This is a genomic window from Thermosynechococcus sp. HY596 (assembly GCF_030518715.1).
In the GTDB taxonomy this organism is placed as follows: Bacteria; Cyanobacteriota; Cyanobacteriia; order Thermosynechococcales; family Thermosynechococcaceae; genus Thermosynechococcus.
In genome coordinates, this window is record NZ_CP130346.1 from 2,507,983 (window position 1) to 2,565,653 (window position 57,671).

General features: G+C 53.6%; 52 protein-coding genes and 1 tRNA gene (2 of these 53 only partly in view). 26 read left to right on the plus strand and 27 right to left on the minus strand.

The window, feature by feature from the left end:
- Window positions 1-437, plus strand: partial view of an EVE domain-containing protein gene (locus QYC28_RS12325; RefSeq protein ID WP_302677061.1) — the 3' portion only. Its footprint begins 31 nt before the window's first position; only the last 437 of its 468 coding nucleotides appear in the window; its start codon lies beyond the left edge, outside the window; the stop codon is at window positions 435-437.
- Here the strand turns inward: QYC28_RS12325 and QYC28_RS12330 are convergent.
- From QYC28_RS12330 to folB, 4 genes are all read right to left on the minus strand, one after another.
- Entirely contained in the window at window positions 434-931 is a 498-nt protein-coding gene (locus QYC28_RS12330; RefSeq protein ID WP_302679563.1) for a hypothetical protein, read from the minus strand. The two genes, QYC28_RS12325 and QYC28_RS12330, sit on opposite strands and share 4 nt — an antisense overlap.
- Before the next feature lie 94 nt (window positions 932-1,025).
- Window positions 1,026-2,111 (minus strand): glycine cleavage system aminomethyltransferase GcvT, encoded by a 1,086-nt coding sequence (gcvT, locus tag QYC28_RS12335; protein WP_302679564.1) that lies wholly within the window; start codon window positions 2,109-2,111, stop codon window positions 1,026-1,028.
- Entirely contained in the window at window positions 2,095-4,131 is a 2,037-nt protein-coding gene (locus QYC28_RS12340; RefSeq protein ID WP_302679565.1) for a thioredoxin domain-containing protein, read from the minus strand. Before QYC28_RS12340 ends, gcvT begins: the two co-directional genes overlap by 17 nt.
- Window positions 4,115-4,498, minus strand: coding sequence for a dihydroneopterin aldolase (gene folB, locus QYC28_RS12345; RefSeq protein ID WP_255451668.1), 384 nt, complete (start codon window positions 4,496-4,498; stop codon window positions 4,115-4,117). The genes QYC28_RS12340 and folB overlap by 17 nt, the downstream gene beginning before the upstream one ends.
- A gap of 12 nt (window positions 4,499-4,510) precedes the next feature.
- On the opposite strand from folB, the gene cax reads away from it, so the two are divergent.
- On the plus strand, window positions 4,511-5,581 hold the full coding sequence (cax, locus tag QYC28_RS12350) for a calcium/proton exchanger (RefSeq protein ID WP_302679566.1): 1,071 nt from the start codon (window positions 4,511-4,513) through the stop codon (window positions 5,579-5,581).
- 5 nt (window positions 5,582-5,586) lie between these two features.
- Here the strand turns inward: cax and QYC28_RS12355 are convergent.
- A tRNA-Leu gene (locus QYC28_RS12355) sits at window positions 5,587-5,667 on the minus strand.
- 123 nt (window positions 5,668-5,790) lie between these two features.
- Between QYC28_RS12355 and QYC28_RS12360 the strand changes: the two genes are divergently transcribed.
- Window positions 5,791-6,207, plus strand: a complete 417-nt coding sequence (locus QYC28_RS12360) for a heavy metal-responsive transcriptional regulator (protein ID WP_302679567.1) — start codon at window positions 5,791-5,793, stop codon at window positions 6,205-6,207.
- Here the strand turns inward: QYC28_RS12360 and pxcA are convergent, their stop codons facing one another.
- Window positions 6,208-7,593: a proton extrusion protein PcxA gene (gene pxcA / locus QYC28_RS12365; protein WP_302679568.1), complete on the minus strand. Its 1,386-nt coding sequence runs from the start codon at window positions 7,591-7,593 to the stop codon at window positions 6,208-6,210.
- A gap of 66 nt (window positions 7,594-7,659) precedes the next feature.
- On the opposite strand from pxcA, the gene QYC28_RS12370 reads away from it, so the two are divergent.
- From QYC28_RS12370 to QYC28_RS12405, 8 genes are all read left to right on the plus strand, one after another.
- Window positions 7,660-9,726, plus strand: coding sequence for a hypothetical protein (locus QYC28_RS12370; RefSeq protein WP_302679569.1), 2,067 nt, complete (start codon window positions 7,660-7,662; stop codon window positions 9,724-9,726).
- Window positions 9,727-9,739: 13 nt separating this feature from the next.
- Window positions 9,740-11,329, plus strand: a complete 1,590-nt coding sequence (metG, locus tag QYC28_RS12375) for a methionine--tRNA ligase (protein WP_302679570.1) — start codon at window positions 9,740-9,742, stop codon at window positions 11,327-11,329.
- 65 nt (window positions 11,330-11,394) lie between these two features.
- Window positions 11,395-12,090 carry an NYN domain-containing protein gene (locus tag QYC28_RS12380; RefSeq protein WP_302679571.1) on the plus strand — a complete coding sequence of 232 codons (696 nt, stop codon included), beginning with the start codon at window positions 11,395-11,397 and terminating at the stop codon, window positions 12,088-12,090.
- Window positions 12,077-13,306 carry an LPS export ABC transporter periplasmic protein LptC gene (lptC, locus tag QYC28_RS12385; RefSeq protein WP_149821274.1) on the plus strand — a complete coding sequence of 410 codons (1,230 nt, stop codon included), beginning with the start codon at window positions 12,077-12,079 and terminating at the stop codon, window positions 13,304-13,306. The genes QYC28_RS12380 and lptC overlap by 14 nt, the downstream gene beginning before the upstream one ends.
- A gap of 33 nt (window positions 13,307-13,339) precedes the next feature.
- Window positions 13,340-13,933 (plus strand): 2OG-Fe(II) oxygenase, encoded by a 594-nt coding sequence (locus QYC28_RS12390; RefSeq protein WP_149821276.1) that lies wholly within the window; start codon window positions 13,340-13,342, stop codon window positions 13,931-13,933.
- Between the two features lie 42 nt (window positions 13,934-13,975).
- A complete protein-coding gene (locus QYC28_RS12395) occupies window positions 13,976-14,506 on the plus strand; it encodes a hypothetical protein (RefSeq protein ID WP_149821278.1) in 531 nt (176 codons plus the stop codon).
- A gap of 25 nt (window positions 14,507-14,531) precedes the next feature.
- Entirely contained in the window at window positions 14,532-14,990 is a 459-nt protein-coding gene (locus tag QYC28_RS12400) for a hypothetical protein (protein ID WP_149821280.1), read from the plus strand.
- A gap of 224 nt (window positions 14,991-15,214) precedes the next feature.
- Window positions 15,215-17,227 carry an IMS domain-containing protein gene (locus QYC28_RS12405; RefSeq protein ID WP_302679572.1) on the plus strand — a complete coding sequence of 671 codons (2,013 nt, stop codon included), beginning with the start codon at window positions 15,215-15,217 and terminating at the stop codon, window positions 17,225-17,227.
- Here the strand turns inward: QYC28_RS12405 and QYC28_RS12410 are convergent.
- The 5 genes from QYC28_RS12410 to glgA all read right to left on the minus strand — a co-directional run bounded on the left by QYC28_RS12410 (window position 17,220) and on the right by glgA (window position 23,275).
- On the minus strand, window positions 17,220-18,098 hold the full coding sequence (locus QYC28_RS12410) for a carbohydrate ABC transporter permease (RefSeq protein ID WP_149821285.1): 879 nt from the start codon (window positions 18,096-18,098) through the stop codon (window positions 17,220-17,222). The genes QYC28_RS12405 and QYC28_RS12410 overlap by 8 nt on opposite strands.
- Complete coding sequence (gene carA / locus QYC28_RS12415; protein WP_302679573.1) at window positions 18,095-19,243, minus strand: glutamine-hydrolyzing carbamoyl-phosphate synthase small subunit; 1,149 nt, start codon at window positions 19,241-19,243, stop codon at window positions 18,095-18,097. The genes QYC28_RS12410 and carA overlap by 4 nt, the downstream gene beginning before the upstream one ends.
- 93 nt (window positions 19,244-19,336) lie before the next feature.
- A complete protein-coding gene (gene hrcA / locus QYC28_RS12420) occupies window positions 19,337-20,395 on the minus strand; it encodes a heat-inducible transcriptional repressor HrcA (protein ID WP_302679574.1) in 1,059 nt (352 codons plus the stop codon).
- Window positions 20,396-20,531: 136 nt separating this feature from the next.
- The gene (locus QYC28_RS12425) at window positions 20,532-21,830 is read right to left on the minus strand and encodes a recombinase family protein (RefSeq protein ID WP_149821291.1); all 1,299 of its coding nucleotides are present in this window, start codon (window positions 21,828-21,830) and stop codon (window positions 20,532-20,534) included.
- Between the two features lie 20 nt (window positions 21,831-21,850).
- Complete coding sequence (gene glgA / locus QYC28_RS12430) at window positions 21,851-23,275, minus strand: glycogen synthase GlgA (RefSeq protein WP_286668763.1); 1,425 nt, start codon at window positions 23,273-23,275, stop codon at window positions 21,851-21,853.
- Window positions 23,276-23,397: 122 nt separating this feature from the next.
- On the opposite strand from glgA, the gene QYC28_RS12435 reads away from it, so the two are divergent.
- The 4 genes from QYC28_RS12435 (at window position 23,398) to cbiD (ending at window position 29,389) form a co-directional block, all read left to right on the plus strand.
- A complete protein-coding gene (locus tag QYC28_RS12435) occupies window positions 23,398-24,693 on the plus strand; it encodes a glutamate-5-semialdehyde dehydrogenase (protein ID WP_302679575.1) in 1,296 nt (431 codons plus the stop codon).
- 360 nt (window positions 24,694-25,053) lie between these two features.
- Window positions 25,054-27,492 (plus strand): phosphoenolpyruvate synthase, encoded by a 2,439-nt coding sequence (ppsA, locus tag QYC28_RS12440; RefSeq protein WP_302679576.1) that lies wholly within the window; start codon window positions 25,054-25,056, stop codon window positions 27,490-27,492.
- Between the two features lie 122 nt (window positions 27,493-27,614).
- Window positions 27,615-28,280, plus strand: a complete 666-nt coding sequence (locus tag QYC28_RS12445; protein WP_302679577.1) for a HEAT repeat domain-containing protein — start codon at window positions 27,615-27,617, stop codon at window positions 28,278-28,280.
- A gap of 5 nt (window positions 28,281-28,285) precedes the next feature.
- Window positions 28,286-29,389, plus strand: a complete 1,104-nt coding sequence (gene cbiD, locus QYC28_RS12450) for a cobalt-precorrin-5B (C(1))-methyltransferase CbiD (RefSeq protein WP_302679578.1) — start codon at window positions 28,286-28,288, stop codon at window positions 29,387-29,389.
- A 189-nt stretch (window positions 29,390-29,578) separates the two neighbouring features.
- Here the strand turns inward: cbiD and QYC28_RS12455 are convergent, their stop codons facing one another.
- The 3 genes from QYC28_RS12455 to QYC28_RS12465 all read right to left on the minus strand — a co-directional run bounded on the left by QYC28_RS12455 (window position 29,579) and on the right by QYC28_RS12465 (window position 32,495).
- Window positions 29,579-30,355, minus strand: coding sequence for a hypothetical protein (locus QYC28_RS12455; RefSeq protein ID WP_302679580.1), 777 nt, complete (start codon window positions 30,353-30,355; stop codon window positions 29,579-29,581).
- Between the two features lie 3 nt (window positions 30,356-30,358).
- The gene (locus QYC28_RS12460) at window positions 30,359-31,663 is read right to left on the minus strand and encodes a ParA family protein (RefSeq protein WP_255451670.1); all 1,305 of its coding nucleotides are present in this window, start codon (window positions 31,661-31,663) and stop codon (window positions 30,359-30,361) included.
- A 175-nt stretch (window positions 31,664-31,838) separates the two neighbouring features.
- Window positions 31,839-32,495, minus strand: coding sequence for an SMI1/KNR4 family protein (locus tag QYC28_RS12465; RefSeq protein ID WP_302679581.1), 657 nt, complete (start codon window positions 32,493-32,495; stop codon window positions 31,839-31,841).
- A 172-nt stretch (window positions 32,496-32,667) separates the two neighbouring features.
- On the opposite strand from QYC28_RS12465, the gene QYC28_RS12470 reads away from it, so the two are divergent.
- From QYC28_RS12470 to QYC28_RS12485, 4 genes are all read left to right on the plus strand, one after another.
- Window positions 32,668-33,306, plus strand: a complete 639-nt coding sequence (locus tag QYC28_RS12470) for an HD domain-containing protein (RefSeq protein WP_149821309.1) — start codon at window positions 32,668-32,670, stop codon at window positions 33,304-33,306.
- A gap of 94 nt (window positions 33,307-33,400) precedes the next feature.
- The gene (locus tag QYC28_RS12475; RefSeq protein WP_149821311.1) at window positions 33,401-33,604 is read left to right on the plus strand and encodes a DUF751 family protein; all 204 of its coding nucleotides are present in this window, start codon (window positions 33,401-33,403) and stop codon (window positions 33,602-33,604) included.
- Between the two features lie 9 nt (window positions 33,605-33,613).
- Entirely contained in the window at window positions 33,614-34,216 is a 603-nt protein-coding gene (locus tag QYC28_RS12480; protein ID WP_149821313.1) for a DUF3038 domain-containing protein, read from the plus strand.
- On the plus strand, window positions 34,216-35,355 hold the full coding sequence (locus QYC28_RS12485; protein WP_302679582.1) for a DUF4335 domain-containing protein: 1,140 nt from the start codon (window positions 34,216-34,218) through the stop codon (window positions 35,353-35,355). Before QYC28_RS12480 ends, QYC28_RS12485 begins: the two co-directional genes overlap by 1 nt.
- A gap of 4 nt (window positions 35,356-35,359) precedes the next feature.
- Here the strand turns inward: QYC28_RS12485 and QYC28_RS12490 are convergent, their stop codons facing one another.
- The 7 genes from QYC28_RS12490 to QYC28_RS12520 form a co-directional block, all read right to left on the minus strand.
- A complete protein-coding gene (locus QYC28_RS12490) occupies window positions 35,360-36,778 on the minus strand; it encodes a protein kinase domain-containing protein (protein ID WP_149821317.1) in 1,419 nt (472 codons plus the stop codon).
- A gap of 42 nt (window positions 36,779-36,820) precedes the next feature.
- Entirely contained in the window at window positions 36,821-37,459 is a 639-nt protein-coding gene (locus QYC28_RS12495) for an FHA domain-containing protein (protein WP_149821319.1), read from the minus strand.
- Window positions 37,460-37,633: 174 nt separating this feature from the next.
- Window positions 37,634-38,431: a phosphate ABC transporter ATP-binding protein gene (locus QYC28_RS12500; RefSeq protein WP_149821321.1), complete on the minus strand. Its 798-nt coding sequence runs from the start codon at window positions 38,429-38,431 to the stop codon at window positions 37,634-37,636.
- A gap of 58 nt (window positions 38,432-38,489) precedes the next feature.
- Window positions 38,490-41,669: an efflux RND transporter permease subunit gene (locus QYC28_RS12505; RefSeq protein ID WP_149821323.1), complete on the minus strand. Its 3,180-nt coding sequence runs from the start codon at window positions 41,667-41,669 to the stop codon at window positions 38,490-38,492.
- Window positions 41,670-41,735: 66 nt separating this feature from the next.
- Window positions 41,736-43,064 (minus strand): GGDEF domain-containing protein, encoded by a 1,329-nt coding sequence (locus QYC28_RS12510; protein ID WP_286668767.1) that lies wholly within the window; start codon window positions 43,062-43,064, stop codon window positions 41,736-41,738.
- A 15-nt stretch (window positions 43,065-43,079) separates the two neighbouring features.
- A complete protein-coding gene (locus QYC28_RS12515) occupies window positions 43,080-43,778 on the minus strand; it encodes an alpha/beta fold hydrolase (protein ID WP_255451671.1) in 699 nt (232 codons plus the stop codon).
- A 302-nt stretch (window positions 43,779-44,080) separates the two neighbouring features.
- The gene (locus QYC28_RS12520; RefSeq protein ID WP_286649704.1) at window positions 44,081-44,716 is read right to left on the minus strand and encodes a Uma2 family endonuclease; all 636 of its coding nucleotides are present in this window, start codon (window positions 44,714-44,716) and stop codon (window positions 44,081-44,083) included.
- A 136-nt stretch (window positions 44,717-44,852) separates the two neighbouring features.
- Between QYC28_RS12520 and QYC28_RS12525 the strand changes: the two genes are divergently transcribed.
- The 3 genes from QYC28_RS12525 (at window position 44,853) to QYC28_RS12535 (ending at window position 47,522) form a co-directional block, all read left to right on the plus strand.
- The gene (locus QYC28_RS12525) at window positions 44,853-45,668 is read left to right on the plus strand and encodes an FAD-dependent thymidylate synthase (RefSeq protein WP_149821332.1); all 816 of its coding nucleotides are present in this window, start codon (window positions 44,853-44,855) and stop codon (window positions 45,666-45,668) included.
- Window positions 45,669-45,732: 64 nt separating this feature from the next.
- On the plus strand, window positions 45,733-45,867 hold the full coding sequence (locus QYC28_RS12530) for a hypothetical protein (protein ID WP_255451743.1): 135 nt from the start codon (window positions 45,733-45,735) through the stop codon (window positions 45,865-45,867).
- A gap of 32 nt (window positions 45,868-45,899) precedes the next feature.
- On the plus strand, window positions 45,900-47,522 hold the full coding sequence (locus tag QYC28_RS12535) for an MBL fold metallo-hydrolase (protein WP_302679583.1): 1,623 nt from the start codon (window positions 45,900-45,902) through the stop codon (window positions 47,520-47,522).
- Here QYC28_RS12535 and QYC28_RS12540 read toward each other — a convergent pair.
- From QYC28_RS12540 to QYC28_RS12550, 3 genes are all read right to left on the minus strand, one after another.
- Window positions 47,519-48,937 (minus strand): hypothetical protein, encoded by a 1,419-nt coding sequence (locus QYC28_RS12540; RefSeq protein WP_302679584.1) that lies wholly within the window; start codon window positions 48,935-48,937, stop codon window positions 47,519-47,521. The two genes, QYC28_RS12535 and QYC28_RS12540, sit on opposite strands and share 4 nt — an antisense overlap.
- Window positions 48,938-49,010: 73 nt before the next feature.
- A complete protein-coding gene (locus tag QYC28_RS12545) occupies window positions 49,011-50,186 on the minus strand; it encodes a PP2C family protein-serine/threonine phosphatase (protein WP_149821848.1) in 1,176 nt (391 codons plus the stop codon).
- 47 nt (window positions 50,187-50,233) lie between these two features.
- Window positions 50,234-51,370: an ABC transporter permease gene (locus QYC28_RS12550; RefSeq protein WP_149821336.1), complete on the minus strand. Its 1,137-nt coding sequence runs from the start codon at window positions 51,368-51,370 to the stop codon at window positions 50,234-50,236.
- Between the two features lie 422 nt (window positions 51,371-51,792).
- Here QYC28_RS12550 and QYC28_RS12555 point away from each other — a divergent pair, with 422 nt between their 5' ends.
- From QYC28_RS12555 to QYC28_RS12565, 3 genes are read left to right on the plus strand one after another with little or no spacing between them, the layout of a single operon-like run.
- Entirely contained in the window at window positions 51,793-52,194 is a 402-nt protein-coding gene (locus tag QYC28_RS12555; protein WP_149821338.1) for an AbrB family transcriptional regulator, read from the plus strand.
- 16 nt (window positions 52,195-52,210) lie between these two features.
- On the plus strand, window positions 52,211-52,939 hold the full coding sequence (locus QYC28_RS12560) for a pantothenate kinase (protein WP_255451673.1): 729 nt from the start codon (window positions 52,211-52,213) through the stop codon (window positions 52,937-52,939).
- Window positions 52,939-53,700, plus strand: coding sequence for a carbon dioxide-concentrating mechanism protein (locus QYC28_RS12565; RefSeq protein ID WP_149821342.1), 762 nt, complete (start codon window positions 52,939-52,941; stop codon window positions 53,698-53,700). Before QYC28_RS12560 ends, QYC28_RS12565 begins: the two co-directional genes overlap by 1 nt.
- Here the strand turns inward: QYC28_RS12565 and QYC28_RS12570 are convergent.
- The 3 genes from QYC28_RS12570 to QYC28_RS12580 form a co-directional block, all read right to left on the minus strand.
- Entirely contained in the window at window positions 53,634-54,911 is a 1,278-nt protein-coding gene (locus QYC28_RS12570) for an NAD(P)/FAD-dependent oxidoreductase (RefSeq protein ID WP_302679585.1), read from the minus strand. The two genes, QYC28_RS12565 and QYC28_RS12570, sit on opposite strands and share 67 nt — an antisense overlap.
- The gene (locus QYC28_RS12575) at window positions 54,911-56,659 is read right to left on the minus strand and encodes a mechanosensitive ion channel family protein (protein ID WP_302679586.1); all 1,749 of its coding nucleotides are present in this window, start codon (window positions 56,657-56,659) and stop codon (window positions 54,911-54,913) included. Before QYC28_RS12575 ends, QYC28_RS12570 begins: the two co-directional genes overlap by 1 nt.
- A gap of 83 nt (window positions 56,660-56,742) precedes the next feature.
- Window positions 56,743-56,979: a hypothetical protein gene (locus QYC28_RS12580; RefSeq protein WP_149821348.1), complete on the minus strand. Its 237-nt coding sequence runs from the start codon at window positions 56,977-56,979 to the stop codon at window positions 56,743-56,745.
- 261 nt (window positions 56,980-57,240) lie between these two features.
- Here QYC28_RS12580 and aspS point away from each other — a divergent pair, with 261 nt between their 5' ends.
- Window positions 57,241-57,671, plus strand: the start of a protein-coding gene (gene aspS, locus QYC28_RS12585; RefSeq protein WP_286625952.1) for an aspartate--tRNA ligase. It continues 1,375 nt past the right edge of the window; only the first 431 of its 1,806 coding nucleotides appear in the window; it begins with the start codon at window positions 57,241-57,243; its stop codon lies off the right edge, out of view.

The following is a 57,671-nucleotide window of genomic DNA, read 5'->3' on the forward strand; positions in this document are numbered from 1 at the left end:
CAAGCGTTTTTTCTTGGCAGGATTTGCAGGCAGCCCCACAACAAACCACCTGTTGGGAAGGAGTACGCAACTACCAAGCCCGCAATTTTATTCGCGATCACATGCAGGTGGGCGATCGCGTGCTCTTTTACCACAGTAATGCCAACCCACCAGCCATCATGGGCATTGCCGAAGTCGTCAAGGCCGCCTATCCCGACCACTTTGCTTGGGATCCGGACAGTCGCTACTTTGACCCCAAAAGCACGCCTGACAATCCCCGCTGGTTCATGGTGGATATTCAGTATCGCCGCGATTTTTCGCCACCAATTACACTTCCAGAACTGCGGCAAACGCCCGGCCTAGAGGGGATGCTGCTGTTGCAAAAGGGCTGCCGTCTCTCGGTACAACCGGTCACCGAACAGGAGTGGCAGATTATTCTCGGTTTGCGATCGCCCTAGGGTTGGCGAGGCAGACGGCGCAAATAGGGTAAATTTTTCAGGTGGCGATCGCTAGAGTATTGAAAGCCAAAATCCGCATATTCGGCGGTATTCACCAGTCGCCGAAAGGCCGATAAGCCAATCCGCCGCTTGCCATCGAGGGTACTCACCTTGGAGTCGGGGTTATCTGGGTTGCCGCCCAAGAGTTGAAAGGCCTCTTCAGGAGTCAGCCACTCCTTACTGGGATCACCAGTGGGAATTTTTTCCTCGAGGTGTTTGAGCTTGGTGACGAGGCTTTCCCATAGGTTGTGGCGCGGTTGTTGCTGCTGCGAACGAGCGGTCAGCGATCGCCACAGTAGTTGCAGCTGCACCCCCAAATACTGGAAAAATCGCTTGATCAACCGCCCGATCTGACTCAAAAGCAGGGGTAATCCCGTGGGCGGCGGTGGGGGCGATCGCTCGATGACCACCGTACTCCAACCGCAGACACTACACACTTGGCGGCCAGAGGACAAGGGCTTTCCTAAACGAGCACCACAGCGAGGGCAAGTTTCCAGCATTTGTTGCGTTTTACGACTGATGAATCAAATTTTAGCGGAATTGCAGCGGCTACCGAGGGCGGCGATAGAAGGGGCGAGGAACCACTACTGCTGGGACTTGGCGATCGCGCACCTGTACCGCCAGTTCACGACCGATGTGGGCAAACTCTGGAAAGACATAGCCAATGGCGATCGCCTTCCCCAAGGTGGGAGATAGGGTGCCACTGGTAACCTCCCCCACAGCCTGTGCCCCCGCATAGATGGGATAGCCGTGGCGAGCAATGCCTTTGCCCACGAGTTCTAAACCCACCAATTGCCGCTCAATCCCCTGTTGCTTTTGGGCTAAGAGGGCCGCACGACCTACAAAATCGGGCTTTTGCCAATCAATCAGCCAATCGAGACCCGCCTCTAGGGGAGTGGTTTGCTCATCCATGTCTTGGCCGTAGAGGAGCATGGCCGCCTCTAAGCGCAGGGTATCCCGCGCCCCCAAGCCACAGGGAGTCACACCCGCCGCCAGCAGGGTTTGCCACAACTGTTGCCCCAGTTCTGGTGCCACAAGAATTTCCCAACCGTCTTCGCCCGTGTAGCCCGTACGCGCCATCCAAGCGGCCTGTCCCAGCAGGTTCACTTGAGCATGGCGATAGGCCTTGAGGTCATCTAGGGGGCGATCGCACAGGGGAGCTAAGGTCGCTGTCGCGGCAGGGCCTTGAAGAGCAATCAGCACCTGTGTCGCTGACTCATCAATGAACTCAATACTGGCGGGTAAATACGTCTGAAACCATGCCCAGTCCTTGGCAGTGGTGGCTGCATTCACAATACAGCGGACTTGGCCATCCCCAATGTAGAGAATGACATCATCGACAATGCCCCCAGCCTCATTGAGGAGAACGGTGTATTTCGCTTGGCCGGGCTGGAGACGATTGAGATTGGTGGGTACCCGTTCTTGGAGTGCCGCGATCGCCTCAGGGCCGCGCAGCAGAAACTTGCCCATGTGGGAAATATCAAACATCCCCACCCGCTGCCGCACCGCTTGGTGTTCCTGCAAAATGCTGCTGTACTGAAGGGGCATCTCCCACTCGCCAAAGGGGGTAAACCGTGCGCCTTGATGCAACGGATAGAGGGGGGTACGACGCAACGCTTCAGCCATAGAGATCATCCAATTGTTGTTGTAGTTGGGTGGGGGTCAGTGCCGGTTCACGGCAGCGCAAGCCTTCACAGACAAGGGCAACTGGCTCGAGGTCATCGCGAACTTTGAGGACAGCCGTTGGCAAGTAGCGATCCCAGAGGGTTGTGACCTGATCAGGCCGCGCTTGGACACAGACAGGACGCAGATACCACTGCAACGCCGCCAAAAGGCTCGGACAACTTTGGGGAGACTCCTTCATCAACGGGCTAAAGAAACGCAATCCCTTCTCTGCCTGTTCGAGGTAGGCGGGATTCTCTGTGAGCAAAAAGAGTTGCACCAAGTTGGCGATCGCCACCCCATTCGCAGAAGGTGTAGCATTATCGAGACCTTCCCGCTGGCGCACAATCAAATCGGCGCGCTCCGGTGCATTGTAGTAGCCCCCCTCTGTTGCCGCCAATTCCTGATCAAAGAGGGTTTGATACTGCGTGGCCAATTCCAGCCACGGCTGCGCCGCCTCCCCCACCGCTAAACTGGCTTGATGCAGAGCAATCAGGGCTTGGATCCAGTAGGCATAATCCTCGGCCTGCGCCACTTCGGCCACGGTGCCGCCATAGTTGAGGCGGTAGAGTTTGCCTTCTTGATATTGATGCTCGTGGAGCCATTGTGCCGCTTTAGCCGCTCGCTGCCAGTAGGTGCGCTCTCTCCAGACTTGGGCTGCCGTTGCTAAGCCAGTGATCATCAGGCTATTCCAAGCCAAAATCATTTTTGTATCAGTGACCGGCGGAATCCGTCCCGGCCAAGCCTGTCCCTTTGCGGTTGCATTATCCGTGGCCACGGGAAAGGGTTGATCCATGGGCGTATCGGCACCATAGCGGCGAGCAAAGAGTTTACGCAGAATCGGTGCTAGCACCTCAGGATTCGCCGGCGGGCGCACTTGCTTGAGCACAATCTTGCCCTCGAAGTTGCCCCTGGGAGAGATGTCAAAGTGGGCTTGCAGTTGTGCCAATTCCGTTGGGGTTAGGGTCTGCTCTAGCTCTGCATATTGCCAGCAATAAAAGGCACCCTCCTCAGGTTCAGGATCATTGGCACTGACAAAGCTATCGGCATCCTGTGCTGCATAGAAGTACCCCTCAGGGGCCGTCATTTCGCGATCGAGCCATTGAATCGTTTGGGCAATTGCAGCGGGAATCTGGGGGGAGCGATCGCCCTGCTGCCACAGCCGCGCTAGATAGGTCACAATTTGGCCATTGTCGTAGAGCATTTTTTCAAAGTGGGGCACCGTCCATTGGGGATCGACGGTGTAGCGATGCCAACCACCGCCCACATGGTCATAGATGCCCCCCTGCAAGAGATTGCGTCCCCGTTGCCGACACAGGTGCAGCAGTTGCGGGGGATTGGGACTCAAAGCCAATCCCTGAAGCAGCATTTGGGCATAGGGCATCATGGGGAAGCAGGTGCCTTGGGGGCGATCGCCCAAAATCGGCGTCACTTGGCGAATCCCTGCCCTTAGGAGTTCTTCACTCAGGGGGACGGCTTCTCCCATCTCAGCGGGGGGAGCGAGATATTGCCAGAGGGTGGCTTGTTGGGCGGCTAACTTGTCCTTTTCTTGGTCATAGAAGCGGCGCACCGCCTGCAACACCTGTAAAAAGCCCGGACGGCCATAGCGCGGCTGCACAGGAAAGTAGGTACCACCATAAAAGGGACGGCGATCCTGCGGCGTCAGGAATACATTGAGCGGCCAGCCTCCTTGACCCGTCATCAGTTGCAGTGCCTGCATGTAAATACTGTCCAGATCGGGTCGCTCCTCGCGATCCACCTTAATCGGCAGGAAATGGGCATTGAGATAGGCGGCAATCTCCAGATCCGAAAAGGCTTCCCCCTCCATGACAGTGCACCAGTGGCAACTGGAGTAACCAATCGAGAGAAAAATCACCCGATCCTCTGCCGCTGCTTTGGCAAGGGCTTCATCACACCACGGCCACCAGTCAATGGGGTTTTCGGCATGCTTGCGCAGATAGAGACTTTGGCACTGGCTAAGGCGATTCGGCATGGCAGCGCACCATTTCAACACTAATTTGACCCGTAAAATTGGGCACGGGGGGGGCAAGTTTGGTTACACGCACAGCAGCCCGCTGCACTTGGGGGGGCGCTAGGCACAGTTTCATAATTGCTGCTGCTAGGGTCTCAATTAAGTGAAAGCGTTGCTGCTGCATTAACTGCTCGATGGCTTGCAAGAGGGGGCGATAGTCAAGGGTGTCCTCAAGGCGATCGCTAGCGGCAGCTTGTGTCATATCCAACCAGAGCTTAATATCAATCTCAAACCACTGGCCGAGAATTTGTTCCTCTGGCAGGGCGCCCGTATAGCCGTAGTAGCGAATTCCCGAGAGGTGGAGACAGTCAGTTGATGATTCGCTCAAGGGGATCGATCCATGACAACACAGGAAAAAATGCTGCTGGGCCTATTGATTTTTGTGCCCCTTGCCCTCCTTAACTTTATCGTCAAAATGCCGCCAATGGTGAGCTTTATCCTCAGTGGTCTCGCCATTGTACCGCTGGCGGCTTGGATTGCCAATTCCACAGAGGCGATCGCCGAAGTCATTGGCCCTGCCCTTGGCGGACTCTTGAATGCCACCTTCGGCAATGTCACTGAGATGATTATCGCCATTGTCGCCCTGCGTCAGGGTCTGGCAGAGGTGGTAAAAGCCAGTCTCAGCGGTGCCATTATTGCCAATTTGCTTTTGGGATTGGGTCTGGCCATTGTTGTTGGGGGCATCCGATTTCCAGAGCAACAGTTCTCAGCACCTGTGGCACGCATTAATGCCTCTGCCCTCACCCTATCGGTGATTGTGCTGATGACCCCGACCGCGATTCAGGCGGCGGCACCCAGTGTGCCGCTTCACTTGATTGATCACTTCTCCTATGCGTCGGCGATTTTGCTGCTGATTTTTTACGGTCTGATGTTGCTCTTTTCCATGAAAACCCATCGTCACCTCTACCTGATGGATGAGACGATCGCTGGTCAGGAACCCTCCCCCACTGTCAATCTCAAGGTGCCCCTTGCCATTCTGCTGGTGGGTACGATTTTGCTAGTCTTTGTTTCCGACATCCTCGTGGATAGTTTGCAGGACAGCATTAGTGAAATCGGGTTGACCCAATTGTTTACAGGCGTGTTTCTCATTCCCATTTTCAGCAGTGTGGTTGAGTTCATCACCTGTATCAAGTTTGCCCTCAATAATCGTATGGAAGGGGCAGTGGCGGTGGCGATTGGGTCTAGCCTGCAGATTATCCTTTTTGTGGCGCCGGTGCTTGTGCTGGTGGGCTGGCTCTTGGGTCAACCGGAGATGAACCTGAGCTTCAATCTCTTTGAACTGTTGGCCGTTGTGGCTGCGGTTGCCATCACCAACTCCATTAGCAACGATGGCCGCACGAACTGGCTAGAGGGTGTCTTGCTGATGATCACCTACCTCGTGCTGGCGATCGCCTTCTTTATTCACCCATAAAAAAATGCGGATGGCGAGACTCGAACTCGCAAGGCAAAGCCACACGCCCCTCAAACGTGCGCGTATACCAATTCCGCCACATCCGCGTAGCTTTATGATTATAGCGCAGATGGCTAAATTTCTGAAAGTGGTGATCTGGCCTCTCGATGGCAGAAAATTAAAGTGCCCTTCTCTAAAATTGCTGTCTCGCTGATCTTGGGAGAACTGCCATGAATGCAGCCGCCTACTTGATTGGTACCGTTGCCCACAGTAGTGGCCTGCCCGTCAAGACCATTCGCTATTACGAGGAATTGGGGCTGTTGCGAACTGTTGGCAGAACCAGTGGCGGCTATCGCCTCTTTGCTGAGGATGTCTTTGCTCGCCTAAGTTTTATCAAACGTGCCCAGTCCCTTGGCCTCACCCTGAGCGACATCAAAGCCTTGCTTGAGGTATACGATCGCGGTGAGATTCCCTGTGACCACATCAAGGAAAAGTTAGAGGAAAAATTGGCGGCCATTGAGGCACAAATTCAGCAGTTGCAGATTCTTAAACAGGAATTGCAAGGCCTCCTCTCCGGCTGGCGATCGCCCGCGCAACTCCCAGAGGGCACGATCTGTCCCATTCTCCAGCCAGTGGTGTGCTCGTAACTACTCGTTCATATTCTTGTAGGTGGCCACTGCCGAAGGGGAAATCTGGTTGAGATAACGGAAAATCCAATACTTAAACACCGTATCTAGCATCACGGGAAAGGTGGCGATAAACATATTGATAAAATCCTCGTTGCGCGGAAAGCCAAAGTGCTCGAGGGTATTGTTCACCAACACTTCCCAGCCGTGGGGGGAGTGGTATCCGACAAATACATCTGTAAACAAGATAATGATAAAGGCTTTGGCACTGTCACTGAGGCCATAGACTACTTCATCCAAAAAGGCTTTGACAATCGCCAGTTGCCGTTGGCCCGTAAACACGAGTCCCAAAAAGACCGTAAAGCCCAAGGCATCGGAAAGGATGTTTTTCAGGGGTTCAATCAGTTCCTTTTGGTATTTCGTGGATAGCTCGATCGCCTTTTCGCGGATGCGGTCTTGAATTTCCTCTGCAGAAACAGGAACATTGCTCACCAGGCTTTCAAAGCGAATTTTATTTTCAAAGCGAGCCAGTTCATCGAGAATGTTGTCTTCCAATTGTGAGTTAATGATGCGTTCAATCTGCCCTACCGCCTTAAAGTGGTTGACCAAGGGACTCACAATCAGGGCCTTGGAAATTTGCTGGGTCAACAGGGGCAAAATCACCAGCAAGAGCATAAAACGAACCGCTAGACGGGTGCGCAGCTTTGAGGTGCGAAAATCACGAACGACTTCAGCTTCGGTGGTTTCATCAGAATTGAGTTCACGGCGAAAGCGATCGGCGGTGCGCAAAATCGAGCGGGGAATAAAGCTGCTGCTGTCCAGCTTGGAATCATCGGTGAGATCATCACTGATATATTCCGAGAGATAAAGGGAATCATCCTCAATTTTGTCGAGGGCATCTGACTGTTGGCGTTGTTGGGGATCTTGGCGACTGAGGCTGGGACGGGCTAGGGCATTGAGTTCCTTTTCACGCTGCCGTTTATAGCGGTTGAGGGTGGCATCAATCAGCCGCAGCTTTTCATAAACGCTGGGTTCCTCCGTCGTGCTACTCACCGTAGCCGTCACCGTATAGGTTGCCGTTGCACCATTGACACTATCGTTGACAGGAGTGGGGGGGCTTTGGGGGGGAGCAAGGGGCAAAATTTGACGGCTGGCGCGGAACTCCATCATCCGCATACGAATGGTTTTTAGCAGTTGTTTTAGCTCTGTCTCGAAATAGGTAGAGACTTCTCCCACGGGCAGATTGAGGAGACTAATCGGTTGACCGTCAAAGTGTTCCAGTTCAATGGCGCGAATTTTCAGAGCGGCTTCATAGGCTTCCTGTAGGGCGCGGTTCGGAGTTGTACGATACCACTGCTCTGCACGCTTGATCCAGTCTCTGAGGCGAATAAAGGGATTGCTGGACATTGCTGTTGTTCTTAACGGCTACCGCAAAAGCAATAAATCGATAGGATAGATAAAGATCGTAGCAAATTGACTTTGCAGGCTTTGTTGGCGGTGTTGCAGTGGATCAGTGGCGGTAGTCGCAGTGGCAAGACCTGTGCACTGGTGAGGGAATTTGCTCATTGGGTTGGGCAGGACAAGTCCGTGATTCCCCGTGAGCGATCGCTCCTCTTTTTGACAGATACCGTAGAAGGCCGCCAAGTCATCCAACGGGAAATTGAGTCACAGTTGGGCAGTGGCTACAGACCTTATATCACCACGCCAGTGGGCTTCATGCAGGATGAGGTGGAACTTTTTTGGCCACTACTGGTGCAGGCGAAGGCCGTTGATCCGCATCCCCCTTTGCGTCTGAAACCAGAAACGGAGTTGGTGTGGGCAGAGCGGTTGTGGCAGCCTTGGCTTGCCAACCAGACGTTTGCTGTCCTCAGTGAAAATCGCGATCGCGCCACCCGTCACCTGCTCGATATTTTTCAATTGGCTGCCTTTGCCCGCCTCAGCCTTGATGATCTACCCCAACTCATTTGGGATCATCAGCTTGAGATGCCTTCAGAAACCGTGGGGGCGATCGTCACTGCCCTGAAACAGTGGCAAAGTTGGTGTACTGCCCACAGCCTTCTCACCTACGGCATCACCACGGATTTATTTGGCCGAGTTCTCCTTGACCATCCCCGATACCAAGCCTCCTTGGGGCAACGGTTTCAGTGTCTTTTGGCTGACAACATCCACAACTATCCAGCGGTGATGGCGGATTTGATCGCCCGCTTTAACCAACAGGGGATCAAGATTGTCCTGACTCACCAACCCATTGGCGCTGTCCGTCTCGGTCTGGGAGCTGATCCCGATGCGTTTCTCAGCCTGAAAAACCAAGCCACCGTCATTGAGCAACCCTGCCCTGCCGAAACGATTTTTGGCAACACCCCTCTCCAAACTGAGATTCAAGAACGCCTCACTACGCCCCAAGCCACGCTGCCTGAAAACATCGCGGCCATTCAAACCACTTCGCGGATGCAACTGTTGCAGGAAGTAGTTGCGACGATCGCCACCGCCATTCATCAAGGGATGGTGCAACCAAACGAGATCGCCATCCTTGCCCCCGGTTTAGATAGCGTTGCCCGCCATGTCTTTAGCACTGAGCTAAAAAAACGCGGCATTCCCCTCGTGATCTGGAATGAGCAGCGCCCCCTGATTCAATCCCCCTTTGTGCGTGCTCTTTTGACGCTGTTGCTGTTTGTTTATCCGCGAACGGGAATGATCCCAGAGGCAACGGCGGTTGCAGAGATGTTAACGGTTTTGCTGCCGCGAGCAATTGATCCTGTGCGGGCAGGCCTGCTCTCTTGCTATTGTTTTCAGCCGGGTCTGGAGAAAGCCGAACTGCTGAGCACAACCCAGTACAGCCATTGGGATCGCTTTGGCCATCGTGCCACCGCAGCCTATGAGAACTTGCGTCATTGGCTGAGCACGCTAGATCCTAGCCAAATGCCTGTGTATCTCCTAGAGGCGGCGATTCAACGCTATCTCTGGCCACAAAACCTGACAGCCAGTGAATTGGCACCCCTGCGATCGCTCCTTGAGGGCACAGCCGCCTACTGGCAAATTTATGATCACCTCCCAGAACACCGAGCTACGCCAACGGCTGAGCGACTACGGGAATGGATCGCCCTACTGCGGCGGGGAATTGTAACCGCTGATCCTGCCCCACCCCTGCGGCAGCCCCAAGGGGTCTTACTGGCAACCACGTTTCAATATCGCAGTGCCCAACTGGCCCATCGCTGGCATTTTTGGCTGGATGTGGGGAGTCCGCGTTGGCAGGATGGCGGCTTGCAATGCCTCTGGCAGGCGCCCATCTTTTTGCGGCAGGGGGCGGCGAGTCCCAGTGCACGGGTGTGGCAATTGGAGTCAGAACGTCTGGAGCATTTACTGGTGGATCTATGTTCACGGGTGAGCGATCGCCTATTCCTTTGCCACAGTGACTTGGCTGCCAATGGCAGTGAGCAAGAAGGCCCCCTGAGTCCTTGGGTGGATCTGGCGGTGGGCGATCGCCTCCAAGCTGTTACCGATGGCACTATGATAAATAACGCGATTTGCTCGTCCTCCTAGGGAGAAACACTGCTTGTCACCGCACTTTTCACTCACTACCCCCCTGTACTACGTCAATGCCCTTCCCCACATTGGCAGTGCCTACACAACCATTGCTGCCGATGTGCTTGCTCGCTTCTATCGTTTGCAGGGCTATCAGGTGCGGTTCATTACCGGTACCGATGAGCATGGCCAAAAAATTGAGCGCACCGCCCAACAGCGGGGTCTCAGTCCCCAAGCCCACTGCGATGAGATTGCCGCTGGTTTTCAAGCCCTGTGGCAACAACTGCATATCCACTACGATCGCTTTAGCCGCACCACCAGTCCTCGCCACCACGCCATTGTCAACGAGTTTTTTCAGCGGGTATGGGACAACGGCGACATTTACCTCGGTCAGCAGCAGGGTTGGTACTGTGTCGAGTGCGAAGAATTCAAGGAGGAACGCGAACTGCTTGAGGGTCGGCGCTGCCCGATCCATGTGAATCGCACGGTGGAATGGCGAGATGAGCGCAACTATTTTTTCCGCCTCTCGAAGTATCAGCCGGCGCTTTTGGACTACTACGCTGAACATCCTGACTTTGTCCAGCCCCCTAGCCGTCGCAATGAGGTGCTGAGTTTTATTGAGCGGGGGCTGCAGGATTTTTCGATTTCGCGGGTGAATTTGGCGTGGGGGTTTCCCGTGCCCACGGATCCAGATCAGACCCTCTATGTCTGGTTTGATGCCCTCTTGGGCTATGTCACTGCCCTCTTGGAACCAGAAGATGAGCCAACCTTGGCCAATGCCCTCAAAACCTGGTGGCCGATTAACCTACACATAATCGGTAAGGATATTCTTCGCTTCCATGCCATCTCTTGGCCAGCAATGTTAATGTCGGCGGGTTTGCCACTGCCAGAGCAAATTTTTGTCCATGGCTTTCTCACTAAGGATGGTCAAAAAATGGGCAAAAGTCTGGGGAATACCCTTGATCCCTTTGCCTTGGTGGCGCAATACGGTGCCGATGCCGTGCGCTACTACTTCATGAAGGAGGTGGAGTTTGGCCGCGATGGTGACTTTAGTGAGACCCGCTTTGTCAATATCCTCAATGCGGATCTGGCCAATGATTTGGGCAATTTGCTCAATCGCACGCTGAAAATGGCTTGGAAATATACCGATGGGAAAGTACCCAATGTCCAAGGGTCAGCGATTCCGCGCGAGCATTCCCTGCGGCAACTGGCGGAGCACCTCTGCCAAACCTATGGCCAAGGGTATCGGCAACTGGCCTTCCATGAGGTCTGTCAACAGGCACTGACGCTGGCACGGGCGGGGAATAAGTTCCTTGATGAAGAGGCACCGTGGAAACGCTATAAGGCTGGGGAAACTCAAGCGGTGGCGGAGATTCTCTACTGTGTATTGGAGTCAGTGCGCCTTGTGGCCTATGTCCTTGCCCCGATTATCCCCCAACTGAGTGAGGCTATCTATGGGCAGTTGGGCTATAGTATTAAATTTAACGGATCAGTTGCCCCAGACCTTTTGGGCGATCGCCAAGCCCAGTGGGGTGTTTTACCGGCCTTGCAACCTCTGGCCAATCCAGAGCCGATTTTCCAAAAACTGTCGCTGCCTGCAACTGTCGCCGATTCCCCTTGAGGCGCGATACGCTAGAGGTATGACTTCATATTTCGATAACACACTTTTTTTGAGATGATTTCTACATGGTTACATCTTCGTCTTCAGCTATTTACACGCCAGAACAGGTGTTACAAAATCGCGGGCGCGTTGCCATTTTTATTGATGGCTCCAACCTCTTCTATGCAGCACTCCAACTGGGCATTGAAATTGACTATTCAAAACTCCTCTGCTACTTGACCCAAGGTTCCCGTCTCTTTCGCTCCTTCTTCTATACGGGGGTTGACCCCACCAATGAAAAACAGCAGGGGTTTTTGCTGTGGATGCGCCGCAATGGCTACCGTGTCGTCTCCAAGGAACTGGTTCAACTGCCGGATGGCTCGAAAAAGGCCAACCTTGATGTGGAAATTGCCGTCGATATGATGGCACTGGTGGGCTGCTATGATACGGCCATCTTGGTTAGCGGCGATGGGGATTTGGCCTATGCGGTGGATGCTGTGAGTTATCGGGGGGCACGGGTCGAGGTGGTGAGCTTGCGATCGATGACGAGCGATAGCCTGATTAACGTTGCCGATCGCTACATTGATCTCGAAAGCATCCGCGAAGAAATCCAAAAAGCACCCCGCCCAACCTATACCTATCGCCCCGTCACGGGTAGCCTGACGCCGCCCCCCATTGTGACTCCCCATTGGGAGCAAGATACCGCCGAAGGGAAAGATGAAGCTGCGGCCAATAAGTCACCCGAGACCCTAGAGAACCTAGACAACAATGCCTCTGCCTAGACCCCTCCTCCCCCTTTGCCTTGTACTGGCCTTGACAGGCTGCGGCTGGGTGGATCAATGGGTGGGCGAGGAACCCTCACCAGAACCAGAAATCACGGGGGAGGTCAAGCTGCAAAATCTGACCCTACGGCAAACCAATGCCAAAGGTGAACTTCTCTGGTTATTACAAGCGGCGGGAGCGCGCTATCGCGATGACGATCGCCAGCAATTGGAGATTCAAAACCTCACGGGGGAATTAAAGGCAGAGGGCAAAACTGCTTACAAGGTGCAAGCTAAGGCAGTCAATGTGCGGCAGCGGGATGGACAACTCTGGATTGAAGGCCGCACCACCGTCACTGATCTCCAGCAAAAGGGGACGATTGTGGCCGATCAATTGGTCTGGCAGGGCGATCGCGGCGTTCTCATTGCCCAGAAAAACTTGCAAGCCCGCTATCCCCAAGTCACTGTTACTGCTAAGCGCCTCGAAGCCGATAGCCAACGCCAAGAACTGCGTGCCCTCAATGCCGTTCAGGTGACCTCGTCAGCCAAGGAGGCCAAGGATTTGCAACTCAGTACGGAGAGTCTAGTGTGGCAGCAGCAACCCAATCGACTGTTGGCAGGGGTGATTGGTCAAGGGGGGGTCACCGTCCGCGGTGTGGCGGGCGATCGCCAAGGGCAGCGGCTGCAAGCCCAAAGAGCCATCTGGTCGATTAGCGATCAGGTAGTTATCCTTGAGGGGGGTGTTCAAGTGCAGCTTCCCAACCCTGCCCTACGGGTTGAAGGAGAAACGGTACGCTGGTTGATTCCGCAGCAGCAATTGGTGAGCGATCGCCCGGTGCGGGTGCAGTACTCCACTCAAGGCATTCAAGGGCAGGCCAATCGTGGTGTCTTCCTGATGGCTGAAAACCGCGCCATCTTTGACAATGCCCAGATCAATAGTCAGCCCCAAAAGGCACAACTGCGTGCCCAACGCCTCAATTGGTGGATTCCCCAAGAGCGGGTGGAAGCCAGTGGTCAAGTGGAAATTCAGCGCCCCAATGCCCACCTGCGCACGGCTCAACTGATTTGGCGGATTCCCCAACAGGAAGTGGAAGCCCAAGGGGGCGTCTTTTACCGCCAGCGCAATCCCCGCATTCAAATTCAGGGACAGCGGGCAAAGGGGTGGCTCGATCGCCAAGAGGTGATTGTCAGTGGCAATGTCCAAAGCGAAGTACCGCTGCAACTACGCCTCCCCTAAACCGATGGTAGAGATAGTAACAATCTTTGCCCTATGAGTGCTGCACCATTGCAAATTCTTGACTTGGGGGGTGAGATTCTCCTCTTCCAGCGTTTGATTCCGGCTCACCAGTGTCAGCAGGTGATTGCTACGGCTGAGAAGGTGGGGTTTGAGGATGCACAAATTCTCATGGGGACGGTCGATCGCTCAGTGCGCGGTGGCAGTTTGCTCCGCTTTGATCCCCAAGATCCCCAACAGGACACGATGCGGCAGATTCTGCTTCAAGCCACACAAACGATTCAAATCGTCCTCTACCAGCACTATGGCATTCGCTTTCCTGAAATTGAGAACTTCTCGATCCTGCGCTATCGCGTGGGCGAGGGCTATCGCCGCCATGTGGACAACCTGCTGCTGGCCAGTCGGCAAATGGAACTGGCGCAAGGTATCCCAACACGGGATGTGAGTTTAGTGGGCTATCTCAACGAGGACTTTCAGGGGGGAGAAACCTATTTCGATCGCCAAGGGGTGAGGGTCACACCCCGCACCGGTGATGTCGTTGTCTTTCCCGCCTACTACACCCATCCCCATACGGCTTTGCCCGTGGTGCAGGGGACTAAATATGCCTTTGCCACTTGGCTATTCTATTGATGGATGATCATGAACCCTTTAGGCAATAACTCAGCAACAACCATGACTGAACCTCTGCGCTTCAAAACCTCGCCCCTGATTTCGGGAACGCTCATTGCCCTCTATGGCGCACTCACACTTCCTCTCCCCTTTTTGGCGGCACAGACGGCGGCGCCTGTTTCACCCCTGCTGCTTTGGGGGGCGATCGCCTGTGGGGGCATTTTGCTCTGGGGGGCACTGAGTCAGCGGGTAGAACTGGACGCGCAAGGGATTTGCCTCACCTATCCCGGTTGGGTGCCCCCCTTCCTGCGGCGGCAGTGGCAACTGGCTTGGTCAGAGATTCAAGGGCTTCAGCCCCGCAGTACCAGCCAAGGGGGCTTGGTCTATTATCTAGTCACTGCCACAGGTCAGGGGTATCTTCTGCCGATGCGAGTGGCGGGGTTTGCCCAAATGATGCGTGCCATTGAAACCCATACCGGATTGCCCACAGAGGTGGTTAAGCCCCTTGCTCAGCCTTGGATGTACGGTATTTTGGCCGTCTTTACGCTGCTCTTGGGAGCGGTTGATCTGTGGATTTTGACCACTGTGGGATAATAGGGGCGTGTTGAAGTGCTGAGCGATGACCATGAGTGCGAATCGGTTTGTGGCCTATCTGCGTCGAGCAGTGGTGTGTTTGCTCCTGAGTGTCCTGTGCTGGTCAAGTATCGCCACGCTGCCGGCGATCGCCGCTATTCAAGTGCGGCTCTTTGACCTCAGTTACCATGAATGCCCGCCAGAAATTGGTGAAGGTTCAGTTACACCCGGGGGCACGACCCTCAAGGCCAACTGCTACCTGATTACTGGCAAAGCAGAGAATAAATCCAGCAAAACAGTGGTGGATGCCGATGTCTTTGGCCGCATCTACGATGCCAATGGCAATCCAGTGTTGCAAAACCGCACACGGGTTGGGGCAATTGATGTGATTCCACCTGGCATTAGCGATTTTGAAATTCGCATTAGCGTGCCCTACGACCAACCAACACCTTTGCAGTTGGAGCAATTTAAGGCCTCTGGCTTTACAGCAAAAGTGCGCGGCTAAGCCAGCCAATCTCTGCGCAAACTCGCACTGAGGGGCAAAAATTGTGATACCCTAGAACGCTTGATGCTCCCTTTTTTCTGGGAATCCTCTGTAGTGTCATTCCCAAAGGCTTCTGGTGTAATTTCTAAACCCTTAGCCATTTTTGGAGGGGTTCCCTGTTCTTCCTAAATCAAGGCACGTGTTGCGGTTGATGGACTGGTTTATCTCTAGAGGTTTGGGTTCAGGTGCGCATTCCCCTCGACTATTACCAAGTGCTGGGTGTGCCAATTCAGGCAACGCCGGAGCAAATCGAGCAAGCGTTTCAGGATCGGCTGTTGCAACTGCCCACCCATCAACACTCCCCCACCACCGTTGCCACCCGTCGTGAACTCATTGAGCAAGCCTATGCGGTTTTGCGAGAACCTGAGCAGCGCCATGCCTACGATCGCCACCGCCGTGCCGTTGACCCCGATGATTTAATTGCCCAGTTGGATCCCGATACCACCGCTCCCCACCTTGAAATTAGTGATCAGCAATTTTCGGGGGCGCTCCTCCTGCTCTATGAACTGGGGAACTACTCCCAAGTGGTCAAACTGGGAGAACAATTCCTAAAGGGGGATGCTTTTGATCTCAACCGCCCCTATACTTCCTCTGCCGTCGTTGCTGACATTACGCTGACTGTGGCTTTGGCCTATTTGGAATTGGGACGCGAGGAATGGCAGCGGCAGTCCTACCAAGCAGCCGCCTCTCGCCTCGAAGCCGGTCTAGGGGTACTTCAGCGGGCGAACCTGTTTCCTGAACTCCAAGAGCAGTTTCAGACGGAACTGAATCGCCTACGTCCCTACCACATTCTGGAGTTACTGGCACTGCCGCTATCCGATAGTGTGAATCGGCAGCGGGGTATTTTATTGCTGCGGGAGATGCTCAGCGATCGCGGGGGGATTGAAGGTCGCCATGACGATCACTCTGGCCTTGGGGTTGAGGATTTTCTGAAATTTATTTTGCAACTGCGCAGCCATCTCACCGTAGCAGAGCAACAGGAACTCTTTGAACGAGAATCCCGCCGTCCCTCAGCAGTAGCGACCTATCTGGCAGTGCATGCGCTGGTGGCACGGGGTGTACAGGAACTTCAGCCAAGCTATATTCGCCGCGCCAAGGATTTACTAGAGCGACTCTCTCCCAATCAAGACATCTACCTTGAACTGGCCAGTTGTTTACTGCTGTTGGGTCAACCTGCTGAGGCACTGGCCGCTCTCGATAAATCTCAAGATCAGCAGAGTCTCGCCTTTATCCGCCGTCATTCCCATGACTCCAGCGATCTGCTGCCGGGGCTGTACTACTACACAGAGCAATGGCTACGGGAAGAAATTTATCCTGCCTTTCGGGATTTGGGGGAAACGCCGGTGGCCTTGGATGCCTACTTTGCGGATCCCGATATCCAAACCTACCTAGAAGCTCTCAGTGACGACTCCTTTGCCCCTGAACCGCCCAGCACCACTGCCTCTGCCCTCCCCGAAGTCATTAGACCAACGGTGGCCGTGCCGCCGCCCGTCTCCTTCACAGCGGAAACGTTGCCCTTGGAGTATCATACTGGGCTGGGTCAAGGCTTTTCGGCATCGGCTGCTACCCGCTCTTCAACCGCCACGGAGACCGACACGCCCCCAGCATCCACTCGCAAACGGCGCCGCCCACCAACCAGTCACCACAAAAAACGTCAGACTTGGTTTTGGATGGGTGCAGGGGTTGTTCTTGTTGGGTTAGGCGCCTTGGCAAAAGTCTATTGGCCAGCCAAAACGGCTGAAGCCCCCCCACCACCGCCAGTGACCCCGACGCCAACTCCTGTGGCAACGCCACAACCAACGACCTTAGCCACCACCTTAACGCCGGAGATGGCACGCGATCGCCTCCGCACGTGGCAGCAAATTAAAGCCCAAGCCCTTGGCACGGCATTTGAGATGGACAAACTAGCAACGATTTTGGCGGAGCCAGAACTCAGCCGCTGGCGATCGCGGGCACAGAGCTTAAAATCCGAGGGCAGCCATTGGGTCTATACCCTCAAGAACCTAGAAGTGAAGGAAGTCCGTCCCCGAGGGAGCGATCGCGTGGATGTATTGGCGGAAGTCAATGAGGATGCCCGTTTCTATGAACAGGGGACGCTACGCAATGATATTTCCTATAGCGATCCCTACCGCGTCATTTACACCTTTACCCGTCGCGGCAATCAATGGTTGATTCAACGCATGCAGGTGGTTAGCTAAGGGGCATTTCCACCTGTCGGCCAAACTTGAGATTCAAGAGAGACAACGACAGGATAAATAGGAATAAGACCAGTCCCATCGTACAGGCGTAGTTTATCTCTAAGCGCTGAAAGGCATTCTCGTAGATGTAATAAACAATGGTCTTGGAGCTATTGAGGGGCCCCCCTTGGGTCATGACATAGACCTCTTCAAAGACCTTCGTGGCAGAAATTGCTGAGATAATGCTCACCAAAAGAATATAGGGACGCATCAGCGGTAAGGTAATATCCCAATGCTGTCGCCAGCCGTCACTACCATCGAGTGCTGCCGCTTCGTAGAGTTCACCACTAATCCCCTGAAGTCCCGCCAGATAGATCACCATGTAGTAGCCCAAGCCTTTCCAAATCGTGACGGCCATGACACTAAAGAGGGCGAGTTGGGGACTTGTCAGCCAAGGAATCGGGGTGTCCCGCAGATGTAGACCCTGTACCAGTTGGTTGAAGAGGCCATTGGGGGCATAGAGCCAGCGCCAAGCAATCCCCGCCACCACCATTGAGATAATCACGGGGCTGTAGTAGGCAGCACGAAACCAGTGGATGCCCCGCAGGGGTTGATTGACCAAAATCGCCAACAGCAGGGGGGCGATCGCCAGAATCGGCACCACTACCACTAAATAGAGGAAAGTATTGGCCAAGGTTTTCCAGAAAACACCATCGCGCCACAATTGCGCAAAGTTGGCCCATCCCACCCACACAGGCGGACTCAGGAGATCCATCTCATAGCGAGTGAAACTAAGGAAAAAGGCCTGTAGGGCTGGCCAAAAGACCGTCAGTGTGAGTAACCCCAAGGCAGGGGCAAGAAAGAGATAGGAGGTGAGCGATCGCCCTTTCATTGGCTGCGGGGGTGCTGTTGACGATAGGCACGCATTTGCGCCACAAACTCGCCAAAGAGATAATCAGCATCGTGGGGGCCGGGGCTGGCCTCAGGGTGATACTGCACTGAGAAAATCGGCAATGTTTGGTGCTTCAGACCGGCAACGGTTTTGTCATTGAGGTTAAAGTGGGTAATCTCAACGGGGGTTTGGGCAAGGGATTCTTCAGTAATGGCAAAGCCGTGGTTTTGGCTGGTAATTTCCACTTGCCGCGTCAGGCCAGCGGGCTGGTTCAACCCGCGGTGACCAAATTTCAGCTTGAAGGTTTCCGCCCCCAAAGAAAGTCCCAACAACTGATGCCCCAGACAAATGCCAAACATGGGACGCTGAGCCACCAGTAATTTGCGGGCGGTTTCAATGCCTTCCTGAACCGCCGCAGGGTCGCCGGGGCCATTGGAGAGGAAAATGCCATCGGGGTCATAGCTGAGAATCGTTTCCGCTGGCGTATCCGCCGGCACGACAATCACACGGCAGCCATAGCTGGCCAAGCGACGGAGAATATTGCGCTTCACACCAAAGTCAATGGCCACAACTGTTAGCGGTGGCTCTTCGCTGGCCGTTTGGGGACGAAATTCCCAGGCCGGGGGCGTTGGCTCTGTCCATTCATAGGGGGTGCGGGTGGTCACCACCTTGGCTAGATTTTGTCCCTGCATACTGGGAGCGGCAAGGACTTTTTGCAGCAGTTCAACGGGATCAAGGATTTCCGTGGAGATGCCGCCATTCATGGCACCGACAGTACGAATTTTGCGGGTGAGGGCGCGGGTGTCAATCCCATAAATTGCGGGAATGCGATGGGCTTTGAGGTAATCAGGTAAGGATTGTTGCGATCGCCAGTTACTGGGAATGTCACAGATATTGCGAGCAACCGCACCGCGCACTTGGGGGCGATCGGATTCATCGTCTTCGGGCGTGGTTCCGGTATTGCCCAACTCAGGGTAGGTGAATGTCACGATTTGACCACAATAGCTTGGGTCAGTGAGTACCTCTTGATAACCCGTCATGCCGGTATTAAAGACCACTTCGCCAATGGCCGTTCCCGGTGCCCCAAAGGAAAAACCGCGAAAGACTGAACCATCGGCAAGAACCAGCAAGGCGGGTGTCGGCATTTCAATATCTCCAACTGGGAAAGCCCAATAGTTTATTGTGCATGATAAAGCCGGCCGTTGACTGCACAAGAATTCTCTGATGTTTTGATTTTCTTACTTGCGGCGACTCACCTGTTCGGTTAGATAATCTGCCGCTGTGGCCACTAGGGGAATAATCCGTGCATAGGGCATCCGCGTCGGCCCTAGAATGCCAATACTGCCCACGGGGGAGTCCCCATAGCAATAGCAGGAATAAACCAATGTACAGGACTGCATCGGCGCTAAGGTATTTTCACTGCCAATGCGGATTTGCACCTGCGAGGGGGCTTGGCTGTCGCTACTGATCAAGGGAGCCAGTTGATCCTGTTGGTCTTCGAGAAGATGCAGTAGCATTTGTACCTGCTCCACTTGGGAAAACTCTGGCTGCTGGAGAACATCGGCAAGACCACTGATGACAAAGGAGGTGCCTTGCTGGCTGTAGCGATCGCTCAACTGCCGCAGTAGGGTCTGAAGCTGCTGACTGTAGGTCTGAAACTCCAAATCCAGTTTTTGCCAGTCAATGGCACTGAGTTCCACCAGCGATCGCCCCTGCAACTGATGGTTAAGAAAGTTGGTAAGCACCTGTACAGTCCGCTCCCGCAGCTCAGGATCCTCTTCCCCTTGATCCAATTGGATCAGGGCGGATTGGGTTTCATAGGTATCGAGAACAAGAATGACCATCACTTGGTGCGGCTCTAAAGCCACCAGCTGAATGAGGCGAATCTGCCGCTCCAAACGATTGGGCAGCGTGATCAGCGTAATGTAACCGCTGAGATCTGAGAGCAACTGCGCCGCTTGCCGCAAGATCACCTCAAGACGTTGTTGTCCCCAGATAAACCGCTCACTCAAGAGGCTCTCAGCTTTGCGAGCCACATCGGGAATGGGCTGGATTAGTTCATCCACATAGACGCGATAGCCAGAATCAGAGGGCACCCGCCCTGCGGAGGTGTGGGGTTGGTAAAGCAGGCCACTTTTTTCGAGGAGCAGCATCGTATTGCGCACCGTGGCCGGGCTGACGTTGAGGTTGTATTCCGTGGCGATCGCCTTTGAGCCAACAGGTTCTGCGGTGGCAATGTAATGGTTAATGGTGGCGCCCAGAATTTGCTTTTGGCGATCGCTGAGTTCAATCGTCATAACCCCTTACACCTGTGACTTGTTATCTGTGTTTTTTATCTATCTATAAACTAGCCTTTGTATTTCAGCAATTCTGAGTTGCAACTTGCCGCTATGGCGATTGGTCTTTTGTGACTAAAAACTCAGCTAGAAATGGCTAAGCAGTACTGCCAATGGGGGATTCCCAAATAAATTGCAGATGGATCGACCAAGGCTGGCAGGGGCGGCTGGTCACCTCGATCGCCCGCAAAAATTCCCGTAGATAAAACCGTTGCTCCGCTGCCGAGAGTTGGTACCAAAATTGCGGCTGACCAAGGGTCACCGCTAGTTGCACAAGATTGCTAGGAGGCAATTGCGCCTGCTGTGCTTCAAGTTGTGCCCGTTCCCCAGCCAGTTTATAGCGGCGCAGTTGAGCGGTTTCGGGATCCAAGAGGCCTTGGGCTTCTAGTTCGGCAAGGCGGTGCAGTTGGGTTTCAATTGCTTGCAGTTGAGCCGTCAGCGGTGGCGGCAGCAGCGACAGTTGGGCGATCGCGGGCGGCAGGCGCTCAGCAATTTGATCAATCACAGCAGCCAAAGCCGCGTCGTAGGGAATGCTGCGACACTTGGGGGAGAGGGGACAGTGGAGGGGACGCAAATAGGCATATTGGCTCGGTTGGCGGTAGGGTTGCACCTGAGTCCGGCCAAAGCGTTGCTGACATTGGCGGCAAATCACCAATCCCGCCAGAGGATGGGGGGCACTGGCACTGCGACGAGGCAGAGAGCGTTGGCGTCGCAACAGCCGATCCACCTGAGCCGCTTCATCGGGGGCAATCAGGGGGGCATGGGTCTGGGGAATCACCGTTTTCCCTTGGTAGTAGAGATGGCCGCGATAGACGGGGTGGGTCAACCAGCGCCGACCGGTCGCTACGCTAATCTGCTTGTGGTGGGTGGTGGCAATAAAGCGCACCGCCGCACTGAGGGAGCCATAGAGGAGAAAATGCTCGACAAAATCCTTGACGACAACGGCTGCCGCTCGATCAATGACATAGTGCTCTTTGCCGCGGCGATAGCCATAGGGAGCACGACCCGGCGGCGGACGGTGCTTGAGACGATTGCGGGCATGGCTGTGGCAGAGGGTTTGCTGGTGGAGTTGCTGCTTTACCTGATCCCAAAGGGCTAAGAGTTGATCGCCACTGGGGGGGCGATCGCTCACGTAGCCTTCGGCTAGGGCAATCACGGTAATACCCGCTGCCTCCAGTTGCCGCAGGCGATCGCTCACTTCCATCACCGTTTGGCCAAGGGCACTTAATTGGTGCAACAGCCAATAGCCCGGTGCTAACCGCTGCAACCAGTACCGCAACTGCGGCCGAGCAGCCTCCGCATCCAGTACCCAGTGGTCAATCTCCTGCCCCCACACTTGGGGATCGGGTAGGGGCTGCCAGAGGGGATCAATGTACTCGTAGGCAATAATGACCACACATTACATCGTCCTGAGGATCAGGTCGTTGCCGGTACTAGGGTTGGCCTAGGATTGGGCATGGTCTCCGGCGGCAAGCCATAAATGGAGTTATAGAGGGCATTGTAGGCTAGTGCTGATTTTGTCCAGCTAAAGTCCTCGCGCATACCCCGCTGCTGGAGGGTGTGCCACTCCCGTTTGTAGCGATACCCTTCCCAAGCCCGCACTAGACAGGTGTAGAAGTCAAGGGGTTCATAGCGGTCAAAGCAGTAGCCCGTTCCCGTTTGCTTCTCGGGGTCATGGTGAAAGACGGTATCCACAAGGCCACCGGTACGGCGCACAATTGGTACACAGCCATAGCGCAGGGCAATCATTTGGGCAATGCCACAGGGTTCAAATCGGCTCGGCATAATGAAGGCATCGGCACCGCCATAGATCCGCCGCGACAGGACATCACTGTAGAGCAACTGGACACTACAGCGCCCCGGAAACCGTGAGGCAATTTGCCACATTTGGGTTTCGTAGTAGCGATCGCCCGTTCCCAAGAGGACAAACTGGCTATCGGTGTAGGCCAAAAAGCGATCCAGCACCTGAATCAACAGATCCAACCCCTTTTGCTCCACCAAGCGGGTGACCATCCCCACCAAGAAAGCACCGGAGTTCACCTCCAACCCCAGTTCCTCTTGGAGCGCAATTTTGTTGGCCTTACGCCGCTCAAGGGTATCTACGGTGTAGTTTTGCACAAGGGCGCGATCGGTACTGGGATCAAAGACCTCTGTATCAATACCATTGAGAATGCCGGAGAGCTTGCCACTAATAAACGACAGCAGCCCTTCCAATTTTTCACCATATTCGGGGGTTTTAATCTGTTCGGCGTAGGTGGGCGAAACCGTATTGACGCGATCGGCATACTGCACGGCTGCCGCCATCGTATTGTGCCCCTGCATGTACCACGGACACCAAGTAATTTGCTCGAGGCGCCACCGCCAAGGCCCTTGATAGGCCAAGTTATGGATTGTAAACACAGTGGTAATGTCGGGATCCTGATGCATCCACACTGGGATCATTCCCGTGTGCCAATCGTGGCAATGGATAATCTGGGGCTTCCAGTAGTTCCAAGCAAATTCTGCTGCCCCATTGGCAAAGAAGGTGAACCGCCAGTCCTCATCCTCACCGTAGTAGATGCGGCGGGGATTAAAGCAGGGATGGCCAAACAGGTAAAGGGGAACATCCGACCCCGGCAACACGGTTTCATAGACATGGAACGTCTGAAACATGGCATGGCCAATCCAGATGGGATCCTTGGGGATCTCCACCTTATCGGGCAAGAAGCCATAGTAGGGCATAAAGATACGCACATCATGTCCCATGCGGCGTAACACCTTGGGCAGGGAACCCACCACATCTCCCATGCCCCCCACTTTCGCCAGCGGTGCCGCCTCAGCAGCAACAAATAGAATTCGCATGATCCTCCTGAACCTGTTTTTTGGCCAATTCTAGGGCAACGCAATTGCCGTTAACCTACCACAAGTGCGGGACAATTTGGCGTACGATCGCCCTTGATACGTCTTTGGAATTGACAATCCCTATGACCGATTCTCCCCTCGTGCAACGGGTCAAAGAAGTTCATGAGCAGGCGCGTCTGTTGGCGACGCTGGATGCCACTGCCCGCAATGATGCCTTAGAACAGGTAGCCTGTGCCCTTGAGGCGGCGCGGGAGGAGATTCTGGCGGCCAATGCTGCCGACTGTGAGCAGGCCAAGGCCAATCAGCTCAATCCTTCTCTCTATGCGCGGTTGGAACTGAGTCCCAGTAAACTAGCGGCGGCGATCGCCGGGGTGCGTCAAGTGGCGGCCCTTGCGGATCCTCTAGGTCAGCGCCAACTCCATCGCGAATTGGATACAGGCTTAATTCTCAGTCGCGTCACCTGCCCTTTGGGGGTGCTGGGGGTAATTTTTGAAGCGCGTCCCGATGCCGTCGTGCAGATCGCTTCCTTGGCAATTAAATCGGGGAATGGCGCCATTCTCAAGGGAGGACAGGAGGCGAGTCGCTCTTGCCAAGCGATTATGCAGGCCATTCACAGAGGGCTAGAGAAGTCGGCAGTGCCCGCTGGGGCGATCGCCCTCCTGATGCGGCGGGCAGAAATTACGGAATTGCTGCAACTCGATCAATGGGTTGATCTGATCATTCCGCGGGGTTCCAATGAATTTGTACGTTATATCCAGAACAACACGCGGATTCCTGTGCTGGGGCACGCCGATGGTCTGTGTCATCTCTATGTGGATGTCGCTGCGGATCTGGAGAAGGCGATCGCCATTGCCCTCGACGCCAAAACCCAGTACCCTGCCGCCTGTAACGCCATTGAGACGCTTCTTGTCCATCGGGGCATTGCCGAAGCCTTTTTACCCAAAGTGGCTGCTGCCCTTGAGAAAGCAGGGGTGGAATTGCGGGGGGACGGGATCGCCTGCCACCTCGTGCCCATGACCCTTGCCAGTGAAGCCGACTGGGCGACAGAATACTGCGATTTGATCCTCTCCATCAAAGTCGTTCCCGATCTCGATGCCGCGCTGGATCACATTGCCACCTATGGATCGGGGCACACTGAAGCCATTGTTACCGAGGATGCTGCCGCCGCCGCCCGTTTTCTGCAAGAGGTGGATGCCGCTGGCGTTTTTCACAATTGCTCCACCCGCTTTGCCGATGGCTTCCGCTATGGCTTTGGCGCTGAAGTCGGTATCAGTACCCACAAATTACCGCCGCGAGGCCCGGTGGGGCTAGAGGGATTAGTTACCTACAAATACCAACTGGTGGGGAATGGCCACATTGTGGCAACCTATAGCGGCGCCAATGCCAAACCCTTTACCCATCGTGATTTGGAATCCTAACGAATTTAAGGGATTGTTAAGCAACAAACAAAGCCAATTTGTCTGTTTCAGAATGGAGATATAGGGCAATTGTGATTTAACCACCGTGCAGATGATGACCGCTGCAAACTTTGCCTATCCAGTCTCCGTTGGAAATGTATTGCGTGCTTTACCCAGTGTTTGAGCAAAGGAGCAGCCTGCGTTTGTCAACGGACAATTCTGACTTGGGAATTGCGTGCAGTTAGGTGATTCACAGATTCACGATAGCAAAGGGAGCCAAAGACACTCAAAACTTTAACGGCTCAAGCACTGCTGTTGCATCCCCAGAGGGACAGCAAACGGCAATTTAATCAATGAAACTTAATGTTTGGGAGCATAACAATGACTCAATCCATCCCTAGACCAACCAGTGAAGTGACCCATCGGGAAACAGCGTTTGTTTTAGAACTGAATTCCTTGAGCTGCAAAGACCTGCCACTGGTAGGGGGCAAAAACGCTTCTTTGGGGGAAATGCTCCAACAACTGACGCCCAAAGGCATTAATGTCCCCGATGGTTTTGCGACCACGGCCTATGCCTACCGTTACTTTATTCAAGCGGGAAATCTTGATACCCAACTGCGGCGGCTCCTTGAAGGTCTCGATGTCGAGGATGTCACAGAACTCCACCGCGTGGGGCAAGCGATTCGCTCGCTAATTTTGCACACGCCGTTTCCCCAAGAATTGACGGATGCGATTGCTGCCGCCTACCAAAAAATGTGCGATCGCTATGGCCCAAATACGGACGTGGCGGTTCGCTCCAGTGCCACCGCTGAAGATTTGCCCGATGCTAGCTTTGCCGGTCAGCAGGAAACCTACCTCAATGTCCATGGTCTCAAGGGCGTTCTCGATGCCTGTCATCGCTGCTTTGCCTCACTCTTTACGGATCGGGCGATCTCCTACCGCCAGATCAAAGGCTTTGACCACTTCAATGTGGCCCTGTCGGTGGGGGTGCAAAAAATGGTGCGCTCCGACTTGGCCTGCTCTGGGGTAATGTTCTCCATTGACACGGAAACAGGCTTTAAGGACACAGCGCTGATTACTGCCGCCTATGGCTTGGGTGAAAACGTTGTCCAAGGTGCCGTCAACCCCGATGAATACCTTGTCTTTAAGCCAACCTTGAAGGCGGGCTATAAACCCATCTTGAAAAAAGCCCTCGGTACCAAGGAAATCCGCATGGTCTATGCCCTTGGCGGGACGAAGCTCACCCGCAATGAACCCGTGCCTGAGCCACTGCGGAAACAATTTGCCCTCAGCGACGAAGAAATCCTCACCCTAGCCCGCTGGGCCTGCCTCATTGAGGAGCACTACTCTGCTCTGCGGGGTACCTATACACCGATGGATATTGAGTGGGCAAAGGATGGCCTCACGGGTGAACTCTTTATCGTCCAAGCCCGCCCCGAAACCGTCCAATCCCAAAAAGCCACGAATGTCCTGCGCAGCTACCATCTTGAAGCAAAAGGGACGTTGCTCGCCACAGGTCGGGCAGTTGGCGAAATGATTGGCCAAGGCCGTGCCCGCGTCATTCTCAATGTCCGCAATATCGATCAGTTCCAAGCGGGGGAAGTGCTGGTGACCCATCGCACGGATCCCGACTGGGAGCCCATCATGAAAAAAGCCAGTGCCATTGTCACCGATCAGGGGGGACGCACTTGCCATGCGGCGATTATTGCCCGTGAGTTGGGCATTCCTGCCATTGTCGGTTGTGGCGATGCCACCGAAACCATCCCCAATGGTGTTGAGGTCACAGTTTCCTGTGCTGAAGGGGAAGAGGGGCACGTCTATCAGGGATTACTGCCCTTCCATGTGGAGGAAGTGGCTCTGGAAAATCTGCCGCGGACCCGCACCCAAATCTTGATGAATGTGGGTAACCCAGAAGAGGCCTTTAGCTTGGCGGCAATCCCCAATGATGGGGTGGGGTTGGCACGCATGGAGTTTATTATCGCCAACCACATTCAGGCGCACCCCTTGGCATTGCTCCACTACGATGAGTTGACCGATGAGGTGGCAAAGCTGAAAATTGCCGAGCTGACTCAAAACTACACCGACAAGGCGGAATACTTTGTTGATAAATTGGCTCAGGGGATTGGGGCGATCGCTGCCGCCTTTTATCCCAAGCCTGTGGTCGTGCGCATGTCCGACTTCAAAAGCAATGAGTACGCCAACCTCTTGGGCGGTCGCCAGTTTGAACCCCATGAAGAAAACCCAATGATTGGCTGGCGGGGCGCTTCCCGTTACTACGACCCCAACTATGCCGAAGGCTTTGCCCTTGAATGCCGCGCCATGAAGAAAGTCCGCGATGAGATGGGGCTGACGAACGTGATTCTGATGATTCCCTTCTGTCGTACCCCAGAGGAAGGACGGCGAGTACTGGCAGAGATGGCCAAACATGGGCTGAAGCAAGGGGAAAATGGTCTGCAAGTCTATGTGATGTGCGAACTCCCCAGCAACGTGGTGTTGGCGGATGCCTTTGCCGAGGTCTTTGATGGCTTCTCCATTGGCTCCAATGACCTGACGCAACTCACGCTGGGGTTGGATCGCGATTCGGCCTTGGTGGCGCACCTGTTTGATGAACGCAATGAAGCGGTCAAACGCATGGTGGCGCAAGCGATTCAAACGGCGAAGGCCAAGGGGCGCAAAATTGGCATCTGTGGTCAAGCCCCCAGTGACTATCCTGAGTTTGCTCAATTCTTGGTAGCGCAAGGGATTGACTCCATTAGCCTCAACCCCGACTCCGTCCTGAAGACGATGCTGCAAATTGCTGAGGCTGAACAACAGGCCTAGAGTGCACAACCCAGTGACAACGCCTAAGCTGAGGGCAGAGAATTGAAGCCGCGATCGCTCTGCCCTTTTTTGTGGGTAACGCCAGCAAGTAGGATCAAAGGAATCAGGTGGAGAATATTAGCGTGGACATAGCAGCAATTCAGGAACTCATTACCTCAGCGGATGTGGGCGATCGCCTGCGGGGCATCAATCAACTGCGTAGCCTTGACCCCAACGATGCCTTTCGGCTCATTCAACCCCTCAGCCAAGATGAAAATTCCCGTGTCCGCTACGCTGCGGTGAGTCAAATTGCCAGCCTTGGGCACGTCAATCTCAATCAAGCCCATGACCTGTTGCGCGATCGCCTGCTCCATGACAGCGAAACGGATGTCCGTGCTGCCGCAGCCGATGCCATGGCTGCCCTGCAAGTTCCCTTTGCCCTTGAAGATTTAGAAACGGCCTACCACAGTACCGATGATTGGCTGTTGCAGTTTAGTATCATTGCCGCCTTGGGTGCCCTAGGCAATCCTGCTGCTGTTGGGCTGCTCACGGAAGCCCTCAATAATCCCCAAGAATTGGTGAAATTAGCCGCCATTGGTTCCCTGGGTGAACTGAAACAACCAGAAAGCATTGTCCATCTGCGGCAGTTTGTCGAGTATCCCGATTGGCAAGTCCGCCATCGGCTAGCGATCGCCCTTGGCCAAATTGGCACTCCAGAGACTCGCCCCCTGCTGGAACAGTTGACCACTGATGCTGCGGAAGCGGTTGCCGAAGCGGCTCGCACTAGTTTGGCTCAGTTAACTACTTAACACCCGTGGGTTATACGCTACCAGTTTTTGCGGCGGCGGCGGCGGTGGCGGCATTGCGTTGCCTCACGGAAGGAACCTGTCCCAAGGAAATCACCCTTGCGCTGCTACGCCCCAATCGCTGTGAAACCTTTAGGATTGCCCAAGGGGCATCCTTAGATGATCAGCAGGCCTTGGCCATTACCTACAGTGAACCGAGTGATGCCCTTGATCTCACCCGCCATACCCCGATCTGGGCTTGGGTGCGCTGGCAAGACCCTGCAACTGCTCCCAAAATTCACATTGAGGGGGGCTTTGGGGTGGGGCGCGATCGCGCCACGGGCGAGGCAGCTATCTATCGCTATGCCCGCTTGTTGTTAACCACTAACCTGTTGCTCTATTGTCCTAAGGAGCGGGCGATCGCCGTCACGATTCTCCTGCCCCAAGGGAAAGACTTAGCAGAGCGCACCTCCAATGCGGCCTTTGGCATTGTTGAGGGACTCTCCCTACTGGGAACCACTGCCTTAGCACAACCCCTCACAGCCTCGGAGCAACTGGAGCGCTATCGCGAGGACTTAGCCCAGAAAGCAGCAAAATCTCCCATCCTCGTCTTTTGTATTGGCGAGAACGGCCTTCAGGTAGCCCAACAACTCCAGATTCCCCCTTCCCTGTGTGTAAAAACTGCCAATTGGCTAGGGCCAATGCTGGTGGCCGCTGCTCAACACAAGGTTCAACAGTTGCTCCTCTTGGGTTACCACGGCAAATTAATTAAACTCGCTGGCGGCATTTTCCATACCCATCACCACCTTGCGGATGCTCGCCAAGAAATTCTCACCGCCTTTTGTGCCCTTGCAGGCTTAGACCCAGAGATTCTGCATCAGGTGTGGCAAGCACCAACGGTTGAGGCTGCCCTCAAATTTTTAGCAACAATGGCTCCCCAAGCCTTACCTGAGATTCTCAGCCACATTGCCAACCGCATTGATGAGCGCGCCATTACCTATATCCATGCCCATTGTGCTGCTCCCATCAGACGGTCATTACAGGTGGGATGTGCCTTGTTTGGGCGCGATCGCCAAATTGTCGCCATCAGCGAGGCAGGAAACCTAATTTTGACAAGGATTAGGCTATACTAAGTAAAAGACTCAATAAAATCTGTACCAGCACTTATGAATACAAACTGCCATGTTCTGATCACGAATAAGTCCAAGCTATAGCTCATATTCTTGAGTAACATTCATGACGCTTTGAGTATAGCCTATCCCTCTTGAAAATATCTCATCTCCTTTCGAAATGGCTATACAAGGGCTGTATTGCAGAAAGCTCTACCCAAATGAGATGCTAACTTCATCCCAGCGGCCTGATGGTGCGATTGTCTTCAACTCATCAATAGACTTAAATTTTCTACCCTGTTTAATTTCTTGAATAATTTTTTCAGCTTCTTTAAGCTCTAACCTCGGAACACTCTTGGCAAGATTCTTAGCGTTTTTATAGGAGTTGATGCGCACAGATTTTTGTGGATTGGGATTAGTCTTTGTCTCTTTAGAGATATGTTGCTGCAATTCACTAAATTTGCTTTTCAGATTATCCAATTCTTGGAAAATTTTTTCTAGAAAATTTACAATAGCCTTATTTTGGTCATTTAAGCTCTTCTGTAACTCAGAAAATAATTTCATAACTGATTGGGAATCTTGATCAACTAAGTTACTTCTCTCTGATTTTTGTGAATAAGAACCATCATCTTTAGAATTTATTTGCAAGATAGATTTGAATCTTTCTTGGAAGGTTAGAACTTCTTCATCTTCAAGCTCAATTCTTGATGCCCATAATTGATGGATACCCAATTCACGGGCAAATTCAACTATCTCCTTGCCGAAGACAACTTCATACGCTGTCTCACCTTCTGGTGTAGTGACTGGACGAATAATGAGGGGGATGAGGTTGGTTTTATATTTATCTAAGTCTTCACGGATCAGTTGTGGTGAAGCAGAGAATAAGTCTTTGGGGTAGGTCTCTGGTACTGTCAGATAATCAATATGAATCTGACCCTGATGTGTCTGATGTAAGCCGAGGTGCTTCGAGATGCGATTGGAGTGACTCATACTCTATGATGCCTGAGTAAAAAGATAGCGAGCTAAATTTTCAAATGAAGTCGTTAAATCATCAATCGATTCTTTATCTGATCGATCTAATTCTTCATAAAATTTTCTACTAAATATCGGTTGCTGAGACTCTGTGGCTCGCAACATCACAACTCGGTGTGCAATCCATGTTGATTCGGGTAGAATTTGCACGGTCTGTCTGCCATTGGCTGCTTTTTCAAGAATATTCGACAACTTCTCTTTCATCTCATAGTTAGCTGCCGATGTTGTACGATTATACATACTCACAGCGATTCCAAGGGGTCGAGGCGGAGTTTCCATGGCATCCCTCATGGCCTCAAGGCGGGCTAGAACGTACTCTATTGCCCGTATAGGGTAGGGGGCAAATTGCGTCGGTATGAGTACCCCATCAGACGCCATTAAAGCAATGGCATTGACTTTACCAAAGGCGGGTGGTGGATCAATCAGCACAATGTCATAGCCATGATTTTTGAGTTTTCGTTGTAATACTCGATCAATATCAATCGTGCTGATGAGTGCGGGTTCCTTGTCAGCTAGGCGAATGTGGGCGGGAACAATGTCAAGGTGTAGGTTGCCCCAAGCTCTTTGATAGACCACATCTTCTAGGCCAACCTTTGGCTCTAGCAATAGGTCAGCAATATCCTTCTTGCCTTGCTCTTCTACATCTTTGAGGGGGTTAATGCCGACGCCAATGGTTAAGTTAGACTGTGGGTCAATATCAATCAAGAGAACTCGCTTACCCATCGTGGCAAAGGCAGCACCAAGATTGAGGGTTAGCGTTGTTTTGCCAACGCCCCCCTTGTGATTAAAGACGGTAATGATCATGGGTGACTCCTTAGAAGTGGTTGAGGAGATAGAAAAACTCTTTGCAAGTGCCTTTTCAAAATAATGATAGACTTTGAGCCTTTGCTGGGTTAAGGCAGTCACTAGAGCAGCGGCTGCAGAGCGGTGTAAAATTTTAGTCAGTTTCTGAATGGTTTGTTGATCGAGGATCCCTGAAGCACATGTCACCTGCTGAAGTGGTTCTCTAAGGGGATTTTGATACAAAAGGTGGTATTCTCGGCCATTGGTGAGTAACCCAAAAACAGCCTGCGCTGCTTCCATGTAGTACCTCAATTGCTGGCCACCCGTCAGCCGGGACTGCGCTGGGGTTTTCACCTCAATGATCAGATAGTTCAGGGGGCGATCGCCCGCCATCGGTAAGGCCACCAAAAAATCAGGGTAGCCTTTTCCAATTCGAGGTTTGGCTTGATACTCAGAAGACTGATAGCCCCACTGCTTGAGCAACGGTAGGATAATTTTCTGTTCCGTATTTGCTTCATTACCCATGGGAAGCCGCTATGCAGGGAGCGCGCTCAGAGGCATATCCAACAAAATTATCCTTGACAACAATAAGCAATTCAATTTGCTAACAAATCTTTATAATGTGATCTAAATATGATAAGTACATTGTGATTCTCCCTTAAGCCAAGCGTGCCAGCCAGTCTGGCATTTCCCACTCCAGTATATTTTTGGGGGTTTGAAGCATGACTTCTTCATACTCTGGATTGAATTGATAGTCACCTGCGATCAACTGCTGAGCATCGTGACTGAGTAACTCTTCAAAGGAATTGGCAAGAACTTCATAGCTACAGTTTTCATCACAAACCTCGATCACCTGCCCGATCGTCCCTGTGGGCGCGGGGTCAAGGTCAATGTATCGCAGAATGTCACCATTCATACAAGTAATTGGAATCCAGTGGGGATAATAAATCAACGGTTTCACCGCCCCTTTGATAAAAATAACTTGGGAAGCCACCCGATTCTTCCAAAAGGAAATGCTAAAGAAATCAGGGTCTTGGCAACTGCGGCCAATGTCTTGATCTAGTTCGTATTGCTGGATGATGTCATCGCAGGAGAGGAGCTTATTCCCATCTCCAAGTAGTGCCCCGACTATACCAGATTCGCCATTGTGCAGACTGAGGAATTCTTTGAAGCAGGGGGGCAGTGGTAGGCCAATGGCAGACTCCACTCTGGCAATTTCAGCAGCACTAGCGGGTGGGTTCAGTCCTTCTAGGACGTTTGGCGCATGGTTTCTCATCCAGTCAAGGATGATCGCTAAGCTCTCATGAATGCTCATCAGTGATTCTCCAGTGATACTTTCTGGCAGCAGGCAGAGACATACCATTCTTGTCACAAAGACACTCAAAACTCTGAAAACCGGTACAGAAGAGAATCGCATCCCCTTCATGTACGCCACATTTCAGAAAAGAGCTGTCGCACAATAGCAATAGATGCTTGAGGTGAAGCAGATGCCCTCTCTACGTTATCTCGATGCTTTGGAGTATGCCGCTGTTCTGCATCGTGAACAAACGCGCAAGGGATCAAATGTGCCCTATATTTCCCACTTAGTCGCAGTATCAATGATCGCCCTTGAGTATGGTGCCGATGAGGATGTGGCGATCGCCAGCTTGCTCCATGATGCTGTTGAAGATCAAGGGGGACTACTGACCCTAGAGGCTATTCGTGAGCGTTATGGCGATCGCGTTGCTGCAATTGTCCGCGCCTGTTCTGATTCAGTGGCCAATACCCTAGAAGGAGATGCAAAATTGCCTTGGGCAACTCGCAAACTAGCCTATATCAAACACATTCAACAGGGCACCACTGCCGATCGCGACACTCAACTGGTCTCCGCCAGTGATAAATTGCACAACCTACTGTGCATTCTTAGAGACTATGGCAACATTGGTGGTGATGTTTGGGCACGTTTTCGGGCGGGTCGAGAGGGGGTTCTTTGGTACTACCGCGAGTTGATTGCTGCCTTTGAGGGTGCTCATCTTATTCCTCTAGGCCTGTTAGAGCAGTTGCAACACACCTACCAAGAACTGACCCGTGCCGTTGTGAGTCGGGAGGGCTTTGTGCTGCCGTCTAGTTATGTGCCTATGGTATAGGCCAAGGGTGGTGCTTCCCTAGAGTCTCCGCAGGAGTAGTATCATGAAAGCAATTTCAAGCCCACTGGCGTCACCAAGTTAGGAGCATCAATCAATGGATGGCTTTTGGGAAAATGTCCTGCGCTACCAACGGTATTTTGTTACGGTTCTATTGGGCGTAGTGTGGAATGTCGTTGAGCCATTGGTGCCTCTTTTGAAGCGTCCGCTGAGCGCGATCGCCCTTATTGGCCTCATGGTGGGACTCCTCACATTTGTGGCATTGACGTTACGCGCAATGTTGGGTTTAACCGCTGCATAAGGTGGCACGATGACCTCTTCCCTGCCCATCAAGGCACAAATTGACCTGATTTTGCTGAGTCTCGAAGCCTTGGCTCATGTGGGTTCGGCAGAGGTACTGGCATTGGCAGAAGCCATGGGGTTTGAGGCCTATTTGCCCGATCGCGTGGGGTTATGGCGACTGCGGCAATCAAGTCCCCTGCGGCGAGGTCGTAATGGGCGACGCAAATTGGATGTGGATGAAGCCCGTGCCTTGGCCTTGATCTGCACCCGCTTAGCGCAGCAACACCAGCAAACCATCCGCACCGCCATTGAACGCTGGCAACAGCAGACGAGTCAAGGTCGCCCGCCCCACTTAGAACCCATTCTCGGGGATTACATTGACCGCTTCACCAATTTGTATCAAGAGCGAATGGCCGACAACAGCAGCGATGGTCGTGAATTGGCACAACTGGCCTTAGATTTACTCGTGGATTTGCTCTTTTACAGTACGCCCCAAGGGGCACGTCGCCTTTGGATCACCCTGCTAGAACGCACTACTCCCGCGCCCCCCTCGCTATCGTTGGTGGAACCTGAACCAATCCCTGCACCAGCTCCTGAATTGCCCACCCTGTTTCCCCATTCCGATGTCTAATGAGTACCACCCTCAGCTACTCTCAACCCACCTGCCAATTGGATGTTGCTGCTGAATTTTTGCCCTTCACTCAGAAGCTGCGCCGTGCGCCGGTGCGATCGCTCCACTTTACACTGGCTGTCGGAGAAAAACTCTGCTTTGAGGGTAACGATCGCCAGCTCTATCAACTCAAAACGCTGGTCAACGAGTATATTGAGGCTTTCTTGAGTCATCACCAAACACCGACAGAAGTAACCGCAGAGGGCTTTGTCCTGCGATCGCGATCGCCCCTCGAACATGAACTCCATCTAGCCGATGGGCGGGTAATTCTTCTGCAACTGACAGAACTATACGATTTGGTGACGGTTCTTGATGACTGGTCTGCCGTGATGGAGCCGTTGCCGGAACTGGTGGGGCGCGCCCAATCAACTGTTGCTCAAATCCCAATCTGGGCCAAAAGTGCAGCGGTGGCCGTGGGTGTGGTTGCTGCCTTTACCCTTGTCACCCAACGCTGGCTCATCCCCCCCGCTTCAATCGTCGTCACTTCCTCTGAGGCCACCCGTGAGGAACCTAACTTGCCTCCCCTAGCAATGCCATCCCCTTTGCCAGAATTGCCAGAACCTGCGGAAACCCCACAACTGGCTCCCCTACCTAGCCCGCCGCCAGCTGCCCCTGAAACATCTACCCTTGTGCCGCTGCCCTCGCCGCCAGAAATGCCGCCCCCAGCGATCGTGCCACCCCCGCCCCCTGTTGCCCAAGAGGCACCTCCCCCGCAACCCCCTGATCAAAATAATGTGGTGGTGCAAGCTCCCGCTGACCGCGCGCCCGCCGGTATTGAACCTGCCCCAATGATCACCCCTCCAGCCGAAACCACCCCCGTCCCTGCAACCACCCTGCGGGAGGTGAAAACCTATTTTCAAGACCGTTGGCGCCCGCCGGCTAGTTTAGACACGAGTTTGGAATACCGCATTGTGCTCAACCCCGATGGCACCCTTGCTCAAGCGCTGCCCCTCAATGGTGCAGCCGTTCGCTTTATTGATCGCACCCCAATTCCTTTACAGCAAAGCCCCCTTGCCAGTCCCTTTGGGGGCGATCGCCCGATTTTACTGCGGTTAGTGTTGATGCCCTCTGGAAGCGTGCAAGTGTTTGGTGAAAATTGATGTTCTATGAGGCACTTGAAGAGACGGCGGGGGTAATCGTCGCAATTTCCTGCAAGCGTTTCTTGACTTCGGCGGCGTTGGGATAGCGTTCCCGAGGATCAGGATGGGTCAAGCAGTTAATTAAATCCACCATTAGCGGATCCAAATGGGGAATGTCCTCGGCATAGAGACGATATTCACGGGTGCCCCAGCGGAAATAGGTCTCCGGTTCATAGCCCGTGAGCAAGTACACCATCGTTGCCCCCAAGGCAAATAGATCTGAAGCGGGTTCGGGTTTTCCCTCCTGCTGTTCTGGCGCCGAATAGCCCACTGTCCCAATAAATGTCCCTGAGTCAGAGGTCAAGACAGAGGCTTTGCCCCAGCCCACAAGCACTAGATTGGTTGTTTCCCGCTTAACGTAGGGATGAATAAGATTGGACGGACGAATGTGCAAATGCAACACAGGGGGGTCTTGCTGGTGCAGCACCTCAAGCAATTCACACACAGGAATCAGCCAACGACTGACCTCAATCACGTTCATTGGCCCTTGTTCCTGAACCCGCTGTTTTAGGGATTGACCATAGATCATTTCTGAGACCAAGTAGGAATCGCTGCCGCACTGAAAGGCCTCCCAAAACTGGGGTAAGACCGGATGCTCGATTTTGCACAATTGCCGCGCTTGGCGCTGAAAGGCACGGATTTCGTTGCGTGACGCCGCAAGACTATGTCCCTTAATCACTGCCGTTAAGCCACTGCGCCAGCCCAAATAAATGTTGCTTTGACCAAGGGCACGAATAATCTGGTAGTTGCCGAGGGTTTTCCAGACGCGCAGAGGCACACCGCAGTCAATGCAAAAAACATCGTTCTCTTGGGCATGGTTGTGCTGGCAATCGGGGGGAGCACGCCACTCGCTGAGTAAATGAACCGGTAGTTGGCCTGTCACCGCAAACTCAGCCTCTTCCTCCTCTTCGGCGGTGGCACTGCTACTACTGGAGGTGGGGGTGCTTTCTTCAGCACGGGAGGTGGGTTCGGCGGCTGTGCCAATGGCTTCTTCTTCCCCTGAATAGGTGCCCTTCTCAACATCCACCAAGCGACCTTCGGGCAACGTTTCCATGCGGGCATTGGGAGTGGCAGGACGCTGATCAGAACCGAGGCGAATTTGAATATTGGGTCCAGAGCGTGCCAAGCGCAGGATGCCGCCATCCATCAAGGTTGCCTGCTGAATGCGTTTGCCATCCAAGTAGGTGCCGTTGGTGCCAAGATTGACCACTTCCCATTGCAAGCCATTACGACGGAGTTCCACATGGTGACGCGACACCACCGCGCTATAGAGCACGACATGATTATCGACTGCTCGGCCAATACGGATGACATTTTCATTCTCAAAGGTCCAGCTTTGGACTGGGGTGGCTTGAACAGGATGGAGTAATGTCAATGTAATCACGTTGTCTAACCGCCTCTTCGTACCTGAATACACTCTAAAGAACTAGGAGATGCGTTCATAGATAAAAGTGACTAAATCTCCCTTCCCTAAGGCAATGCGATCGCCCGACTGCAGGCGGTGACGATTGCCCGGATAAAGGGGAGTATTGTTAATGTAAGTTCCATTGGCACTGCCCACATCTTCAATATAGTGGGCATCCCCCTCAATCCGCAGATCTGCGTGGATACGGGAGACAATTTCTGAGTTGGGGAAACCAGCCACATCAATATCGGGGGGAATGCGATCATTGGGCTTGCCAATATGAATGACGGGACGCCCGGTGGGAATTTGCAGTTCTGTACGAGTTTGCACATGAATCAGCTTGGCTTCAATGGTGGCAATCTCAACGGAGAAGACATGGGCCGGTGGTGGGGGCGGCGGGGGTAGCGTTGTCAGGCGGCCTTGATGGGCAGCGGCTGTGGGGGCAGCACTGGCTGTGTGTTGCATCACCTCTGGCATTGGGGGTGCGCTGACGGCAATGCGACGCAGATTGAAACCACACTGGCCACAAAAACTAGCCTCTGGTTGAACTGGGGCACCACAATTTGGACAAGGAGTCATACTGGGCATGGGCGAAAAGCACGCTTCACATTGAACAGCACCAACGGGATTGGGATGAAAACACTCGGAACAGATAATCATACAAATGATGCTCTATTCCACTGCCGATCCAACCAACCTAAGATTAAGGTCCCCATCGCTTGTCTCTACTTCCCAGAGTAAAGCCAAAAAAGCTAGCTGCCTCTACATTTAGGTTAGCTTTTACACCCCAATTCTACACGGGTTCATTGCCAAACTGCTGCCCAGTGGGAATTATTAGAAACGACCACTGACATAATCGCGGGTTAAGGGATGCTGTGGCCTTTGAAAAAGTAAGCGCGTGGGGGCGTACTCAATCAGTTGTCCCACTGTCTGCCCCTGACGATTGGGTTGCAGGGCTAAAAAGGCTGTCCAGTCAGAAATCCGCGCTGCCTGTCGTAGGTGATGGGTTGCCATAATCAGGGTGTAGGTTTGTTTGAGGTGACACAGACACTCCTCCATGCGGCGGGTTGCAGCAGTATCAAGCCCCATACAGGGGTCATCCAGTAACAGAATCTCCGGTTGCAGGGCGATCGCCCGCGCCAGACAAAGGCGTTGTTGCTGCTCTAGGGATAGCTCTAGTGCCGGCTCGCCCAAATGATTCTTCAGAGTTTGCCACAGATTCACCTGTTCCAAGGAAGATTGCACAAGGGCATCGAGATCCCCTTGATAGCCATGCACCCGAGCACCAAAGGCGACATTTTCATAGATTGATTTTGGAAAGAGACTCGGTCTGCTGAAAATCATCGGCATACGAGAGCGCAGTTGCGATGCATGCCACTCCTTGAGGGCGTGCTGCCGATAGCGAATTTCGCCAGTCACATGGAGATTCGGAAAAAGTTCAATAAAGCGGTTCAAACAGCTTAACAGTAAGCTCTTACCAGATCCAGAGGCACCGATCAACGTCACCAGTTGTCGTGGCTGAATCGTGAGGCTGACATCGCTGAGCAGTGGTTGACTGCGATAAAACACGCTCAGTTGGCGTACCTCGAGGAGGGTATTTTGACCAACGGCAATCGGGTCAACAGCAGTCATCAGCAGAACCTCGGCAGAGGCGTCACTACCACTCTAAACAGTAATGTTGGCCTACAGCTTAGCGTTCCTGAAGCTCCTCAGGGGAGGGATGGGCCGGCGCTGGCAATGAATCAGGAAGACCGCGGTGGGCAGTACGCTCAAAGCCATGCAGGATCACATAAAAACAGGGAATGAGAAAGAGGGTGAGCAGTGTTGCCACAGCCAACCCAGAAAACACAACAATGCCAAGGGGCTGCAAAAATTCTGAGCCTTCGCCTAGCCCCAATGCCAAGGGGAACATTCCCACCACCGTTGTAATTGTGGTCATCATAATTGGGCGCAGACGGGCAGGGGCAGCTTTGCGAATGGCTTGGCTATGGCTACAGCCTTCCTGTCGGTAAATCTCATTCGCTAACTCCACCATGATGATGGCATTGTTGACGACAATCCCCACAAGCAAAATGGCACCGACAATGACCGTGGCGCCAATGGCCGTCCGTGTCAGGTACAAGCCCCAAATTCCACCGGCCAAGGCCAAGGGAATGGTAAACATAATCACTAGGGGGTCAAGCAACGAGTTGTACTGTACCGCCATGACCACAAACACGAGAAAGGCCGCCAAACCGCCTAAGACCACTAAGGCCTGTTGCAATTGCTGATTGGCTTGAGCCGCCGTACTTGGCATCAGGGACACGCCCGGCGGAAACTCCAGATCGTTGAGAATGTCATTCACTTGGGCAAGGGCAGCACTGAGACTGGCACCTTCAACAAGATTGCCCGCTAGCATAAAGACCTGCTGCTGGTTAATGCGGCGGATTTCACCGGGGGCTTGACTGGGTTCGATGCGAGCGACATCCCCAAGGCGGAGGGGACGGTTATTGGCGGTAAAAAGGGGAATCGTTGTCAGGTCCGTAGGCGTTTGAATGCTTTCACTGTCTAGTTGGACACGAATATCCACTAGGCGATCGCCCCGTTGCAGGCGAGTGGGCACAAACCCCTCCAAAGCTGTTTGAATTGTCTGGCCAAGGTTGAGGGTATTCAGCCCCAGTTCGCTTACCCGCTCCCAATCTGGCAAAATTTGAATCTCTGGCTGGCGAGGATCCGCATCGGGGCGAAAGCGCACCAATGTGGCTTTTTCATCAAGGACTTGCAGCACTTGGCGACCAAAGCGGTTGAGGGTCTGCTCATCACTGCCCCGTAACATCACATCCACATCGGCACCGCGCACCGGCGAGTTGGTAAGAATAATGCCGCGCACTTGGCCAGGACTCAAGCGCAGCCGCACCCCTACAAGGTTGAGTTGATCAAGGGCTTTCGTCGCTTCCGTAATATAGCGATCCACGCTAACACCACGCCGCAGAACAATGGTGCTATTAGCTCGCAGGGGATTGGCAATGGTATTCGTGCCAAAGAGGGCACCGCCAGTTGTGGTAAAGACCGCCTCCGTGCCCGGTTGAGCCATCAGCACCTGATCCACTGCCTCCATGACACGGCGACTGGTAGGCAGGGGGGTTCCCGGTGGAAAAATGGCCATGAGGTTAACTTGACCCGTATTAATGCGCGGCAGCAGTTCTTGGGGAATTTGCTGAGCCAAAAGCCAACTTCCTCCCCCTAGAAGGGCGATCGCCAGCCCCACCACCAGCCAGCGTGCCCGTAGCACTTGCCCCAAGGCCCATTCATAGCGTGCGGTCAACCAGAGAAATTTTTCATTAAAAAGGCGAATAAACGCGACCTGCCGTAGGCGATTTTGCACCGGCACCCCCAAAAGGCGGGAGGCCAAGGCCGGCACGACCGTGAGTGCCACCAGCAGCGATGCGGCAACCGCAAAACTAATGGTTAGAATCAACTCATTAAAGAGCAGTGCAATCAAGCCCCCCAGCAACAAAAAGGGCAAAATAGCGACCAAGTTAGTGAGGGTAGAGGCCAAAAGCGCTGATTCGATGCCTTGGCTACGCCGTTTTATCTCCTCAAGGTACTGTTCTTGGCTCATGTGGTGGGGGTCAATATCCGCCAAGGTTTCTAACATCACAATGGCGTTATCCACAACGATGCCAACCCCAAGGGCGAGTCCACCCAAGCTAAACACATTGAGGGAGAAGTTAAATAGCCCCATCAGCAACATCGCGGCCATCGTTGACAGAGGAATGGCCAGCAAAATAATCAGGGTTTGCCGCACCGAGCCAAGGAACAGCAGCACCGCGATCGCTGCCAACAGCGTTCCCGTCAGGCCTGCTGTGACCACATTGTTCAGGGAATTGCGGATATAAACCGACTCATCAAGGACAGGAATGATCTGCGCATCGCGGGGCACGAGATTGGCTGCCTGTAGCTCGGCTAAACGCCGCTTGATACCATCGGCCACTTCCACCGTATTGGCTTCCGGCTGCTTGAGAATACTGACTTTAACGGCGGGCTGACCATTGAGCGTTACAAATACCCGTTGTTCAGCACTACCATCCACCACTTGCGCCACATCCCGCAGATAGACCCGCTGACCATTGGCGCCTGTCAGCACCACATCCTCAATTTCACTGGTATTACGAAACCGTCCCACTGTGCGGGTTAGGGGTTCTGCCATCTGGCCGCGAATGCGCCCCCCAGAGACATCTTGGTTGCGATCGCTGAGCGCCGTTAAAATTTGGTTCAATCCTACGCCCGTGGCCTGCAATCGGTTCAAATCCACAAGAATTCGTATTTCTTCGGTGGTGCCCCCAGAGACGTCCACCCCTGCCACACCGGGGACAATACTCAGTTCGCGATCCAAGTCCTCATCGGCAAAGACCCTTAACTCGCGGCCACTAAGGGTTTCTGAGGTCAGTGCAAACTCATAGACCGGCAATTGCGACGGATCAAACTTAAAGAGGCGCGGCGACTCAATAATATCGGGCAAGGTACTGCGGGCACGATTAAAAGCAGCAGTGGTCTCATTTAAGGCCTGATCAACATCGCCACCGGGTTCAAAAAATAAATCAATACTGACTTGACCTTCACGGGTTTGGGAATAGACCTGTACCACTCCCTCTGTGCGACTCAGGGCTTCCTCAAGGGGCTTGGTCACCTCCTCAACAGCAACACTAGGCACCACCCCCGGAATATCCAGCCGTACCCCAATGCGCGGGTACGTAATCGCCGGCAACAAATCCACTTGCAGCCGCATGAGAATAAAGACCGCCAACACAATGACAGTCAGGGTCAGCATCAGGGTGCCGATGTGGCGGGTCACCGCCAAGCCGCTAAAACTAAACCGTGGGGAGGTCATATCAGTTCAACTGGTGTAAACGTGATCCCTTAGACACCGCTACTCTAACAAATCGTTTCTGAGCTTTCATATCCACACCCAGCGATCGCGCCCCCCATGTTTCGCCTTATACAAGGCCTGATCCGCACGAGGAATCGAGTCACTGATCACCTGTTCCCCCGGTCGAAAAAGCGTGCCACCCAAACTAATGGTTGCAGCCAAAAACTGCTGATCTCCTAGTTCAATTGGTTTGCTTCTCACCACAGCGCAAAGTTTCTCCGCCACCGATTTGGCGTGGTCCTCGTTTAAGGCAAAAAACAAAAGGACGAATTCTTCGCCGCCCCAGCGCACCAAAATACCGTCTTTGCAAGCCTCTAACACCTGCTTGGCTCTTGCTGCCAATGTGCGCAGGACAACATCCCCTTGATCGTGACCATAGGTATCATTGATGCGCTTAAAGTAATCAATGTCGAAAATCATGACCGCTAGGCTCGTCTGTCCGCTTGCCGCTTGGGTTTCGTAGGCTTCTACACGACTCAACAAAAACCGGCGGTTGTAGGCGCCAGTGAGGGGATCCAACCACGCCAAGGCCAAAAGTGCTTGCTCCCGCTGGCGCATATCGGTGATGTCCGAAAAAATCCACACGCGCCCTAGCCTGCCATCCCCTTGGACGGGGTGGGTATCAATGAGCACTGTTTTCTCACCAAGCTGACATTCCCCCTTGGCACTAAAGTTAGCATTGGTACCCAAATCCGCAAAAATGCGCTCTAGCTCCTCACGGTTATCGCAACGTTGCCGTGCCTGTTTCATGTGCTGCGCCACAAGGGAAATGGGATGGTTGCCCGGCGGTAGTTGCAGCCAGTCACTGGCATAGGCGTTCACCATTGCCGTAGTGCCATCCCCTTTGATGAGTACCAAGCCTAGGGGAACAGTGTTAAAAATATCTTGAAATTGTACTTCAAAAAGAAAATTTTGCTGATTCCGGTAGTGATCCGCCAATAGTTGCCGATAGAGGGCGGCGATGTATTCCTTTTGTTGGGTCACTCGCCCCAAAAGGTTGGCCTGCGGATTAATCAATAACAATCCTTGACGCCATTGTGCGGGCTCACCACAGGGCAGGTAGACCAGTTGTTCAATGCGGTCTAGATAGCACAAAAAAATTGAGGGCAGTTTTTTCTGTAATAAAGGCGTCAAATCCACAGCAGCAGCCGGCAGGACGTCTCGCCACGGACACCGCAGCTCGATTGGCGGAAAGGGGGTTGCGCTGCTTGTGGTGATGATTTGGGCGCGATCGCCCGCCTCATTCACTGTTAGGGCAAGCACCAGATCCACCTGAAACCAACTGGCAATTAAGTGGCAAAAAGCAGTAATGCCATCGGGTGTGGGCAGAAGCTGGTGGGAGGAGTGTTGCTGCAACTTTTTAAGCATGCCCTAGTTGGCGTATATGACATATTTTCTGAGGAGTGGACCAACAACCTCAGGATGGGTCATGTGGGGCAGATGACCTTGGGCGTCAATCCAGTCAAGGGTACTTTGGGGTAGGGCTGCCTGCAGCCACAGGGCCACCCCTTGGGGCACAACAAAGTCGTCGCGGTTAAAAATCAGATGAACCGGTTGCTTGACCTTGCTGATAAAGGAGCGGGTATCTGCTTCAAAGATCATTTGTAGGGTACGCAGGGCAATATCGGGCTGCAAGCGAAAGAGGGTTTGCGAAAAATTAGCCAAGCGGTGCTCGTCGGTCACACCAAACATCAGGGGAGCAAATCCCGCTGCCCAAGCTTGGTAGTTGGTGACCATTGCCTCATAAATCGACTGTAGGTCTTCCGGCAGGAGGGTGCCGGGATAATTCTCCTCTTTCAGGTAATAAGGGGAGGGGCCAATCCAGATGTGTCGCCGAAACAAGTCAGGTCTGGCGATCGCGGCAATTGCGCCAATCATGCAACTGACGGAATGACCAACATATATGCAGGATTGGACACCAAGGCTATCTAGTAATTCAATGAGATCGTCAGCATAACCATACAAATGACTGTGTCTTTGCAGGTCGTAGCGGCGCAACGTGTCTTCATCGGAGCCACAGCCTGCAAGATCATAGCGAATATAGGTGAAGTCCTCAGGCAAGAAAGGCATTAGGTAATCCCAAGCGCTTTTATCGGTACCAAAACCGTGTCCTAGAACAACAGGAACTGTCCCCCACTGGTCAATTTGGACGTATGGCTTGAGAGACTCGGAAACACAAGCAACTTGGTGTGTCATTGGTATAGAAGTTTCACACTAATAAGCCAATTAGTTAAAATTTTTTAATTTTTAGGGGATGAATTCAGTTAGAAACCTTAAGGGCAATGCTACAAAAAGCATAGCATCTACGAGGAATCGTCCTAGGTGATCTAGCAACCCCCTTTTTCCTTGAGAAAGCAATCTTTAACAATTCCCTATTGACTAGAAAACTGTTGCCGCAGCCGTCGCAGCGCAGCCCCTGTGCCTTGGGTTGCCGTCTCTTCGAGGACAGCACTCATCAACGCTACTAAGTTAATGTCTGGAAAATAGCGGCTTTTGGATCGAGGGACATAGGTCTGGCCATCGAGAGCATAAATGCTCAAGCCCGTTGACGTAAAGAGCCACACTTCAGGAACGCGATAAAGAAGGTAGTCCTCAGCCACTGTATAGGTGGTGACATCAATCTCAATCACCAAATCGGGTGGCGGATCGGTTTGCCAATCAATACGGTCTTTGCCGACGGCTGCCGTCCAATTGTCAATATAGAAGCAATAGTCAGGCTCAATGCCACCCATCTCAGGAATCTCCATGGTGATCGGCGTAAAGGCTTCGTAATTGCGCTCCTCACTATCCAGCAAAATTTTGACAACATCGGCAACGATATTCGCTTCGCGGCCATGACGGGGTAAGGGACTCATGAGCAAAATTTCCCCCCGACGAAACTTGATGCGGGGAATCGAACCATCGCCACGGCTGTTGCGGAGGCAACAGTAATCTTGCCACGTACCCGGCATGCGTAGGACACTGCCGGGGGGAAGAATAATTTTGGCTGGAGAAACAACCGCATACATGGCAAGGTATATCCACAACAGGTCTAGTTCCACTGTGCCACAGCATCAAGGTTGACGCGCTTTGCGGTTGCGGATCGCGCGGACGGTGTTCCCCTTGCACTAGCCTAGAAAAGGCAGAGATTCAGAAGAGACAAAGATGCAAGACGGGCGTGTGATTGCCGATTCAATTTCGCCAGCAGGGGTGCGCTTGGTGACGCTGCAACTAACGTATCCGCGTTTTATCCATAGTGAACTTCTCACCCATCGCGTGTTTTCCCGTAATTCCGCCAGTTCGCGGGCAGTACCGGTCACAAAAATGATGGCGCAGGTGGAAGAGGATCCCGTGATTCCCTACCATTGGGGACAAAACCAGCGGGGCATGCAGGCGCGCCAAGAGAGTGAACACAAGGAGGCAGCAAAGGAAATTTGGTTGAAAACTCGCCTCGCGGTTCTTGAGGGGGCACGCCAACTCCATGAACTAGGCATTCACAAGCAGGTGGTGAACCGCATGCTGGAGCCGTGGATGTGGATGCAAACGGTGGTGAGTAGCACGGAGTGGGAAAACTTTTTGCGCCTGCGCAACCACCCCGATGCCCAGCCCGAAATGCAAGCCTTGGCTAAGCTGATTCAGCATTTGCTGGAAACCCATGAACCGACACCCGTGGCGGTGGGGGATTGGCACCTTCCCTATATCGATCCCAGTGAGCGCGAGCAATATAGCCTTGAGGAGTGTAAGTATATGTCTGTGGCACGTTGTGCGCGGGTGTCCTACTATCTGCGGGATGGCCAACGCAGTGACCCCGCCTCTGATCTGGCGCTTTATCAACGCTTGGCGGGGGCAGAACCGAAGCACCTGTCTCCCCTAGAACACGTGGCAGAATGCATGGGCGATCGCCAGCCCTATGCCAATTTTGTGGGTTGGCGGCAGTTGCGTTACTTTGAGGAGAGAAAATCAGCACATGCCCCCCAATGATCCACGATACACTGAGTAGCAGAACACACCATCGTCTGAGTTGACAAGAGCGAGGAGCGCAGCCATGGACGTTGCTATTAACGTGAAACCCATTCTACTGGCTATTACGCCGGTGTTTATTGTGCTGTGTTTGGTCTTTGGCACCCGCAATGGCTTCTACGACACCGATAACTACCACGGCAACGGTTCTGCTCACTAAAGCTAACCAAGGAGGGTGACTGTTCGTCATTCATGATCGAGTGCCTCAACTATGGGGTGGGTCACGCAGATGAGGGGGTGTGCATTGGCTTAGGAATTGGCACCTATCGGATTTTGCTGGACTGTGGTGTGCCGTCCCTTGATGTTTTGCCCCTTGATGAAATTGAACAGCATCCCTTTGACTTGGTCCTCTGTAGCCATGCCCACGCGGATCATGCCCAGAGTCTGTTGGCACTCCATCGCCGTTTTCCCCATATTCCCATCTATGCCAGTGAGGTCACGACCCAGCTTTTGCCCCTCAATTGGCCGGATGAAACGGTTCCCCCTTTCTGTCGTGCTTTGCCTTGGCGATCGCCCGTTGAGTTTGGGGATGGCCTGACCGCCGAACTCTTTCCTGCAGGGCATTTACCGGGGGCTGCTGTTTTTGCCCTCACATACCAAGACCCAAACCCAGAGCAACCGCCCCTGAGCGTGGTCTATACTGGGGATTTTTTCCTCTCCCATACTCGCTTTACGGAAGGACTACCCCTTGCGGATCTGCGAGGATTGCAGCCGGATGTGCTGATCATTGAGGCCAGCTTGGGCACCGCGCGTCATCCCCACCGCCGTCAACAGGAAAACCAACTGGCAGAACGCATCCGCACGGCGGTTGATCAAGGCTACAATATCCTACTGCCGCTGCCGCCCCTCGGTACCGCTCAAGAAATTCTCATCCTACTGCGCAGTCATCATCTTTTTACGGGACAGCCGATTCAAATTTGGGTCACGCCAGCGATCGCGCGCGGCTGTGATGCCTACCTCACGGTGTTGCCCCATTTACCCACGGCCATTCAAAATTTTGCCCAACACCAGTCCCTCTTTTGGGATCAGCGGGTCAAACCCCAAGTGCAGCCCTTAAGCGATTTGGCGCAAATTCGAGGCGACGCCCCCACCATTGTCCTTGTGGAGGAGGATCAAGACCTGCGTCCCTACGTGGCTCAGGGGAAACGGCCTTGGCTCGTGCTCTACCCGCGTCTGCGCTATGGTCAGCCCTTTCGGGGCGGTGATCCTACCTTAGCCAGCTTGCCCAATGTGGAGGTGGATACGTTTTTACTTTCCCTCCATGCCGATGGCCCTGCAACGACGCAACTGATTCACAATATTCGCCCGCAGCATGTGGTGCTTATCCACGGCGACCCCAACTACCTTGCTGATTTAGCCAGCTTGAATGAATTGAGCAACCGCTACCATCTGCACACCCCCACCAGTGGTTCAACGATTCAATTTCCCATTGGTCAATTGACACTTTCGACGCCGAGTTCGTTGGTGCAACTGGCCTATGAGGGGGAGGTGAGTGAGTGGAACGATGAAGCAATGATTCGCCTACCCGCTTCTATTACCACGGATCCGCGCTGGCGACGGTTGGCGGATACGGGCTTTGTCCTTGCCTCATGGCAGGGGGAGCAGTTGCTGATTCGCGGTATGACCCCCAAGGAAGTGCTGGGTGGGACATCGGCTTCGATCGCCCCCGATCAGGAGAGCTGTTTTAATTGCCAGTTTTATCGCGGTCAGCGCTGCTGGAACGAGGCTTCTGCACTGTACAACTTCAAAGTGGCACCGGAGGGCTACTGTCCAGCCTTTGAGCGGGCAGAAACACAGCCGGAACCCGAAAGCTAGGCCCCTTGGAGCTGCCGCCGCAGGGTCACCGTCGGACTCTCAGCGCCTGTTTTGGGGTCAATAGCGATCGCCATCAGGGCAATGGAACGTACACTCGCGGGCACATCAATGTGAAGCACGGTTTGCCAGTAATCCCCATAGCGATAAAAATCAAACTCCACGAGCCAGCGGGGGCCAGCAATTAACTCTCCCGTTTCGCCATTGGTGATCCACACCTTGACAGAGCAGCCCCGTTGTGTTGCTGGCAAATTCACCTTGAGGTGCAGCGGCGATACCAGTGGCTCTGGTGACAGCAGGAGCTGGGGGGGGGTCAATAGATAGGCGCTCTTAGGATTCCTAGATGCTGGGGGAGTAGCTTCAACAGGAGGTGCCAACTCGGCTAACTGTTGCAATCGCAACCAAAATCGCTCTTGGCGATCAATGGGCAAATCCCGAGGCGGCGGTACGGTAACGGCAGATAGGGGCTGGCAAAAGCTAGGCAAATCCACGACAACAGGGGCTTTTACAGGCTTCAGTTGGGGCGGTAGGGAAAAGCCGCTCACTGGCACAGGTTCGAGAGTCCTATCCCCTAAGATGGGCAACTGCGGGCCAGCGGGTGTTTCGCTCTTAGGTGGGGCGGGTTGGGGGGGCGCAGAGACGGCAGGAATCTCCGGTGCCGGTAACACCGTGACCATAAAGGCTTGCACTTGGCGAAGATCGCTGTGCTCTAGGGGTTGGTTGGGCAGAAGGCGGGCTTCCCCCACCATGACTGGATAATCGGCCAAGGGGGTGAGTGTACAATGAAACCCCCATTTTCCCTCGCGGGCGATCGCGGGCACTGAGTGCTCCTGCACGACATCGCGAGTAACGGGATTGCGCAAACGAATCACCACTGTACCGGGAACGGCAACTGTGCCCTCTAAAACCAGCGTTTCATCGGCAAAGATCGTATAGGCACTTTGGGGCAGCTCAATGAGCGTCGTGGGCAGCTCAGCAGGGGAGGGTGCTTGCGGCTTAGGGGGGTCGGCAGCTTTCACTGGCTGCTCTGGAACCGCAGGCAAGGTTTCTGGTGCCGGCAAATCCCACTCTTCGCTTTGGGCAAGGACATCAAGGGCGATCGCAAACACCTCTGCATCCAGCACCCCCTCTTGGGCCACACGGCATTGAAATTCCCAACGCCCCGCCTGCAAATACGTAAAGGGCAGAATACCCATGAGTCCTGTGGAGCTGCTGCGGTGGGTGCGGCGTTGGTAGCGCTGCTTGGGCACCCCCTGATCATCGTAAAGATGGGTAATTTGCACTTCCACCGAGGTTTCGGCAACCGGACAGCGCGCCATCAAGCGGTAACTGCCCTCCAAAACTTCCGCCGAGGGTGGTTCTAGGGGCAACCAAGCGCGATCGCCCTCCTTTTGCAGTAAAAACTCCCATCCGCCCATAGCGCATTTTCACTCTCCCACTGCTTAGGATATTGCACAGAAAAGGCCACATTATGCAATCTCAGATGCAAAGTTAAGCCGATGGAAAGGCCACTTGCACCAATGAAACATCATCACTGCCAAAGGCATCGGGTGCTGCATGGCTCTGCCCTTGGGCAATCAACTGGGGCAGCGCCGGCACAGGGTCTTGGGTGTGGGCAACCATGAGCAACTTCCTAAAGGCTTCGAGACCCCAAACCCGATTGTCGGTTGTTTCAAACTCATAGATGCCATCACTAAAGAGGTAGAGAACTGCCGAAGGGGGGACTTCAATCGTGGCTTGACTAAAGGCCATGTCGGCAAACATGCCAATGGGAATGCCCGGTGTCTTGAGGAGAGTCGCTCGCCAGCCATCAGCCTCAGGGGTGAGGAGCAGTGCCGGCGGGTGTCCACCACTGGCATAGGTCAACTGCCGTGTTTGGCGATCGTACACGCCGTACCAAATCGTGAAATACTTCTCGTGCTGATCCGTCATTTGAAAGCCATTGTTGAGGGCTTCGAGGACTTGGGCAGGGTGCAGATAGTCAAATGTGCCGCTCGTTTGCTCTCGCGTGGTGCTGCGCAGGAGGTTCAAGACGGAGACAGATGGCAGAGCAGCCCCCAAACCATGGCCTGACACATCGAGAATGTAAAGCACTAAATAGCGATCGCCAATCCAGAAAAAGTCAAAGCAATCGCCGCCCAACTGACTTGACGGCAAGAAGTAGTAGTTGATTTTGCAGGGGGCTTCTTGGGGAGCTGGCAGGAGCGATCGCACATAATCCGCAGCCTCGTGCAGTTCCGCTTCAAGAAGTTGTTTCTGCTTGAGCAGATCTTGGTTAAGTTGATAAAGGCGCAGACCCGCCTGAATCCGTGCCCGCAGTTCATTGGGGTCAATGGGCTTGGATAAGAATTCATCCGCACCAGCATCCAAGCCCTGAATGCGATCCTCCAGTTCCCCCTTGGCGGTCAGCAGGACAAAAAAACTGCGGGAGAGTTCCTGATCCTGCTTGATTTGACGGCACACCTCTAGGCCATCCAGTTCGGGCATCATCCAGTCGCAGATGATCAAGGCGGGTTTCTCAGCGGTGGCGATCGCGATTCCCTCACGGCCATGGCTAGCAACCGAGACTTGGTAGCCCAGATCCTTTAGGGTTTTGCGCAGCAGCAGTCGGCTGGTAGGGTCATCATCAATGACGAGAATTCGATAGGGCTGGCGATCGCCGCTCATAGCTTCAGCCTGCAAAATCTCCCCCTAGTGTATCCCAAGGCTCCTAGCTATTTTTGGGTTTGCCTCGGATCAAGGGCATCCCGCAGGCCATCGCCGACAATGTTGAAACATAGCACAGTGATGACAATGAGGGTTGCTGGTGCCCAAACTAGCCACGGCTGCAAGACCAAGATTGAGGCATTCGTTGCCAGTGAGAGCATATTGCCCCAAGAGGGATCCGGCTGCTGAATCCCTAGACCAATGAGACTAAGCACCGATTCCGCGACGATGAAGCTGGGAATCGAGAGCGTTGCGGCAATCATCACGTAGGTTGCTGTCTGGGGAATAATATGCCGCACAATAATATAGAGCGATCGCCCCCCCATTACCTGCGCCGCTTGGACAAAGGCCATTTCTTTGATCCCCAGCACCTGACCGCGAATCACCCGTGCTAGCCCCGCCCAACTCACAAACGATGTGATCACGGTAATCAGCAGGAATCGCTCGCCACTACTGAGTCCCACGGGGAGTACCGCCGCTAAGGCCACCAGCAGATAGATGGTCGGCAGTGTCATCAGCACCTCAACACCCCGCATCAAAACGGCATCCAGCCAGCCGCCAAAGTAGCCAGAAATCGCCCCCACGAGAATACCAATCGGGAAGGCGATCGCCACCCCCACAAGGCCAATACTGAGGCTAATGCGGGCACCAAAGAGCAGCCGACTCAACTGATCGCGTCCTTGGTCATCCGTTCCCAACAGATTCAGATAGCCCTTACCTACCGTGCCAAAGAGATGGCGATCGCTGGGGAACCCAGCAAAGATCGTACGTGGTTCAATTTGTGGATTGGTGAGACTCCAGCGGGTCGGTAGGGGCAGGGTAATTTCCAAGAAGCGATAGGGGCTGCCCTTGACAAAAAGGCGAATGGGTGACGGTTCCTGCCAGTCCACGATCAGAGGTCGTTCCCCGGTTTCCAAGTTCACAGGCCCCAAGCGGGTGGGATAGACATGGGGGCCAAGCCACTGACCGTTGGGGGTGCGCCAGTAAATGCGGGTAGGGGGCAGCAGGGCACCCTCCACTTGAAAGGCATAGGGACTGTAGGGAGCAATAAAATCTGCGGCGATCGCCAGCAGGTACAACGTCAGCAACACCCCCAAACTGACCATCACTAAGGGGTTGCGCCGCAACGCTTGCCAAGGGGTCATTCGTCACTCATCTGCTAGGGTACAGCCACTATACAGCCTTTTTTCTATCCTAGGGCTGCTCTGACAGACTCAATGCCGACATGTCTTCCGTATTTTTAGAGAGGCATAATGCTATAGATAAATTTGACTCAAAAATCAATAAGTGATAAATAAAACTTAACAAACCAACATCAAATCCCTTTTCTTGTTAAATAGATTCGGTATCACTATATGATTATACTGATTGCTTCAAACTAACATATTGTTAAAAAGAATACTTTGTGTTTCAAATAAAGTGGTAACTTGATTAAATCTAATAATTTCTAGTCAGATCATTCTCGCAGACACCCTTTTTCTCTCTAGTGTGGGTACCTGTTGATTAAAGAACAATTTAGTTGCTTTATTCATTTGAATAGTGTTCTGATAGAGGAAATATAGAGCGAATGGAAAAACCAAAGCCCCTAACTGGTAAAGCACTCTTGCAGCGATTAAGTGAACTGGGTTCTGCATCCCGTAAAGAAGCCGCAAAGCTCTGTGGCTACTATCGCGTCACAAAATCCGGTGAGGTGCGTGTCGACTTAGGGAAATTTTACGAAGCGGTACTCGCTGCCAGCGGACTAGAAGTAAAGTCATCGGAAAAAGAAGTCAATGGTCAATCAGGACGGGGGCGATCGCCCTCCTATCGGGTGAAAGTGCACCAAAATGGTCAGATTGTGATTGGTTCCGCCTATACAAAAGCGATGAACCTAAAGCCCGGGGATACCTTCAAAATTAAGCAGGGATACAAACATATTCATCTCTACCTCATAGATCCAGAAGAGGTGGATGGTGTCCCCACAGAGTAATCAATGGTTCGCTCTCATGATTGGCAATAGTCGGCAGCACTGGGCACTCTTTAGCGGTGAACACCTCAGCCGCACTTGGCACCTCACCTCTGAGGAAGTTGCCTGCAATCCTGCCAAAGACTATCCCGGACTCCCTTGCTGGGGTGCGAGTGTTGGTTCTGTGCCCTTGCACCAAGTCTATCCGACAGCGATCGCCTTCACCCTCGAGGATATTCCTATTCCTCAGATGTACCCCACCCTAGGGATTGACCGTGCCCTTGCCCTCTGGGGAGCGCTTCAGGTCTATGGGGCACCAGTGTGTGTGGTGGATGCGGGAACTGCATTAACGCTGACCCTAGCCAACGATCGCGGTGAATTTGCGGGCGGTGTGATTCTCCCGGGTGTTGGGTTAATGGCGCGAGCACTGGCGGACTATACGGCAGCTTTACCCTATGTGACGCTTCCCCCAGAGCCACCCCCCCGTTGGGGCGCCACCACTACCACAGCGATTGAAAGCGGTCTTTACTACGGTACTGCCGCCATGTTACACGCCTATCTGGGCGCCTTTTTTCAGGCGTTTCCCCAAGGTACGGTGATTGTGACCGGGGGCGATCGCCCCTTTCTCAGTGAACTGTTAAAAACATTTTTAGACCCCGATCGCTGGCGTGAAGACGATCATTTGGTTTTTTGGGGGATCCGCGCCCTCCGCAACCCAACCGTTAAGATAGAAATGCACCCAATGGAAAGGATTGACGAATTCCGCTAATGGAGCGACGGGATGACTTTACGGATTTAGCCTTGGGACTGGTTTCAGCCCAGAGCTTTCCGGCAATCGTGGGCATTGCCGATCACATGCTCAAATCCGCCGATGTCCTCCTAGTGGGCTATGAGAAAATTGGCAGTGGCCACTGTAGCGCGATCGTGCGCGGGCGAATTGCCGATGTGCGCCTCGCCGTGGCAGAGGGCGCTGAACGGGCGCAGCAGTTTGGTCAAGAACTCAGTACGTTAGTCATTCCCCGACCTGACCCCAACCTAGAGAAAATTCTGCCGATTGGCAGTCTTCTCGCCCAGATTGCCTCTAAAAGTCGCGGCCATCGCCTCAGTAGCCACGCGGTTGGCCTATTGGAAACGCGAGGATTTCCAGCCATGGTGGGGGCAGCGGATGCCATGCTCAAGGCGGCAGATGTGATCCTAACGGCCTACGAAACCATTGGCGCCGGTCTATGTACGGCCATTATTCGCGGCACGGCCTCCAATACCGCGATCGCCCTTGAGGCGGGGATGGCAGAAGCCGATCGCATTGGTGAACTCCATGCAGTGATGTTGGTACCCCGTCCCCTTGAGGATTTGGATCAATCGTTGCCCTTGGCACCCGCCCTACAACGGGAACTACAACCCCTGCGCCTACCCCTCACCCTCAAGCAAAAAGAAACCGAACCCCTTGCCCTTCAAGGTGCGGCTCAAGAGAGTGTGGCCGTGGAAGCGCCTGCCGAAACGGTGCCCGTCGAACCCTCTGCCAATCCCTGACCGGCAATCCAGCCCGTTGTCCACGCACTTTGCAGGTTAAAGCCCCCCGTCACGCCATCAATATCGAGAACTTCGCCCGCAAAGAATAGCCCCTCACAGCAGCGGCTGGCCATGGTCTTAAAGTCCACTTCCTTGAGAGCCACCCCACCACAGGTGACAAACTCCTCTTTGAAGGCGCCCTTGCCAGCGATCGCGAAGGTACCTCGGTGCAAGGCCTCCGCCAGTGCCAGCAGTTGTTTTTTACTGAGGTGTGCCCAAGTTTGCTCAGCCGGAATCCCCACGCTGGTTGTCCAGTAACTCCAGAGGCGGCGCGGCAGCGGAAAGGGACAATGGTTAGCGATCGCTCGCTTCGGGGTATGGCTACGACAGGCTGCCAACTCCCCTTGAATCTGCGGCAGTGACAGATGGGGGAGCCAATTCACCACCAAGGTGCCGCGATAGTTCTGCACCGCCAAGGCACGTGCCCCCCATGCCGAGAGTTTCAAGACCACAGGACCACTAAAGCCCCAATGGGTAACGAGAATAGCACCGGTTTGGGTTAAGGGCGGCTGCTGCGGCAGTTTGAGGGTTGCTTCCACGGGTTGGACACTGAGGCCTGAGCGCTCCTGCAAGAGCGGGTCATCAATGTGAAACGTAAACAGAGAAGGGACGGGGGGAATAATGGTGTGTCCCAATTGTGCTGCCAAGCGATAACCTTGGGAACTGCTGCCAGTGGCCAAAAGGACGCGATCGCCCACAAGGGGTTGAGGCTGCTGAGCAACCGTGACTTGAAACTCATTGCCGACTTTCACCATCTCCTTCACCGCTGCGCGGGTACAGATGCGAATGCCTAGAGCCGTTGCTTCCTGCACCAGACAGTCAATAATGGTTTCTGAATCATCACTGACGGGAAAGACTCGCCCATCGGCTTCGGTTTTCAACTTCACCCCCCGCGCCTCAAACCAAGCGATCGTGTCTTGGGGTTGGAAGCGACTAAAGGCACCCCGCAAGGCCTTGCCACCACGGGGATAGTGCTGCACCAATAGGGCTGGATCAAAACAGTGGTGGGTGACATTGCAGCGACCACCACCAGAGCTGCGGACTTTGCTCAGCAGTGTTGCCCCAGCTTCTAAAATCGTGACGCGATCGCGGGGATTAGCCGTCGCACAGGCGATCGCTCCAAAAAATCCAGCGGCACCACCGCCGATGACCAAAATGCGCTGACCTGCCATCAAGATTCCAAGGGAAAAGGATGGGTATGTTCATCGTTGTCGTTTTTGCCGTTGCGATCGCGCGCCAAATGCAGCTGTTGATGCAGCCGACCCACGGCAATCCCCTCTGCGGCCATCAGGTTGAGCACCCGCCGCCGAAACTCCCGCCCCACGACCCATTGTTGTCCCGGTTGGGTTTTAATCCAAATGCGCACCAGTAAGCCACTGGCGGTAATCTGATCAATTCCTAGAACTTCTGGCCGCTCCAGCATCTTCAGTTGCCACTCCGGTTCTTCGTAAAAGTGGATACTCAAGTCATTCAGCAACGACAACAGGCGATCGGGATTGGTTTCAATATCCACCCACAGTTCGAGATTAACCCGTGACCAAGTGCGGGTCAGGTTGGCTACCTTGGTAATCGTACTATTGGGAATTGTAATCAGCTGACCCTCGGCATTGCGCAACTGAGTAATGCGCAAATTGAGATTTTCCACTAAGCCGGAGTAGGGTTCAATTTCCACCACATCGCCAATGCCGTACTGATCCTCCCAGACAATGAGCAGACCATTGATAATGTCCTTCACCAAGTTCTGTGACCCTAGGGAAATGGCCAAGGCTAAAAAGCCCCCCACAGCGAGAATGGAGGAAACAGGTACCCCTAAGGAACCCAAGATAACCACTAGTCGAATCAAATAAATGACAACGGTCTTAAAGCCGCGCATCACTTCCACAGTGGTACTAATCCGCAGGGTTTTACGCTGGGTATCGGCAAACTTGAGCAGATTATTTTGCTCCCAGAAAACACGAATGCGATCAAAGGCCAAGTCAGCAAATTGATTCAGCAGCCCCGTGCCAAACCAGACCACCATCCACAGAATCGGCAAGCCATAGACTTGGGAACTCAGCCAGCGGGTCATGGGGAAAAGGCGCAGAATTGCCGCTAGGCCGAGTAGCCACAGAGCCACTTGCCCCCACAACAGTAGATACCGAACGAGACTAATGAGCTTGATGCGCTGCTTGAGAAAAAAGTGATGTCGCAGGTGGGGTAGCAGCGGCAAAACCCACTCCGGTTCTGTCGTTTGAGTGGTCACTGTGTCCAGTTGCCCTTGTAGATGCTTGCGTTGGCGGATCAAGAAGCGTTGCACAATTAAAATCACGAAACTACCTGCACCCACCTTGATAAAGATCAAGACCGCCCCCTGAATTTGCGACATCAGGGCTGTGTCGGTGCGTTCCTGAATCGCTCGGTTCATCTGCTGTTGCAAAATGTCTCGCCACTGCTGAGCAAGGGTTTCAGGGGGCAGTTGATGGTAGTCGCTGTCGGCCTCTGTCACCGTCAGGAGGCGAGTGGTGCGTTCCGCTTGGCCAATGCGGGCACTGATGACTAAAACATTATTGAGGCGAGCAACGCCAATATCTACCCTTGCGGGCGATCGCCGCCCATGCTCAAGGGCACTCTGGAGTACCCGCCGTAGGTTCGATTGAATTAAATCCGCTCGGACTTCAACGGGAATTGCGTTACCGGGGTTATCGCGATCGCGAACTGTTGGCGCAGCAATTGTAAAGAGTGTATTGCCATCAAAGCGGACATCGGCAATTTCCAGTTCGCCAATGCGGGTGACGCCGGGGGGGGTGGGAGCAACGGTGGCTTGACTAATCCCCGGCAGAGGAACCTGAGCTACAGTTGACCAAGGAGAGAGAAGGACTAAAAAGAAAGTGATAAGGGCGATCGCTCCCCACCGCCATAATCGCTGATACCCATTGATCATTCGCACATACTGATATTCTGCACGGCAACACGAACTAGGACTATCCTCTCACCTTTTGAAGGCTGAACTCAGTTCACGGTTCCCTAGGGGCAGTCGACCCTAGCTTGCAGCACCTGCTCCCTTGCCACATCGCGGATTAACGAGAGACGCGAGGAAATGTAGCGTTCCAGATGATAGCGCTGGTTATGCTCTAAAGGATAAACATCACTAAACTGCGTCACCAGCCACCCCTGTAGGGCGTGATCATCCATACTCAACAATCGTCCCACCTGTGCTTGCTCAACAAAGTGCCAGAACTGCCGGAGGAGAGAGGGGGTCATACTTGCCCTCCTTTTAAGGTTTTCTTTAGATTTTACCTATCTACTACCATACGTTGCCCCTCGGAAAATTGGGGCGCAATCTGCTGAAGCTGCAACTAAAGTTAGGGAATCCACATGAAGTCCTGCAAACTTCTGTTGCGATTTCTAAAGTGCAGCCCTCCTGCAAACCTGTGCTTCCTTGGGAATGCCCCGCTAACGGTAGGGCGGTGAACCGCTAAAATAGTAAGGCTTTACCAACATACTTACAAATCATTGGGGTCTATGCGCACACACTACTGTGGCGATGTTCGGCTAACGGATGTCGGAACAACGGTCACCCTCTACGGTTGGGTGGATCGGCGGCGAGATCATGGCGGCGTGATCTTTATTGATTTGCGCGATCGCTCCGGCATTGTCCAAATTGTCAGTGATCCCCAGCGCACTCCCGACTCCTATGCTCAAGCCGATCGCCTGCGCAGTGAGTATGTGGTGAAAATTGTTGGCCGTGTCAGCAAGCGCCCTGCCGATTCGGTGAACCCAAAATTGGCCACGGGCGATATCGAGATCTACGCCGATCACATTGATGTCCTCAATACGGTGCGCCAGCAACTGCCCTTTGCCATCTCCAGCACCGAGAACGAGCCAGTCCGCGAAGAAGTGCGGCTGCGCTACCGCTATCTTGATCTACGGCGGGAACGGATGGCACGGAATTT

Excerpts from the sequence above, each read along its gene's own strand:
- QYC28_RS12465 (WP_302679581.1), bottom strand. The coding sequence starts at position 32,495 with ATGAGCATTCATGAGAGCTTAGCGATCATCCTTGACTGGATGAGAAAC.
- QYC28_RS12485 (WP_302679582.1), top strand. The coding sequence starts at position 34,216 with ATGAGTACCACCCTCAGCTACTCTCAACCCACCTGCCAATTGGATGTT.
- QYC28_RS12475 (WP_149821311.1), top strand. The coding sequence starts at position 33,401 with ATGGATGGCTTTTGGGAAAATGTCCTGCGCTACCAACGGTATTTTGTT.
- cax (WP_302679566.1), top strand. The coding sequence starts at position 4,511 with ATGACAACACAGGAAAAAATGCTGCTGGGCCTATTGATTTTTGTGCCC.
- hrcA (WP_302679574.1), bottom strand. The coding sequence starts at position 20,395 with ATGACGATTGAACTCAGCGATCGCCAAAAGCAAATTCTGGGCGCCACC.
- QYC28_RS12580 (WP_149821348.1), bottom strand. The coding sequence starts at position 56,979 with ATGACCCCCTCTCTCCTCCGGCAGTTCTGGCACTTTGTTGAGCAAGCA.
- QYC28_RS12515 (WP_255451671.1), bottom strand. The coding sequence starts at position 43,778 with ATGCCTTTCTTGCCTGAGGACTTCACCTATATTCGCTATGATCTTGCA.
- QYC28_RS12555 (WP_149821338.1), top strand. The coding sequence starts at position 51,793 with ATGGAAAAACCAAAGCCCCTAACTGGTAAAGCACTCTTGCAGCGATTA.
- QYC28_RS12340 (WP_302679565.1), bottom strand. The coding sequence starts at position 4,131 with ATGCCGAATCGCCTTAGCCAGTGCCAAAGTCTCTATCTGCGCAAGCAT.
- QYC28_RS12570 (WP_302679585.1), bottom strand. The coding sequence starts at position 54,911 with ATGGCAGGTCAGCGCATTTTGGTCATCGGCGGTGGTGCCGCTGGATTT.
- QYC28_RS12535 (WP_302679583.1), top strand. The coding sequence starts at position 45,900 with ATGATCGAGTGCCTCAACTATGGGGTGGGTCACGCAGATGAGGGGGTG.
- QYC28_RS12410 (WP_149821285.1), bottom strand. The coding sequence starts at position 18,098 with ATGAAAGGGCGATCGCTCACCTCCTATCTCTTTCTTGCCCCTGCCTTG.
- QYC28_RS12545 (WP_149821848.1), bottom strand. The coding sequence starts at position 50,186 with ATGAGCGGCGATCGCCAGCCCTATCGAATTCTCGTCATTGATGATGAC.
- QYC28_RS12360 (WP_302679567.1), top strand. The coding sequence starts at position 5,791 with ATGAATGCAGCCGCCTACTTGATTGGTACCGTTGCCCACAGTAGTGGC.
- QYC28_RS12560 (WP_255451673.1), top strand. The coding sequence starts at position 52,211 with ATGATTGGCAATAGTCGGCAGCACTGGGCACTCTTTAGCGGTGAACAC.
- QYC28_RS12575 (WP_302679586.1), bottom strand. The coding sequence starts at position 56,659 with ATGATCAATGGGTATCAGCGATTATGGCGGTGGGGAGCGATCGCCCTT.
- carA (WP_302679573.1), bottom strand. The coding sequence starts at position 19,243 with ATGCCGACACCCGCCTTGCTGGTTCTTGCCGATGGTTCAGTCTTTCGC.
- QYC28_RS12400 (WP_149821280.1), top strand. The coding sequence starts at position 14,532 with ATGACCATGAGTGCGAATCGGTTTGTGGCCTATCTGCGTCGAGCAGTG.
- glgA (WP_286668763.1), bottom strand. The coding sequence starts at position 23,275 with ATGCGAATTCTATTTGTTGCTGCTGAGGCGGCACCGCTGGCGAAAGTG.
- QYC28_RS12480 (WP_149821313.1), top strand. The coding sequence starts at position 33,614 with ATGACCTCTTCCCTGCCCATCAAGGCACAAATTGACCTGATTTTGCTG.
- QYC28_RS12435 (WP_302679575.1), top strand. The coding sequence starts at position 23,398 with ATGACCGATTCTCCCCTCGTGCAACGGGTCAAAGAAGTTCATGAGCAG.
- QYC28_RS12505 (WP_149821323.1), bottom strand. The coding sequence starts at position 41,669 with ATGACCTCCCCACGGTTTAGTTTTAGCGGCTTGGCGGTGACCCGCCAC.
- QYC28_RS12495 (WP_149821319.1), bottom strand. The coding sequence starts at position 37,459 with ATGATTATCTGTTCCGAGTGTTTTCATCCCAATCCCGTTGGTGCTGTT.
- ppsA (WP_302679576.1), top strand. The coding sequence starts at position 25,054 with ATGACTCAATCCATCCCTAGACCAACCAGTGAAGTGACCCATCGGGAA.
- QYC28_RS12380 (WP_302679571.1), top strand. The coding sequence starts at position 11,395 with ATGGTTACATCTTCGTCTTCAGCTATTTACACGCCAGAACAGGTGTTA.
- lptC (WP_149821274.1), top strand. The coding sequence starts at position 12,077 with ATGCCTCTGCCTAGACCCCTCCTCCCCCTTTGCCTTGTACTGGCCTTG.
- pxcA (WP_302679568.1), bottom strand. The coding sequence starts at position 7,593 with ATGTCCAGCAATCCCTTTATTCGCCTCAGAGACTGGATCAAGCGTGCA.
- QYC28_RS12395 (WP_149821278.1), top strand. The coding sequence starts at position 13,976 with ATGACTGAACCTCTGCGCTTCAAAACCTCGCCCCTGATTTCGGGAACG.
- gcvT (WP_302679564.1), bottom strand. The coding sequence starts at position 2,111 with ATGATCTCTATGGCTGAAGCGTTGCGTCGTACCCCCCTCTATCCGTTG.
- QYC28_RS12455 (WP_302679580.1), bottom strand. The coding sequence starts at position 30,355 with ATGAGTCACTCCAATCGCATCTCGAAGCACCTCGGCTTACATCAGACA.
- QYC28_RS12550 (WP_149821336.1), bottom strand. The coding sequence starts at position 51,370 with ATGACCCCTTGGCAAGCGTTGCGGCGCAACCCCTTAGTGATGGTCAGT.
- QYC28_RS12565 (WP_149821342.1), top strand. The coding sequence starts at position 52,939 with ATGGAGCGACGGGATGACTTTACGGATTTAGCCTTGGGACTGGTTTCA.
- QYC28_RS12390 (WP_149821276.1), top strand. The coding sequence starts at position 13,340 with ATGAGTGCTGCACCATTGCAAATTCTTGACTTGGGGGGTGAGATTCTC.
- QYC28_RS12540 (WP_302679584.1), bottom strand. The coding sequence starts at position 48,937 with ATGGGCGGATGGGAGTTTTTACTGCAAAAGGAGGGCGATCGCGCTTGG.
- QYC28_RS12530 (WP_255451743.1), top strand. The coding sequence starts at position 45,733 with ATGGACGTTGCTATTAACGTGAAACCCATTCTACTGGCTATTACGCCG.
- QYC28_RS12470 (WP_149821309.1), top strand. The coding sequence starts at position 32,668 with ATGCCCTCTCTACGTTATCTCGATGCTTTGGAGTATGCCGCTGTTCTG.
- QYC28_RS12520 (WP_286649704.1), bottom strand. The coding sequence starts at position 44,716 with ATGTATGCGGTTGTTTCTCCAGCCAAAATTATTCTTCCCCCCGGCAGT.
- QYC28_RS12525 (WP_149821332.1), top strand. The coding sequence starts at position 44,853 with ATGCAAGACGGGCGTGTGATTGCCGATTCAATTTCGCCAGCAGGGGTG.
- QYC28_RS12500 (WP_149821321.1), bottom strand. The coding sequence starts at position 38,431 with ATGACTGCTGTTGACCCGATTGCCGTTGGTCAAAATACCCTCCTCGAG.